This window comes from Allobacillus salarius (genome assembly GCF_007559425.1).
GTDB lineage: Bacteria > Bacillota > Bacilli > Bacillales > Alkalibacillaceae > Allobacillus > Allobacillus salarius.
Window position 1 is genome coordinate 230,685 of the sequence record NZ_VMHE01000001.1, and the last position, 57,671, is coordinate 288,355.

The window sequence follows — 57,671 nt, forward strand, 5'->3', positions numbered from 1 at the left end:
ATCACGGTTAATGGTGAAAATATTGATGACTTAAAAGGTGTACAATTAAGAAAAACAATCGGATACGTAATTCAAAATATTGGGTTGTTCCCCCATATGAACGTCTATAAAAATATTGCGACTGTTCCACGTTTGTTAAAGTGGAACGAAGATACAATTGCCAAACGAGTATCTGACATGCTTGCTTTAGTCGGCTTGGAGCCTACGATTTACCAAGTGAAAACACCTGCACAATTATCAGGCGGAGAGGCTCAACGTATTGGTGTGGCACGAGCGATGGCATCTGACCCGGAGATTCTTCTGATGGATGAACCATTTGGAGCAGTTGATCCAATTAATCGGTTAAGATTGCAAAAGGAATTTAGAAAGATTCAACGAAAACTGAAAAAAACCGTTGTCTTTGTTACACATGATACAGATGAGGCACTGCTGCTTGCAGATCGAATTTGTATCATGAATAAGGGCGAGATCGTACAAGTTGATACACCAGAAAACATCGTTCTTCATCCTAAAAATGACTTCGTAAAAGACTTCTTTAAAGAAGAAGGTATTTTAACCATTTTGTCACGGAAGCCTGCGGTGGATTATGCAGAACCGTTCGAGTTAGATGAAAACCCACTACATCAAGACGCGACAATGAGAGATGTACTATTAACAATGTTAACGACTGGTCAAGAGCGAGTATCTCTTATTAACGGCAGCATTTCATGGGATGCTTTATTACAAATCGCCGGAAGTGATGTCCATGACAGTGAATAAAAAAGGACTTTTTGTTGCAGCGTTTCTTACAATTCTCTTAACTGTTATCGTGATTTATTCAAAAGGATTTGAACAAATTCTCTACAAATTTTTCAGTTCAAAAAGCGAAAACGGATCTCGAACACTGCTCGTTGTTTATTTTTTTGAACATCTCTGGATGGTTATCTTATCAAGCTTGATTGCAATTGTACTCGGAACAGCTATCGGTATTTTCATCACGACAAGTTACGGCCGTGAATTTAAAGCCCTTTTATTAAAAACAGTCAATTTAGGCCAGGCCTTCCCTTCTCCTGCTTTACTCGCTCTTGCAGTTCCTATTTTAGGTTACGGCATTAAAGGAGCACTCATCGCCCTTGTCATTTATATATTAATGCCGATTGTGTACAACGTCGTCATCGGAATAGAAGAAGTACCTAAAGATATCGTTGATGCCGCAAAAGGTATGGGAATGTCGGAAGTAGAAGTCTATCGGAAAATAAAAATCCCGTTAGCATTAAATGTTATTCTAGGAGGAATTCGCACCGCCCTTGTAATAAACATTAGTGCGACAACATTAGCAGCAACTGTTGGGGCTGGTGGTCTTGGTGTATTAATCGTAAACGGCGTAAAAACGTTCGATATGGTTTTAATTTTAGAAGGCGTTATTCCGGTAACGTTACTTGCTATTATAGTAGAACTGTTATTAAAAGCACTGCAGCAAAGACTAATTTGGAATAGTTAAAAATAACGTTTAACCGGCAACTATAATTCTCTCAGTCCAATCCTTAACAAATAACGTGGAGCTCATCAATTACGATGGTCTCCACGTTTTTTGCCATTTATATGCTATTGGAACCTTCACTACACCTATAGAAGTAGTCCTTTATGAATCAACTGCTGGATCAACCGTTATGTCATAATATACATTTGACACTTTTGGAACTTCATTACCTATTCGTCGAGCTATTCGATCTAAAACATTATCAGGTATTTTTGCCCGCATCATTTGTGTTGAATTTATTTTCTCTATCATTTTAACCAATATAGGATATGTCCATTGTTCGCCACTAAAATCCCACTCAGGCTGCAACAAAACTGTATAAAACTGTTCCAATTGGTATTCTAAACCTGCTTGGAAAACTTCAAACCTTAAAATGGCTTCACTTTCACGTAAAACATGAATACGTTCTTCGGTAACCTTACCCTTCACTTTACCCGCTAACCCAACGAGTGTAATAGGCTGCTTACCCAAAATATAATCCGGTACCCGGAGGTGTCTGCCGAGCTCCTCAACTTCCTGCCTGTATAACCAACAGAGTGGCTTAAGTTCTTTTAACCCTAGCATACTTGATTGATGAAATAGATCTTTTGCATCATCTTTATCACCGTACAGAGCATTCGAAGCATACCATTTAATTGTCTTAAGCTGACTAACCTCTCTTTGAACAATATTCACCAATTGATTTTCTACGGCAAGTTCTTTTTCTTCGTCAATTTCGATTTCATTCAAATTTTCAAAGAAAGAAGCCTGTTCATCTAACGTTGTGATGTTCATATTAAACCTTTGTGATAATACATTTGTTGTTTCTTCAGGTTCACTTTTTCGCAATAGTCCGTTATTAATAAACAAACCAACCAATTGGTCTCCAATGGCCTTATGAAGAAGTACGGCTAAAACGATTGATTTGATATCTTCGTTAATGGAAAGGATTACTTTTTCTTCTCTGATCGTCTCACGAATTTCAGCTATACTTTCTTCCATAAAATTTTTCATCGTCCATTGACCGTTACATCGACATATATCATATAAAAAATTCCGTAAAAGATCATCACCGTTTTTAGTTGCTTCCATTTCGGGATGGAATTGAATACCAAAAATCTGTTTTTCCTCAGAGCTAATGGCAGCAATCGGACAGCCCGGTGAATGAGCAAGAAAAAGAAACCAGGTGGCGCTTCTTTCACTCGATCTCCATGCCTCATATGAGCTGTGTTGTAGACGGGTAAACCGTTAAATAATTTATTTCGAGAGTCCGCCTTAACTTCTACAATCCCAAACTCATTTTGTTTTGTATCATCTACAACACCGCCGTAAAACTGGGTAATCAGCTGCAACCCGTAACATACACCTAATATAGGTACATCCAGTTCAAAAATCTTCGGATCTGGTTTTGGAGATTTGTTTGTATAAACACTCTCAGGGCTTGCACCCAAAACAATACCTTTTGGTCTCATATTTTTTATTTCTTCTGCAGTGATTGACGGCGGAACAAGTTTAGAATAAACATTTAATTCTCTGATTTTCCTTGTCAATACCTTATTCATTGGACTTCCAAAATCAATAATAATAATCTTTTCGTTACTCGCCCTCACTCCATACACCTCATCTCTTCGTACATATAGATAGATGTACCCTTTTCGCACATCAAATTAACAAAACGGAATAGGATTTTCAGATTAGTCCCATGAATGGTGTTCATAATAATTCCTTTCACGGCTACGAGTAATTTGTTATCTTGTAGCCAATTATCGAAGATTCAATACTTATCAAGCAATATTTCAAGTTTGATTCAAATCTGTTCTCTTCTTGTTTTATTTTCAATGAATCAATAGCCTATGATAAAATGAATTAACTATCATTTATAGTTTAGAAAGGATTGATTATGTCTTGGATAATAAAGTTGCTGTCATTACAGGTGCTGGAAGCGGTTTAGGTGCAGCTCTAGCAAGAAAATATTCGAACGATGGATTTCATGTTTGTTTATTAGGTAGAACAGAAAATAAGTTGGAGAGCACTGCAAAAACATTACCAAACAAAAGCTATTCAATTTTTTCTGTAGATATTTCATCTAAAAAAGAGGTAGCGAATGTTTTCGCGAACATAAAAGAGAACCTTGGTTCAGTTAATGTTCTTGTTAATAATGCAGGTGTTGGTGTATTTGAATTGGCTGAAAAATTAACTGAAGATGCTGTGCATCAAATGATCGACACTAACTTAAAAGGAACCATTTTTTGTACACAAGAAATACTCGCTGATATGAAGGAACAGAATAGCGGCAGTATTATAAACATCGTATCTACAGCTGGTTTAGAGGGAAAAGAAACTGAATCAGTATACTGTGCAAGTAAGTTTGGTATGCGTGGCTTTCATGAAAGCCTACTCGTTGAACTAGAAGATACAGACATTCACGTATTCGGCGCATACATGGGCGGTATGTCTACTGAATTCTGGGATGGCATTTTAGATGAATCGGTTACTTCAGGTCTAATGGACCCTGAAGATATCGCAGACATCATCTACCATAACGCTTCTATTAGAAAACACTTAAATGTAGAGCAAGTTGTTATAAAGAATCATTAATTTGTTAAAAAAGGAGCTAAATCTCTCATGATTTTAGCTCCTTTTCTTATGTAACTTGTTTTTTATATAGTCAATAATTACTTTAGTAGAGTAGTATTTATTTGTAGTTTGTTCTAATCAAATAACATTGCATTATTCCGCTCAAAATCAATTTGACAAGTACAAACTTGTATGATTATATTAGAGCTAATTGAATAAATGAATCACTAGGGGAGCAAAAATTTGCTGAGAAAGACATGTCTTGACCCTTTGAACCTGAACTAGGTCATACTAGCGTAGGGAAGTGGTGGCGATACGTACAAAAGTATCTTTTATTCTACCATTCCCTCTATTAGTGGAATGGTTTTTTTGATTCATTTTTCAAAATAGAAAGAAGGAGATAAGATATTATGACGTTTACAGATCGCCTATTCAAAACTGTCGAACCTGTTTGGAATAGTTATTTAGACCATCCATTTGTGAAGGGTATTGGGGAAGGAACCCTCGATAAAGAGAAGTTTATTCATTATATGAAACAAGATTACGTATACTTAATTGAATACTCTCGTGTGTTCGCAATTGGTAGTACGAAAGCGAATGATTTAAAAACAATGACTATTTTCGCTAATCTACTTCACGGCACAATGAATTTTGAAATGGATTTGCATCGTAAGTATGCAGAGAAATTCAATATTTCGAATGAGGAATTAGAAGCGACAGAACCTTCAGCTGCTATGACTGCCTATACAAGTTATATGATTAGCCAAGCACAGCTTGGCGGTGTGGAAAACGCTATTGCAGCAGTACTTGCTTGTGCTTGGAGTTATAATTGGATTGGTAAGAAGTTAGCTGAATGGCCAGGTGCATTAGAGCACGACCTTTATGGAAACTGGGTTCAGATGTATTCTTCTGAAGGTTTCACTGAAATTGCTGAAAACTGTATCGACTTGATAAATGACATTGCAAAAGATAAATCTGAACATGAGTTGAAAAGAATTGAAGATATCTTTGTCAGAACGAGTTACTTTGAATACATGTTCTGGGAGATGGCAGAAGATGTCTCTATGTGGCCAGTAAAAGATTTAGCAAAAAATTAATTAACGAACAGTAAAGCAAACAAACTATTTCATTCATCATCTTTGTCTGTGAATAAGTAGAATTATGGCAAAAGCAAATGAAGACACCCCTATAAAAGCTGTCGCTGCAGTCGTAAGAGAACCATTGAATCACGTCGTTTACCGTTCTGATGGTCTGGTCCAATAGGCTCACCAAAAGCTCTAGAAGGTAAGCAGTTTGGCTCCCCCAGGAATACCGCCAAACGAAGCAGTGGTAAAAATGATTGTTAACCATGACGGCGAAGATTATGATAAGGTTGAGATGGTCAATGTTTAATTTGAATTAGACTCATCCTTGGTTTCTGAACAGGTGGATGTGTTGAGCGGAATGTATGTCAATCACGAAGTTCCTGTTTTACGACGCGAAGGGTACGAAGCCGATTATTTTAACCTAGTTGATAACGGAGTACCGAGTTATTATGAAATAGTTACAGTGGCAAGTGAAGATAGTGGGAAAATGAGCAAGCAGATATAGAAGCTTTTTGGAAAGAGGCTCGAAAAGGCTTCGACTTCATGGTTGAAAATCTAGAAGATGCACTACAAATTATTCTTGATAATCAAGACGAAGCTAATTTCTCTCTTGATAAAGAAGTAGAGATGGGAAGCATGAGCATTTTATTACCAAAAATGAAAAGTGAATCAGGATCTGGGACAGAAAACACAAGATCCTGGGAAGAGACAGCGGACTGGCTGAAGAAAAATGAATTAATAGATGATATTCCTGATATGAATAAATTAAATGTTAATATTGTATCTTAACCATTTCATTTTTCCAAGTTTTTTGAGCAAAATGGAAAAGTCGCAGTGATATATATGTTATATGTCACTGCGACTTTAATGTTTCTATCATTCATGACGTCGGTGAATAACCTTCACCTTGTCGTAGACTTATTTGTTTTAAAATGGGATTGTCGCATATAAAACCCTTTGTTACCAAGGGCTTTAGGGCTCCTATTACTACTCCCACTCAATCGTTGCAGGTGGTTTACTTGTGATATCGTACACGATGCGATTCACATGTGGAACTTCATTTACAATTCGATTCGAGACTTTTTCTAAAATATCAAATGGTATTCTTGCCCAATCTGAAGTCATACCATCAATTGAACTGACTGCGCGAATCCCAACTGTGTGGTCGTATGTCCGTTGGTCGCCCATAACGCCGACACTTTGTATACCTGGTAAAACCGTGAAATACTGCCACACTGTTTTATCTAATCCTGCTAACATAAATTCTTCTCGTAAAATAGCGTCGGATTCACGAACAATTTCTAATTTTTCTTCTGTCACTTCTCCGAGAACGCGAATAGCTAGACCTGGTCCAGGAAACGGCTGACGCCATACGATATGTTCTGGAATCCCTAATTCCTCACCTAGTTTTCGAACTTCATCCTTGAATAAAGTGTTCAACGGTTCAACTAAATTCAATTTCATTTTTTCCGGTAATCCACCAACATTATGGTGACTTTTAATCGTTTGCGCAGTCTTTGTACCACTTTCAATAATATCTGTATAAAGGGTACCTTGTGCCAAAAAGTCGACATCATCAATCTTGGAAGATTCCTCGTCAAAAACGTAGATAAATTCATTGCCAATTATTTTTCGTTTCTTCTCTGGATCACTGACACCCTGAAGCTTTGATAAGAATCGATCTTTTGCATCGATTTGAATGACATTCATATGGAAACCTTCTTTGAACATCTTCATAACATCTTCAGCTTCATTTTTACGAAGCAAGCCATGATCAACAAAAATACATGTCAGTTGATCTCCTATTGCTTGGTGTAACAATACAGCAACGACAGAGGAATCGACACCACCGCTTAACGCACAGATGACTTTTCGATCTTTCACGGATTCACGAATTTTTTCTATTTCAGTTGCAATGAAATTTCTCATCGTCCACTCGCCACTACACCCACAAATTTCATACACAAAATTTTTCAAAAGATCATTCCCATAAACTGAATGACCGACTTCTGGGTGAAATTGAACACCGTAAAACTTTTTCTCCTCATTACTGATTGCGGCGATCGGACAGGAAGGATTCTGTGCATCAATTTGAAATCCTTCAGGCATTTCTACAACATGGTCACCATGACTCATCCATACAATTTGCTCTTCCGGCAATGTATGAAATATTGATGATTGGTTTTCTGTCAATAAAATTTTGGCTTTGCCATATTCACGTTGAGCAGCTGGTTCGACACGTCCGCCTAGTTTATAGGTCATTAATTGCATGCCATAACAAATTCCTAAAATAGGAATACCTAGTTGAAAGATTCGTTCATCAATAGAAAATGCGTCACGTTCAAACACACTATTCGGACCGCCAGATAAAATAATTCCTTTTGGATTTAATTTTTTTAATTCTTCTGCAGAAAGGTCGTTCGGGTGAAGTTCACTATAAACGCCTAATTCTCTAATCCGACGAGTAATGAGTTGGTTATATTGACTTCCATAATCTAAAACAATTATTTTTTCTTCTTGCTTCATACCTACACCTCGACTATTTTGATTCGTTACATTGAGTAATTCGGTGCTTCTTTTGTAATTTGCACATCATGTGGATGGCTTTCTCTCAATCCGGCATTCGTGATTCGAACAAACTGTGAATCCTCACGAAGTGCTTCTAAATCTTTTGTTCCGCAATAACCCATTCCAGATCGCAATCCACCAACTAATTGATAAAGAGTGTCTGCGATTGAGCCTTTATAAGGGACACGACCTTCGATTCCTTCTGGGACAAACTTTTTCGATTCCCCTTGGAAATAACGGTCTTTACTTCCTCTCTCCATCGAAGTAACGGATCCCATACCGCGATATACTTTATATTGTCTTCCTTGAAATACTTCTATGTCCCCAGGACTCTCCGTCGTACCCGCAAACATGCTTCCGAGCATTACAGCATGTCCTCCAGCAGCAATGGCTTTAACAACTTCCCCTGAGTACTTAATTCCACCGTCCGCAATAATGCTTACTCCGTGCTTTCTAGCCTCTGTAGCACAATCATAGATGGCTGTAACTTGTGGAACACCTACACCTGCAACAACTCGGGTTGTACAAATCGATCCTGGACCAATTCCTACTTTTACGACGTCAGCTCCAGCATCTATTAATGCTTTCGTTCCCTCTTTTGTCGCAACATTACCTGCGATTAAGTTCACTTCTGGGTACATCTCTCTTAATTTTTTTATGGCATTTAATACACCTTGTGAATGACCATGTGCTGTGTCGATGACTAGCGCATCAACTCCTGCTTCTACGAGCTTCTCTGAACGAACAAGCACATCACCTGTTACGCCAATGGCTGCAGCTACCAATAATCTTCCTTGACGATCCACTGCAGAATTTGGATATTCAATCACTTTCTCGATATCTTTAATCGTAATAAGACCTTTTAACACACCGTTCTCATCGACTAAAGGAAGCTTCTCCACTTTATGTTTCTGGAGCACTTTTTCCGCTTGTTCCAATGTCGTATCAACAGGTGCAGTAATAAGTTGCTCTTTTGTCATAACCTCGTCAATAGGTAATGAGTAATCTTCAACAAAACGAAGATCTCTATTCGTTATAATACCGATCAGTTTTTGTTCTGATTCATTGTTGACGATTGGAACACCCGAAATTCTATATTTACCCATCAAGTGTTCAGCATCATAAACTTGGTTCTCAGGAAGAAGGAAAAATGGATTTGTAATAACGCCTCTTTCTGAACGTTTCACTTTGTCCACTTGCTCTGCCTGTTCTTCAATCGACATATTTTTATGGATAACACCAAGTCCACCTTGTCTAGCCATAGCGATTGCCATACCTGATTCAGTTACTGTATCCATTCCAGCACTCATAATGGGTATCTTTAAATTCAACGTATCTGTCAAAGACACCTCTACTTTAACATCACTCGGTAAAACGGAAGATTCTTGTGGCAGCAATAAAACATCATCAAACGTAAAGCCTTCTTTTTCGAACTTGTTTTCCCACATATGTGTCGACCCCTTTACGAAAATATTATTAAAAGACTATCAATGTAATTTTGCATTGTCAACACACCGAAAAAATGTTCAATTAATCAAAAAATACTGACATTAATCATTCGTTAGAAAAGTAAATGGCTCTGTTTTGTGTTCTGATATGCTGAACTGTACCGCTGGCATTTTCTTTTTTAATTTTTGTTGTAAGCCTACTTTCATCACTTGTTCAATATGATGTCCTGGGTCAATCATTGCAAGCCCCATCCCTAAAGCATCATGCGCAGTGTGGAAATATACATCACCAGTGATCAACACGTCTGCACCCATTTGCTTCGCTTTAGCGATATACTTATTGCCATCGCCGCCAATGACTGCAACGGTGCGGATCCGTTTATCTTCTTTACCGACAAAGCGCAAGTTCGGAACATCGTATGCTTTCTTTACAAGTTGTGCCAACTCTTGAAGTTGCATTGGTTCGGATAATTTGGCAATCCGTCCCAATCCGTAAGCTTCGCCTTGAACTTGTAGTGGATAAACATCGTACGCCATCTCTTCATAAGGATGTGCTTGTTTAGCTAGTTCAATCGTTTGGTTTAAAATCCCTTCTGGAACAATTGTATCCATTCGATACTCTTCTACTCGTTCTAATTCATCTCCACTTCCAATATATGGATTTGCTCCATCTTGCGGTTTAAACGTACCAATCCCTTCTAGATTAAATGTGCAATGACTATAGTTACCGATAAAACCAGCGCCAGCATCGGCAAACGCTTGACGTATTTCATTTTCATGCGTTTTCGGCACGTGAATGACGAGCTTATATAACTTTTCTTCCGTTGTTTTGACGAGCACATCGGTATCTGTTAACCCTAGTTTTTCCATCAATAAATCATTTACGCCACCACGCGCAATGTCTAAATTGGTATGTGCAACGAAAAGAGAGATGTTATGCGTCATTAATTTCTTCGTAATTCTACCTTTTTCACTATCCCAATTGATCGCTTGAAATGGTTTAAAAATAAACGGGTGATGAGCGATAATAAGGTCGATTTCATTTTCAATCGCTTCATCAACGACACTTTCAAGAACATCCAATGTAACCATTACTCGATTGGCATCACTATTTGGACTACCGATTTGAAGACCAATCCGATCACCTTCAAACGCTAAGCTTTTTGGCGCAATCTCCTCCATGGCATTCATTACGTCAATTACTTTTGTCATTGTAATTCCTCCTTGATCCATGATTTTTGTTGTTCGAAAAGATTGATTTTATTTTGGTCTGGGTTTTTCGCTTGCTTTATTTGTTCGATAATTTTTTGTTTCTTTTCAAATACATGCTGCCATTTCTCTATAAAGGCTGCATTTTTTTCTTTCATGAGAAATGGCCCTAAATATATTTCTTTATCTGATAATTGTTGAGCTTGGTCACTTTTCTCCAAGACAAGAACTTCATAAATATACCCCTCATCATTAATGATTCGTTCGGCTATTAGTTGATACCCATAGTTTAACGAAAACTCTCTAATGGAAGAAGCATCGATATTCGGTTGGAGAATCAGTCGAGTCACTCCTTCCAATTTCTCGGGGTGACTCTCGAGAATGGAACGAATGAGTGACCCACCCATTCCCGCTATTATAATCGTATCTACTTCATTTGGTTCGATCACCTCTAAACCATTGCCTAACCGGACTTCAATCTGTTCTTGTAAGTTCATTTTTTTTACTTGTGATTGAGCAGATTCGTACGGTCCACGATTGACCTCACCAGCAATTGCTTGAACATAAGGTCGAGTCAAACAAACAGCGCACGGTAAATAAGCGTGATCAGAACCTATATCAGCAAACTTCTTTACATCTTCAGGTAAAAATTCGATAACTTGTTTCAGTCGATTTGATAATTCCATAGCTCTCATACCTTCCTGTATTAAAAAATCCAGAAACAAAAGAATTTCCTTTTGTTTCCGGATTCAAAGATTTAAATCTTATTTACCTGCTCCATCCACTAACCATTCAGCAAGTTTTTCTGCATTGCTTTGATCAAGGTTAATCGCTGGCATTTGACCTTTACCGTTTTTAATGATTTCGACGATTTCACTTGCATCGTATTTATCACCAACGTCAGTCAAAGCAGGTCCCATTCCGCCTTCTAGCTCACCGCCGTGACAGGACATACAATTTTGGCTATAAATATCTTCAGGTGCTAGATCAGTTTGTTCTGAGCTTTCTTCTCCTTCACCTTCCGCATTGTTCATTTGTGCCATACCGACACCACCCATGATAATCATCGCAAGAATTCCAATAATACCAATTACATAATAAGGTGCTGCTGCGTTTCTTTTCATGACATATAGACCTCCTTCAGTTGTATCTATGTAGTATTCTTCGTTTACAAAGCTATATCTATTTTACTTGAAAAGTGTTCAAGAGAAAAGAGATAAATGTGAAGATTTATATAACAATCAAAGCAAAAAACAATAAAATGCCAATGAATCCAGATATAACTAAATAATATACTTTGTTAACCCAGCCAAAAGCAATCCAGATTAAACCTTGTATTACAATTAGTAAATTCAACCAAAATCCACTGCCCAACCATTCATGTACGATTAATGTAGATCCAACGAGCATGGTGATAAAAAACAACACGATAACAACGTGTGTAAAAATGGATTGAATTTTATTAAAAAAATACCAATGTATTCCGAGAATGAAAATAAAGGTTGAAAAAACAATAAACTGAGCAAGGATTTGATCTGATAAATGAGAAGCAATGACAATGTATGCAGGAAGAAGAAGGAAAAGGAAAACTAAATCAAGACCAATGAACAGTTGTCGCTTCATTGATGCGTTTGACTTTGAGTCCTCTTCTACCCCTTCCCCATAGGTATACAATGCCAACAGAAAATTACAATACTTTTCTGGTAGTAGCTGATTTTGTTTCCAGCTTGTAATTTCATCAATAATTATTTTGTTTTTATCCTTTTTCATCCCAAGCCTCCAAAAAGACTTATTCTAAGAAATCTTTCAATCGCTTACTTCGGCTTGGATGTCTTAATTTACGTAATGCTTTCGCTTCAATTTGACGAATTCTTTCTCTTGTTACGCCAAATACTTTTCCGACCTCTTCAAGTGTTCGTGTTCTGCCATCATCTAATCCAAAACGAAGTCGTAACACGTTCTCTTCTCGGTCTGTCAACGTATCGAGGACGTCTTCAAGCTGCTCCTTAAGAAGTTCATAAGCCGCATGGTCGGAAGGTGAAGTTGCTTCTTGATCTTCGATGAAATCACCTAAGTGAGAATCATCTTCTTCTCCAATCGGAGTTTCCAAAGAAACAGGTTCTTGTGCAATCTTCAAGATTTCACGCACTTTATCTGGAGTAAACTCCATTTCTTCAGCAATTTCTTCCGGAGTTGGCTCGCGACCTAAATCTTGGAGCAATTGTCTTTGTACACGAATCAACTTATTGATTGTTTCGACCATGTGTACAGGAATTCTAATTGTTCTCGCTTGGTCAGCAATTGCACGTGTAATCGCTTGGCGGATCCACCAAGTTGCATACGTACTGAATTTAAACCCTTTACGATAATCAAATTTTTCTACTGCTTTGATCAAGCCCATGTTTCCTTCTTGAATTAAATCCAAGAATAACATTCCACGACCAACATAACGTTTCGCAATACTTACAACTAAACGCAAGTTCGCTTCTGCCAAGCGTCTTTTTGCTTCCTCATCGCCTTGTTCAATCCGTTCTGCTAATTCAATCTCATCTTTAGCAGTCAATAGATCGACACGGCCGATTTCTTTCAAATACATACGGACAGGGTCATTAATTTTCACCCCTGGTGGCACGCTTAAATCATTTAAATCAAATTCTTCTTCTTTCGAAATCTTCTGCATGCTCGGATCGTCTTCACTTTCACCGATAAGGTCGATTCCTTGTTCAGCAAGTGTTTCGTAAAACTCATCCATCTGTTCGGAATCCAATTCAAAGTGACCTAATTTATCCGCAATCTCTTCGTATACGAGAACTCCACGTTTTTTTCCGATTTCCAGCAGTTGGTCCTTAGATTGTTCCAGTGTTAATTCTTGATCTATTGGCTTTTCAGCCATGAAAACCCCTCCTTCCAAACTGACTACGTTAGCTTGGATATATTACTTTTCTTCCTCAATTCGAGCATTTTCATACCTATTCGGGCTGCTGACTTTGGATCATTCTCTCTCTCTGCTTGCTTCAACATGATTTCCAATGCTCGAATTTCTTGATCTATATCACTTTCTTTTTCGATTGCAAGAAAGTAATCTTCTAGTTCGTTTTGTTCCAAATCATCATTGATTTCTTTTAATGAAATCTCAATCGCTAGTTGTTTATATTGTTCTTCGGGTAACCGTTCAACAAATTGACTAACGTTCGGTTCATTGCCTTCTTCATAATAAGCGTATAGATAGGTGACAAGAACTTGATGCTCTTGAATATTGAATGCTGAACCTAATCGCTGTTGAACCGTTTCTGCAAAATCTGCATCCCTTAACATATGGGCAATAAGATTTCTTTCTGCCGTATGATGTGCTGCGTATAACTTTTCATTTTTCCTAGGCATTCCTGTTTGAACGTTTGTTCCACCACGTTTATCTTTAACCTTCACGGATTTCTTTATTCTGGAAGTTCGTTTCTCGATTTCATCCATTAATGTTTCACGATTTAAATGGAATGTATCTTCAAGTTCTTTTAAGTGAAAATCTCGTTCAACAGGATACTCACTCGTTGCGATTATGTCCAAAGCTTTTTCAATATATGCAATACGGTCATGATCAAGATTTAAATTATAATCTTTTTTATAGTATTCCAATGCGAAAGCAATATAAGTTTGAGCTGGTTGAAGAACTTTCTGTTTAAAGTATTCTCCACCATATCGATCAATATATTCGTCAGGATCTTGCCGTTCTGGAATATGGGCGACTCGAACTTCTAAACCTGCTTGACGTAAAATGTTCGCAGACTTGAAGCTAGCGTTTCTACCCGCATCATCTCCATCGAAACAGATGACTGCCTGTTTGACATATCGTTTTAATGTTTTTGCGTGAGTTTCAGATAAACTCGTACCCAACGTAGCTACCGCATTATAGACACCAGCTTGATATGCTTTGATGACATCCATATAACCTTCGAAAAGAATAACTTCTTTCTCTTTTTGAAAATGTTTTCTCGCTAAATGAAAATTGTATAAAACTCGTCCTTTATGGAAAAGCTTGGATTCAGGACTATTTAAATATTTAGGTTCTTGGTGTTCTTTAAAAGCTCGTCCGCCAAAAGCGATAATCTTACCTTGGTGGTTTTTAATCGGAAAGATAACACGATCTTTAAAACGATCATAATAACTTCCTTGATTTGTTGATTGTACAAGTCCGTAATCCGCTAATTGTTCCAGTTCATAACCTTTTCCTTTTAGAAAAGCGGCTAAAAATTCATTGCGATCCGGAGAGTAGCCTAATTGAAACTCTTCGATAGTGTCAGGCTCAAATCCTCTTTTTTTCAAATAATTTAAGCCAGCCTTCCCATCAGCAGTATGCTTGAGTACATGATGAAACAATTTGGCTGACCAGTCATATGCTTGCAGAACACCTTCTTGCTCTTCAGAGTAATAGGATTCTTGTGGTTGGATTAACCACTCACCAGAAATCTCTTCTCCACTTTTGCGAGCTAAAAGTTGAATGGCTTCTGTAAAATGAATGGACTCAATTTCCATTAAAAAACGGAGTGCATTGCCTCCTTTTCCACAACCAAAACAGTGAAAAATCTGTTTCTCTTGTGAAACAGAAAATGATGGCGTGTTTTCTCCGTGAAACGGACAGAGACCAAAAAAGTTTCTTCCTTTCTTAGTCAATTGGATATATTCACTAATTACATCGACGATATCACTAGTAGATAAAAGTCGATCGATCACTTCTTCAGGCACCTTGTTCATTTTTATCACCATATTCATATATCATTCGATAAAAATACCATAAACCCTTCATCAATCGACATTTTTTGTGAAAACTTCGTGAACACCTTAATCAAATGAACTAATTATGTTTCATTTACCTTTTACCCTTCCACACGCAATTAAAAACGTCTCGTCACTTGTAACTAAAGGGGTTGTCTCAATAATTCTATGTACATGAGTTCATTACTATCAAAGTTTTAGTAGGTGGTATGATATTTCTCACAAATATTGATTATAAAACAAATTGAGCGATAATGCTAACTTTTTGCTGAGAAACGTTGAAAGTTAAATTTGGTGTTTGTTTTTACTCACTTTTTTGCCAAAAATTGAAGATAAAAAATGAGAGAGGTCGGGAATTTTCCCAACCTCGAAGACAATGTTCTTAATTATTAAACTCTGTTGTTATTTTTATGGTAAATTTCTAATATGATATTTGCTGTTTCTTCAACTGCTTTGTTCGAGACATCCACTGTCTCACAACCGATTTTGTCGACGACTTGATCAAAGAACGAATTCTCTTTTTCAATCCGTTCTAACTTTGCATAGTTGGCCGTATCATCAAGGCCAAGTGACTTGAGCCGTTCTTTACGAATATCGTTCAATTTTTTACTGTCGATTCTTAAGCCAATACATTTATTTGGATTAACGTTAAACAGTTCAGCTGGTGGGTCTACCTCAGGTACGATTGGTACATTGGCAACCTTTATTCGTTTATGAGCCAAAAATTGGGATAAAGGCGTTTTCGATGTTCTTGATAAACCAATCAAAACGAGATCAGCTTTTAATATACCCTTTGCATCTCGGCCATCATCATATTTTACAGCAAATTCGACTGCTTCAATTCGTTTATAATAATCTTCATCAAGTTTATGTACTAAACCTGGTTCAAGTTTTGGTTCTATTCCTAAATAATCTTCAAGACGATCTAATAAAGGTCCAAGTAAATCAACTGCAATTACATTATTTTTTTTAGCCATATCCATTAACTGATAACGAAGTTCAGGTTTCACGAGTGTGAATGCAATCATTCCATTATTTTCTTTAGCTAATGCCACTGCTTCGCCAAGTGTTCCTTCGTCATCAACGTATGGAATCCGCTGAATTTTATCTTCATGACCGTTAAACTGACTTAACGCAGCTTTTGCTAACAGTTCAGCTGTTTCACCAACTGAATCGGATAAAACATAAAATTTAAACGGGTTCATAGGCTCCCTCCTTTTTTAATCTTCTTTTACCAATTCGACGAATGCACGAGTAATATTCGTTTTTGTCACTCGACCGATTACTTCCAACCCTTCGTCCTTTTCCTGAACAACGGGTAAAGCATCTATTTGATTTTCAATTAATTTATTGGCCGTATCAATCAGCAAATCTTCTTTTTTGCATACTTTAATCATCGGCATTCTCGTCATGATAATATGTACAGGGACTTCCTGTAAACTTTGTTGCCCAAGACTAGCGCGAAGTAAATCTTTTCTTGATAAAACACCTTGTAAATGAGAGTGCTCATCGACGACAAATAGAGTTCCAACGTCTTCTAAAAACATCGTTGTAATTGCATCATACACGTTGACATGTTCATTGACCACAACTGGAACTGAAAAATGTTCACTGACCTTCATTTTTTTGATGTTATGTGTCAACAATTCGTTACTCGTTTTACCTGTATAAAAATACCCGACACGTGGTCTGGCATCTAAAAAACCTGCCATCGTCAATATTGCTAGATCAGGACGTAATGTAGCACGTGTTAATTTTAATCGATCGGCAATATGTTCACCAGTAATCGGACCGTTCTCTTTAACGATTGAAACAATCTCTTCTTGACGGGCGGAAAGTTCCATTCCATTCACCACCTAACATTCGAATACGTTATACTTTTTAGTATTCATTATATCCGATTGGAGCATAAATTAAAATAAAGGATGACTCATTGTACGAAATTTGTCACCCTTTTACTCTTCTAATAAATGGATTTGATCTAAAAATCGTTTACTCTTGATGAACATTCCGCCATAACGATCATAATAATCATCGAGTAATTTTCGTAACCATTGAATGGTTTCTTTTCTCAGCTGAATATTGCGTATTCGCTTGACACTCGTTTCACTCATCGCTAGTAGCAGTTTATGCATGGATGTCGGTAGAGGCACAGCATCCGATGCTCTATATTGACATTGTTTACAGAGAGCACCACCTTCCGTCACTGAAAAAGCAACGATTGGTTCTTCAATATGACCATTGACACATTCTTTTAAAATCGGAGCAAAGCCGCCGATCTGGTATAGTTTCATTTCAAGCATCATCGCAATGATTGCTGGTGGATTTTCATCTTCTGCCATTTTTTCTAAACTGGCTAAAAGTTCTTGAAATAATAACTCATACTTCTCTCGTTCATTCATCATTTTAGATACCAGTTCAGCTATGTATGTTGCGTAACCGGTTTTAATAATATCTTCTCGGATTTTTCTCATACTATCCAATACCTCTGCTTGTTGGATTGTACCCAACCCACTAGAAAGGCGCATGACAAAAATACCATAGATAAATGGCTGCGTTACCGCAGCCATTCGACTTTTTGACTTTTTAGCACCTCTAGCGACTCCACTGATGAGCCCATATTCGCGTGTAAACAAGGTGACTATTTTATTTGTTTCACCATAATCTTTCGTTCTAAGGACAATGCCTTCTACTTTTTCAAACATTTCAATCCCTAACTTTCAATGAATCCTTTATTTCGTTTCAATCTGTGTGCTAGGTGTTATTTGTTCCAATTCGTCATCTGGTTCTTCATTCACTTCTTCAACTTGTTTCATTAACAAATAAGCTTCAAGGTTCCCTGTCTTTTCAAATAATTTCCATGGCAATTCACTCATCTTTTTCCTCCACCTTTCAGTTAATTTGAACTGAAAAATTGATTCATTGTTATTTTCTCCGGTTTTGGTTAGTTCATAAGTTTAAATAATTACCATTTCAGCAATTGCTTAGTATTCGTCTTGACGATAACCATACTCTCGTAGTTGTGAAGAACGGTTACGCCAATCTTTTTGAACTTTTACCCAAAGTTCCATGAATACTTTTGAGCCAAGCAAAGTTTCAATATCTTTTCTTGCCTCTGTGCCGATTTGTTTTAACATATTCCCTTGTTTTCCAATAATAATCCCTTTTTGTGATTTTCTTTCTACAATCACGGTTGCTTGTACATCGATGATCTCTTTGTTCTCCTGTTTCTTAATGGATTCAATAATCACTGCAACTGAATGTGGTATTTCTTCTCTTGTGTGATGAAGTACCTTCTCTCTAATCAATTCACTTATGATAAATCGCTCTGGGTGGTCTGTAACATGATCTTCTGGATAATATTGTGGACCTTCTGGTAACTGATCAACCAATACTTCCAGTAATCTCTCAACGTTATTTCCATGTAGAGCAGAAATGGGTACAACTTCAGCAAATTGAAGCTTTTCTCGGTATTGGTCAATTAAAGGTAGTAGCTCATCTGGATGAACTTCATCAATTTTGTTGATAACAAGTAAAACAGGCTGCGAGATGTTTTTTAACTTCTCAATGATAAACTCATCGCCTTTTCCATAGCCTTCTTTTGCATTGACCATGAACATGATTGCATCTACTTCATTTAGTGTGTCTATCGATGACTTAACCATGAAGTCACCAAGTCGGTGTTTCGGTTTATGAATGCCGGGTGTATCAATGAATATCATTTGATACGAATCTGTTGTTAAGACACCTTGAATTTTGTTCCGTGTTGTTTGTGGCTTATCACTCATAATTGCAACCTTCTGACCGATCACATGATTCATGAATGTAGATTTTCCAACGTTAGGTCGACCGATGATTGCGATAAATCCTGAATGATAATTTTCTGTTGATTGCATATTTATTACACCTACTTGTATTCTGTTAATGGTATTTTACTACATCTGCATTAAAATTTCACAACATCGACAAAGATAGTTGAAAATAGACAAAGCCAATGTGGTTTTATTGAATTTTACCCAAAATGTGAGCAATTAAATCTTTTTAGTACATGATTTTAATTTAGCGTATACATCTTTACGATTTATTTAGATATCAATATAGTAACCCCCAGTTAAGAACTTCTAATCTGTTCGCTAACTGGGGGAATTGTATTACTAATTTAAAATATAAATTACTTTTGGCAGAAATATAATTACTCCTACTATAGCAGCAAAAATTGCGGCAACCAGGACAGCTGCTGCACTGATGTCTTTAATATTTTTAGCTGTTTCATGCTCTTCTTTAAACAACTCATCCGTAAGCAGCTCAATGACAGTGTTCACTAATTCAAGTGCCAAAACGAAGCCAATGGCTAACATGACAAACAGCCATTCCAAAACGGATATATGGAAGAGAATGCCTGATAAGATTACGACAATCATTATAATCAAATGAATACGCATGTTAAATTCTGTTTTTAACGCAGTCATTACACCTGTTAGGGCAAACCCCAATCCGATTGGATCTTTACTTCTCTTATTTTTCATGACGCGTTAACCCGAAGTCATCTAGCAGATGATCTTGCCGTTCCATCATTTCCTTTTCTTCTTCTGTCGTCATATGATCATAGCCCAATAAATGCAAGAAGCCATGTACTGCGAGAAAACCTAATTCCCGATCGAATGAATGTCCATATTCTTTTGCTTGCTCTTCGGCTTTTTCTATGGAAATGATAATATCACCGAGATGGCGAGGCAAATCATCTCCTCGGATCTCAATCTCTTCTTCACCGTGCTCTTCTAGCGCAAAAGAAATGACATCAGTCGGCTGGTCTTTGTCACGGTATTGCTTATTAATTTCTTGAATAGTTTCATTGTCGACAATCGTTACCGATAATTCAGCATCGTTGCCGATTTCTTCTTTTTCTCGTGCGTAATCAAGTAACTTTTCCAATAATTCGAGTTGACTCTGATTAAGCTGATTTGTTTCATCATTAATGTCAATAATCATGAATGTACCTCCTTAACTTGTTTTTCTTGGGTGGATTCGGATGGATAATCAATCCGTTCGTGAAAAACACCGCTTAACACATTACATATCGAGTTTTCAATAATTTTCAAGTCACTTAAGGCTAGTTGACTGTCATTTAACTGCTCGTCCATTAATCGTTGATTGATAATTGACCTGACTAGCTTTCTGATTTCTTGCTTTGTTGGACTTTTTTTCGAACGGACTGCCGCTTCAACTGAATCACAAATATTGATAATGGCAGCTTCCTTTGTTTGCGGTATTGGACCTTTATAGCGAAATGCAGTTTCTTCCACCTCAGATGTTTCCTTCTTTTTCTTATGATAAAAATAGCCAAGCAATGTTGTGCCATGGTGTTGTTCTGTAATCTCAATGATTTCTTCCGGCAATTTATATTGCCTCAATATTTTTGCCCCTTCATAAGGATGAGCCAAAATAATTTCTGCACTCTCTTCTGGTGAAAGATCATCATGTGGATTATCCATATTTTGTTGATTTTCTATAAAATAATGTGGCCGCAGAGCTTTTCCGACATCATGATAATATGCAGCGACTCTTGCCAATAAACCATTTGCACCTATCGCTTCACATGCAGACTCGCTCAAGTTAGCGACCATTACACTATGGTGATAGGTTCCTGGCGCTTCAATTAAAATTTTTTTCAATAATGGATGGTTAGGGTTAGATAAATTCAACAGCTTTGACTCAGTCAATAGGTTGAGAGCTGCTTCGAATAACGGTAGTAACCCTAATGCTAGGACGATTGATATTAACACAGAAAACGCGGCAAATAATAACGATAGAAATAAGTTCAGTGTAAAAATCTCTGTTTCAACCGGAATGACGAATGCAATGACCAACAACCAATGGGTAAACAATAATACCGCTGAGTTTTTAATCAATGAGATACGTTCAGTTAATGAACCTAGAAAATAAATGGCAACCATTTGAGAAAGTTGATAATAAAGAAAAGTAATCACAAAAGAATCTGTAAAATTGTCATGAAAAATGCTTGCTGTAATTAATGCCATCCAAACAGTTGAGATAATGGCAATTCGTTCGCCAACTAATCGTTTCATTAAAATCGCATAAGCAGCTACTGGTGCTATATAAAACAGCATTTCATGTTCAGGACCAAACACATTGCTCGCCAATATTAAAAAATACATACCTAAATTCAACACAACGAAAGAGACCGCCATATTTTTAGAACGATTGTTAAAGTTTCGAAGTTCTGTATACGTTAGAATGAATATAAAAATGGAAATGACACTCATAACAGCAGTTAACTGAACTGATTTATCACCTTGCAAGTATTGAATCAATAAAACAATAACAAAAACGGCAGGCAAACTGATGCTACAGATGACTGCCGAAAAATCCGATAATTGTTGCTTGTTTGATTGATTAAAATGAGTTACCTTCTCGTTTAGGCCCATTTAAATCCCCACTTTATTTCTATTTATTTAATCTTCATAAGCTTCGATGATTCGCTGTACGAGTGGGTGTCGAACGACATCGGAGCCTTTCAGATAATTAAATGAGATTCCTTTAATGTTTTTTAACTTTTGTTCAGTTACTTTTAATCCTGAAATAACACCTTTTGGAAGGTCAATTTGCGACACATCACCCGTAATCACCATTTTTGAGCCAAACCCTAACCGGGTTAAGAACATCTTCATCTGTTCAGGTGTCGTATTTTGAGCCTCGTCTAATATGACAAATGCATCATCTAGCGTACGACCCCGCATATAAGCAAGTGGGGCAATTTCAATAGTCCCTCGTTCCATCAATCTGTCCGTATGCTCTACGCCAAATATGTCATGCAAGGCGTCGTATAACGGTCGTAAATAAGGATCTACTTTCTCTTTTAAATCTCCTGGCAAGAAACCAAGACTTTCTCCAGCCTCAACAGCTGGACGCGTCAATACCATTCGTTTGACATCGCCTTTTCGTAAAGCTTTTGCTGCTAATACAACAGCCAGATATGTCTTTCCAGTTCCGGCAGGGCCTATTCCAAATACGAGATCATTTTCTTTCATTGACTGAACGTAATCTCGTTGGCCTAATGTCTTGACACGAATCGGCTTACCTTGTTGGTTTTTTGTAATTTCATCTTCAAATAATGTCTCAAATTGCTCGATTTTATCTTGTTTGGCCAATTCAATTCCGTATATAATATCACGCTCTGTAACGTTAATTCCTTTCTTGATGATCTTCATAACAGCCAATAAAAGGCTTTTGACCACTTTGACATCATTTGAGGAACCAGAGATCTGAATTTGACCACCTCTCGTCAAAATTGTAACTGGTAAATATTCTTCGATTTGTTTTATATTTCGATCATTGGTTCCGAATAAACTTAATGTATTTTGATGTTCTTCTATGTGTAGATCAATCGTTTCCTTGCTCTCTTGCATACATCAGTCTCCTTGATCAATGTTTTGTTGAGTGGAAATATCTTCGATTACTTTGACAAACATTTCTAATTTAACTTTATCACTGTCTCGATGTTCGTGCAAAACTTTTTGATACTGAAGTTTCACTTGTTGGCCAAGCTCTCTTTTTAATCGTTCTTCGATTAAGCTTGGCAATTGTTCTTCAATATCATATTCGAGTTCACTTGATTGTTCATCGTAATAGTATTGTTTTGTTAAACTGATTGGCAAAGGCCACTTAAAAAAATAAAAAGGCGTTTTTTCTTCATGAACTAACCGTAACTCATTTTCTTCTTTCCCAATTTGCCGGTCCCCTATTCGTAATTGATAAGTGGTGACCGGATCTGGTATTAGATTTAGCTGTTCTTGTTTCAGGTTAATTGTCAATTGAAGATGATACCATACCTCCGCCAACACCTCACCTTTAGAGGTAGTTGTGACGTCGCCTTCTTCATCCAGTAAACCTGATACTAGAACATCTCCTTTCTTGACGACATCATTTATTTTCACTAAAGGTCTTCCATCAGTTACATACATGGAATGAATCGTACCTGATTTTTCAGCAACCAAATGACTCGGTCTTTCTGTTTGTTCACGTATTTCTTTTTCACTCTCTTCGATCACTATGTAATAGCTCGTACCATGCCTTTGAATGCCGACATACGATATTTCTTCGATTTTATTCATGATTTCCCTTTCTATTGTTGAGATGTTCGCTGTTTGCTGAATCCATTTACCCTCCACAAGACCTAATTCCTTCGTTAAAGCTTGTACCTCAAAACGAGATTCTGCCGTTCCACCCTTAATGGTCACATTCCAAATTAAATTTGATAAACAAAAAATAATCGCAAATCCAATGACGATGCCAATCATTCCAGGAATCCATTTTTTTCGTTGTTCATAAATACGTGGAAAACCACTTTTTTCTTTAAACCGGATTTTACATTGATACTCTTTTCTAAAACGTTTTACAAAACTTACATCCTTATATGAAATTTGAAAAGAGGCCTCCTCGGCAGACGTTCTCCTCAAAGCAGAGATTTGTACGTTCTCTTCAAGCATTCGGTTAATCAGTGATTCGATTTGTTTACCTTCAACATCTACTATTACTGTTCCCTTAATTTTACGACTGTATTTATTAATTGTTCAACTCTCCTTTCATGTAGCTTTTTGGGTCACTGATAAGATCGTTCCTTCAATAACGATTTCATTTTTCATCAAACTTTTAATGACTAAGTTTTTACCAACAATCATTATTTGACCACCGTTTTGTTCAACAATAATTTGATGGTCTTGAAACTGTCTCAATCCTTTATGGTTTTCTATATATAAATGGACGTGACCGATTAACGTCAATCGTGGATAATCATAGATGACATCATTGGGAAGGTGAGCTTTTTGTGTTAACCATCGATTTATTCGTCTTAGTTTTTTCATCCCAATTTCCCCCTATCATCTCCAATGTATGAATGAAAAGAACGAACTATCACTTACACATAAAAAAACCCATCTATTCCTTATTGAATAGATGGGTCGAAACAATTATGCTTGTCGTTTTCGACGAGTCGATTTAGGTTGATCAAGTACTTCACTCATAATCAAGCTTTCAACCAGTCTTTTTTTATTTAAGTTTTCTTTTACTGAAATACGCGTCGTGGAACGATGATCGCTTGGGACAATAGATCCTGCTTTAATTTTATCACTTGTCACCATACGCTCAGCTGTATCTTCGAGCGATTCCTCTCTTCTTTTCTGCGAATCCTCTAACGCTTGATACCATTCATTTGACGAATCCGATTGGACGTCAGAAATAGTCGTTTCCACTTCCTGCTTAAATGTTTCAAAACGTTCTCTAATCGTTGGTTTTTCAGTTGTTTCTTGTTTAGAATTTGGATTTCCTCGTGTTGGCCGTTCATCGCGGTCTTCTTTTTCGTTTTCATTTTTAAAGAATCCAAATACCCCAGCCAACAGAGCCATAATGATAAAAATATTACTGAATATGGCATCTAAAATTCCTTCCAAAAGGATTCACACTCCTTTGGCGAGCAGATTATTATTTCGAGTCATTATCATGATTTTGATCATCTTTACTGATCTTACTAATCATATCTCGCATATCTGTATCGGCCATTACGTTTTTATAGTTAACGTAATCCATGACACCCATGTTTCCACTGCGAAGCGCTTCAGAAAGTGCTTGTGGAACAAGTGCTTCTGCTTCAACCACTTGTGCTTGCATTTCTTGAACTTTGGCAATGTTCTCTTGTTCTTGAGCAACTGCCATCGCACGTCTTTCTTCTGCTTTCGCTTGCGCGATGTTTTTATCCGCTTCCGCTTGATCTGTTTGTAACATCGCACCAATGTTTTTACCGATATCAACATCTGCAATATCAATGGATAAGATTTCAAATGCTGTTCCAGCATCTAACCCTTTACCTAAAACATTTTTAGAAATTCTGTCTGGATTTTCTAATACTTTACCATGACTTTCTGAAGAACCGATTGTACTAACGACACCTTCACCGACACGTGCGATAACCGTATCTTCACCGGCACCACCGACAAGGCGGTCGATGTTAGCACGTACTGTAATTCGAGCTTTTGCTTTTACTTCAATACCATCCATTGCAACACCTGCGATAAACGGTGTTTCAATAACTTTCGGGTTAACACTCATTTGTACAGCTTCTAAAACGTCACGACCAGCCAAGTCGATGGCTGCACAACGCTCAAAACTTAATTCAATGTTAGCACGTTGAGCCGCAATCAAAGCATTGACGACACGGTCAACGTTACCCCCGGCTAAATAGTGACTCTCTAGCTGGTTAGTATTTACATCAAGTCCTGCTTTGTGAGATTTAATCAATGGATTAATGACCATCTTAGGAACAACTCGACGTAAGCGCATACCGATTAATGTAAAGATACTGATTCTAACACCTGCAGCTAATGCACTAATCCAGAGTGTTACTGGAACAAACGTGAACAAAATCGCCACAGCGATAATGATTAGTGCTACGAGCAATAAAGGCCATAATTCTTGAAATTCCATATTAAAATTCCTCCTATAAAATTAATCTTCTTTTTTTACTTCTCTAACAACTAAACGCGAACCTTCAACTTTGACAATTTTAATGATTGAACCTTGTGCAATAAAAGAACCTTCTGAAACGACATCTAGTCGTTCTTCATCAAACACAGCTGTCCCTGATGGACGTAAATAAGTTAGGGCTGTTCCTTCCTTCCCTATTAACTCCATACGGTTTACATTTGAAATGTAACCCTTTTCCGTGGACGTTTGGTCTTTTAACACAATATGACGAAAGATTCCTTTATCGGTATCAATCTTTTTAAATAGAATGATTGCCAAAATCATTGCAACCAATAAAGCAATTCCGATACTGAAAGCCATGTGACCCATGTCGGCTCCTGAAGTCAGCATGGCACCGAGGATCGCTCCCCCGCCGACAATTCCAAGAATACCACTCGGTAAAAATATCTCCAATACAATTAAAACAATACCTGCAAGCATGAGCACTAACGATTCATAACCAGCCAATCCGGCTACGAGGTGCCCATAAAAGAAAAGAAATAGAGCAGCAATGCCCATTCCGCCAGCAACACCAAAACCCGGTGAATACAGCTCGACAATCAAGCCGATACTTGCAATTGATAATAAGATTGGAACGACAACTGGATTCGTAATGAATCTTGCTAAGTTCTCAGAAAATGTTGGATTGGTCTCTGTGACAGTTGGTTTAGAGATATCCATTAGTTCAAATAACTCTTGGCGGTCAGATGCAATGCCTTCTGCATATTCCACTTCAAGAGCCTCCTGTGCACGCAATGTCAGAAATTCTCCTTCAGCTGCTCGAAATTCAGGTAAATCGATACTTGGATCTGCCATGGCTTGTGCATACAATGGGTCTCTTCCATTTTTCTCAGCGGCTGAAGTCATCGCTGCAATCCACGCTGATTGTGCTTTCTTTTCGGCTGCATTTCCATCTCCTGTAATGACGCCAGAGGCTCCCATTGTTGCGCCAGGTTTAAAATAGATTTCATCTGCTTGCAAAGCTATGTATGAACCTGCTGACAAGGCTTCATTAACAATGTAAGCTGCTGTTGGTATGTCTGTACTTGATATTAGTGTTGCAATATCTCCTGCTGAATCTACTCTTCCACCGGGTGAGTTAATCTCAAAAATAATTTGATCGGCAAACGCTTCCTCGGCTTCTTTGATGCTACGATCGAGAAAAGCAACCAATCCCCGTTCAACTTCATTTTCAACAGGAATTACATACACGGATGTAGAGGCTTCTTGCTCATCATTTGCAAAAATTGATGCTTGGTTGATCCATAGGAATGACAAAATGAATATGAAAACCGCCAAAGTTTTTTTGCGCATTCATTTCACTCCCTTCTTCCATACTTTTCAGACGGTTAATTACTATTCTACTATATATACGTCTAAGAACAATCAGAAGTTTCATGTTTTAAAAATTTGTTATGTTTCTTAATCATCAATAGTTTCACCTGGCATGAAAACTAGACAGATCCTTATGAACTACCAAAACTCTATTGTACTTTCAAAGCATAATGAAAAACCCAATTTGATGGAAATCCCACCAAATTGGGTTTTATCTTTTTATTGTAAGTGTTTCATTACGAATTGATTGACTTTTGAACCATCAGCTTTGCCTTTAACTTTCGGCATCACTGCACTCATTACTTTCCCCATATCTTTTTTGGAAGTAGCTTGTTGTTCATCAATCGTTTCTTGGATGATTTTTTCTAATTCTTCATCAGATAACTGCTCTGGCATATAAGCTTGAATTATGGCCAACTCGCTTTCAATCTGTTCGGCCAAATCTTCACGGTTAGCTTTTCGGAATTCATGGAGGGAATCATTTCTTTGTTTAACTTCACGACTTAAAACTTGTAACTCTTCTTCTTCAGTCAAGTCAGCCTGTTTTTTGATCGCTTCATTTTGCAAAGATGATTTAACCATTCGAATAACAGTTAGTTTTTCTTTTTCTCTGTTTTTCATCGCTGTTTTCATATCAGCGTTTAATTGTTCAAGCAATGACATGAACGCTTACACCCTCTTTTATTTTTTACGCTTCCGTGCAGCCTCTGATTTTTTCTTACGTCTTACACTAGGCTTTTCATAATATTCACGCTTACGATACTCAGACAATGTACCGTTTTTTGAAACGGATCGTCTAAAGCGTCGAAGAGCATCCTCAATAGTCTCATTCTTTCTAACGCGAGTTGTATTATTAGACATGCTCAACCCTCCCTCCAGCTAAACCAAAAAAGTGAAACAATGCACACAGCTCGTGTACATCTTTGGTTATTATATTAAAAATTCTTCTCCAGGTCAATGAACTCTTTCTAAAACAGTCATGTATTCATCGAACAAGCATAAAATGTAACGGGGAGGAACGCTATGTATCTCATGATTTTGATGATTGCTACGTATATTGGAATATTTTTATTTGGCATTTTGCTCATGCGTGTTGGTTTCGAGAATATTAGTATGAGGAAGATAAAATCCGTTCGACCAAATCCTTCGATTTACGCTGGCTTGCTAATGGGCTTTTTGCTCACACTACTACTACAAAGTAGCTCTGTTTCAATTGCTTTATTAATTTCTTTTTACGCAGCATACCGACTGAGTATTCCATTTGCTATTTGTTTCATTATCGGAGCAAACATTGGGACAACCTTAACTGCTCAACTATTTATTTGGAATAATGAACATTTAATGATTGCTTGTTTATTGATTGGTTTTGTATGTTTAGTTAGTCGGAGACGGAACATGTTTTTTATCGGTACTATTTTATTTGGTATGGGTGTTGTATTCAGTGCATTAGGGGGACTTGAGCAATTATCAAACCAAATTCCTAAAAATTCGTATATGGCTATCCAAAACGGACAAATCGACCACCCGTTTATTTTACTTTTATTCGGAGCAGCAGTCACATCCATCATTCAATCATCTACCGCTTTTACGGGTATTCTCATGAGTTTTTCAAGTGGAGGCTCCATTCCACTACTAGACATCTATTATTTGTTGCTCGGCGCCAACATAGGAACTTGCGTAACCGTCATACTCGTTGGTCTTAGCCACAAGCTGAAGCTTAGAATTATAGCGTATATTCACATTTGGATTAACGTAATTGGAAGTGTTGTATTTGTCTATCCGGGAATTGGACAAGTATTTGTAAACATCGTTTCAGCTATTTCGGATCACCCAAGCCAACAAATTATATTATTAGCGTTCTTGTATAATTTATCTGTTGGGTTATTGATTTTCATTTTACACAAACCTTTCGCTCGTCTATTGAAAGAGCTTTATTTACGCGAAGAAAATTGGTCAAGCTCTGTTATACAAAAAGAATATAAAAAAACAGAGCGCCAGCTAGATTAAGATTGATTTGCTTAATCAGTACGTAGATATTCATAGCGAACTTAATGTGGACCCGGCAACTGACTGTTGAAAAAGCACGGCTGACTGCTGATAAAGGATTGCTCACAACTCAACTAAGCAAGAATTATTTCACAAAACAACAAAACAAACAAAAGCCCGAACGATTTTAGATTCAAACCGTTTGGGCTTTTTGAGTTTCTTTATGCAATTCACTTAGTAACTAGATTGACCTTCTTGGCCATTTATTATATCTACACCTGCAGATGCGCCTATTCGAGTCGCTCCTGCATCTAACATTGCATTGGCATCCTCTAGGTTACGAACACCACCAGATGCTTTGACACCCATTTCAGGGCCGACTGTCAGACGCATGAGACGGACATCATCAACAGTTGCTCCTCCACCTGCAAATCCAGTGGACGTTTTAACGAAATCAGCTCCAGCTCGTTTAGCTAGCTCACATGCTTTCACTTTTTCGTCTTGATCTAATAAGACTGTTTCAATAATCACTTTAACAATTGCTCGGCCTTTTACGGCTTCAACAATTTCTTTGATTTCTGTTTCAACTTCTTCAAAGCGTTGATCTTTCAGAGAACCGATATTAATGACCATATCCACTTCGGTTGCGCCATTTTCAACAGCTTGTTTTGCTTCAAATACTTTTGTTTCTAACGTTGTCGCACCTAATGGGAAACCGACAACTGTACAAACTTTGACATCTGAATCTTTCAATAGCTCATAACAATGTGCAACCCATGTAGGGTTTACACAGACGGAAGCAAACTTATATTCTTTTGCCTCTTCACATAGTTGGTTGATTTGTTCCGCCTGAACTTCAGGTTTTAATAATGTGTGGTCAATCATTCCAGCGATATTTCGGTCCATTTACATCTACTCCTTTTATGAACTGACTACTTGGTTATACACTTCATCGTCTTCCATGACACGAACGAATTGTCCTTTATTATAAGGATAACCTGCTTCTGTAATTTTTACTTTTACTACTTTTCCAATCATATCTGGTGAACACTCAAGCACAACTTTTAAATAGTTGTCTGAATATCCCTCATATAAACCGCTGTCTGGATCTTTTTTATATGGAACTTCTGGAATGACTTCCAGCACTTCGTCTTCAAAAAGAGAAGCATATTCTTTCGCTTGTTGGTCGGATAGTTCGATGAGTCGATGCACACGGTCATTTTTTGTTTCGTCATCGATTTGATCTTTCATTCGTGCTGCTGGTGTACCGGTTCTTTGGGAATATGGAAAGACGTGTAACTCCGAAAAGCCAATTTCTTGAATCGAACGATATGTTTCCATAAATTCCTCTTCTGTTTCACCTGGGAAACCAACAATTACGTCAGAAGTAATAGCTAGACCAGGCAAAGCTTTTTTTACCTTTTGTACTCGGGTTAAGTAGAAATCCATTGTATATTTTCTTCGCATACGTTTTAAGACTGTATCAGACCCTGATTGTAGTGGAATATGCAAATGACGTACAATTTTCTTCGATTGATCAAGTACTTCGATCACTTCATCAGAAATTTGACTCGCTTCGATGGAGGAAATTCGAATCCGCTTTAAACCGACGACTTTACTTTCTAAATCACGAAGCAAAGCAGCTAAGTTATAGTCTTCTAAATCTTCTCCATAACCGCCAGTATGAATACCTGTAAGTACAATCTCTTGATAGCCAGCATCAACAAGCTGTTGTGCTTGTTTGATGACATCCTCTGGTGGACGAGAGCGCATTAAGCCTCTTGCCCAAGGAATGATACAAAACGTACAGAAATTATTACATCCTTCTTGAATTTTCAAAGAAGCACGTGTACGGTCGGTAAATTCAGGTACGTCCATCGCTTCAAAGACGCGATTTTTCATAATATTTTTAACGGCATTAATCGGCTGTCTTTCCTCTTTATAAACTTCGATATACTCGAGCATTTTTTTACGATCCTGTGTACCGACAACGATATCTACTCCAGGGATTTCCATAATTTCATCTGGAGAGGTTTGCGCATAACAACCTGTTACACAAATGACGGCTTCTGGGTTTTTACGTACCGCTCTACGAATAACTTGTCGGCTTTTTTTATCGCCTGTATTCGTTACTGTGCATGTATTGATGACGTAAACATCTGAATGCTGATCGAAATCTACGCGTTCATAATCATGCTCTTTAAAAAATTGCCAAATGGCTTCTGTTTCATAATGATTGACCTTACAACCTAAGGTGTGAAAAGCAACGGTCGTCACACGATCAACTCCATTCTTCAAAATAAAAAGACAAAGCAGCAAGTACATATAATGGTGCTGTCTCCGTCCGTAAAATACGTTTACCAAGTCGAATCGAATACACATGATCATGATTCAAAAAAGCTAATTCTTTTTCAGAAAATCCACCTTCTGGACCAATAATCACTAGTATTTGATCATTTTTATTTATTTTACCAAGAACTTCTCGAAAAGTCGAAGAATGATCTGCTTGCTTTGCTTCTGTTTCATTCGCGATCAAACAGTAATCATATTGCTGAAGATCCAGCTCGCGTAAAGATATCAATGGTAGTATGTTCGGGATGATGGTTCGATGCGATTGCTCACTAGCTTCTTTCACAATCTTTTCTAAACGAGCTCGCTTCTTCGCTTCTTTTTTTCCATCCCATTTAACAATCGAACGATCCATTTGAACAGGTAGTAGCGCGTGCATGCCGAGCTCTGTGCCTTTTTGTGCAATTAACTCAAGCTTATCGCCTTTAGGCATGCCTTGCGCTACAGTGACCGTTATTGGCAATTCTTTCTGTTCATCTAATTCTTCCAGTAGCGTAATTGTAATTTCCTCTACATGAATATGCTCGATTGCACCTATGTGGGTACTTTCATCTGGTTGGCAAATAATTACTTTGTCCCCGGGTTGGAAACGCATAACATTCGCCATATGATGTCGATCATCACCTTGTATGGTAACAATATTTCCTTTTACATCCTCTGAGGATACAAAATATCTCTGCATATTATTCCCGACCCTTTTTCATTGCACTCGGTTTCTGGGCCACAATCGAAACCCAATCTTCCAATTCATTCGTTTCAATAATTTGAAAACCTTTTTCCGTTAAGTCATCAATAACTTCTTGTTTCTTTTTTTGAATGATTCCAGATGTAATAAACAATCCATCTGGCTTTAACAAATGAAAAGCATCTTCGGTCAATTGTATGATAATCTCCGCCAAAATATTGGATACGATGACATCTGGTTCGTGTTGCACGTTTTTCAATAAATCGTTCTTTTGTACGGTAATTAACTCATCTGTCTGATTTAATGTCGAGTTGTTTTGTGTACTAGCAACTGCTACCTCGTCTAGATCGAACGCATAAACGTGCGAAGCGTCTAACTTTGCCGCAGCTATACTTAGAATGCCTGAACCCGATCCGACATCTAGCACTAAATCTTTTGGATTCAAAAATCTTTCCAATGCTTGTAAGCTTAAAACCGTTGTTGGATGGGTTCCTGTACCAAATGCCATTCCAGGATCCAACTCAATAATCAATTCGTCCGGGGAAGGTTGATAGTCTTCCCATGTCGGTTTGATTGTGATGCGTTCAGACACTTTAACAGGTTTGTAGTATTTCTTCCATGCTGTTGACCAATCTTCCTCATGAACTTCCGAGATGGTCACTTCATTCCGCCCAATTGGTATATTAAAGTTTGGCAATTCACTGATCGACTGCTTGATGATAGACACTTTTTCAGCCAGTGAATCATCTGTTGGTAAATAAGATTTTACATATACTCCATCTTCGGGGTAATTAGAAGCATCTAGCTCATAGATCGTACCGTATAAGGTAACATGATCTTTATATAAGTCTTGCGGATCGACTATCACGACACCACTTGCTCCAGCTTCTTGAAATATCTGAGAAACAGCTTCAATTGCTTCATTTGTTGTGTGTATCTTAATCTCTGACCATGTCATCAGTGAATCGACCAACTTTCTTTACCTTCTTTATGAATCACCTTTAAAAGCTCTCTTCATTCGTTGAAACAAATTGTCATGATGTTCATCTAATGTTTCGTCGCTTTCCATTTCATGTAGTTCTCTAAGCAGTTCTTTTTGTCGATCGTTTAATTGTTTTGGAACCATTACTTTCACTAGAATGTGTTGATCGCCTTGACCATAACCGTGAACGTTCGGTACACCTTTTCCTTTTAGACGGAAATGTGTGCCTGTTTGTGTTCCACTTGGTATTTTGAACTTAACTTTGCCATGAACTGTTGGAACTTCTACCTCATCACCGAGTGCAGCTTGCGCATAAGTGATTGGCATTTCACAAAGGATATCATCGCCATCACGTTCAAAGAACTCATGACTTCTCACACGAATGACGACAAACAAGTCTCCCGGTGGTCCTCCGTTTTCGCCAGGATTTCCTTCCCCGCTAACTCGAATTTGCTGACCATCGTCAATTCCTGCTGGAATATTAATCTCGATTTTCTTTCTTTTGCGTACAGAACCTTTCCCACCACAAGTTGAACATTTTTGTTCTACTTGTTTACCTGTTCCGCTACAATAATGACAAGCACGACGGTTGACGACCCTGCCAAAAGGTGTATCCTGTGTCTCGTTCAGCTGACCTGTTCCTTGACAGTGTGAACATGTGTTTACGTTCGTTCCAGGCTTAGCACCGGAACCTTCACACGTATCACATGTTTCCTCTTTCGGTATATGAATTGCTGTTTCTTTTCCAAAGACAGCTTCTTCAAAATCTAGTTCCATCGTATATTGAAGGTCTTGACCTTTTTGAGGGGCGTTTGGATCTCTTGTTCGACCGCCTCCTCCAAAGAACATATCAAAAATGTCCTCGAAGCCACCAAAGCCTCCTGCTCCGCCACCAGCACCAAAGCCACCTTGGCCTCCTTGCGTACCTGCATGGCCAAACTGGTCATATTGTGCTCTCTTTTGTTCATTGCCAAGAACTTCATATGCTTCTTTTGCTTCTTTAAATTTATCAGCCGCATCCTCTTCTTTATTCACATCAGGATGGTACTTTCGCGCTAATTTTCGATAAGCCTTTTTAATTTCGTCCTTAGAGGCATCTTTAGAGACCCCCAAGATTTCATAATAATCTCTTTTACTCATGAGACCACTCTCCTGCATCGTATAACATAAAATTTATCATAACATTAGATGATTTCCTTCTGCAACGTAAAGTCGGTTTCGATGACCGATTTTAGCTTGGCTTGTTATTTAAAACTTGGTTCATGCTAGTTTATCTGAAATACAGATGACAAACGTGTTGCTAGATATAGAGAAAATCACCTTAAAAAAAGCCAAAGCCACTAAGTTGACTTTGACTTTTTTTAAACCTTTTACACATGAAGCTTATTTTTTCTCTTCATCGTCTTGAACTTCTTCATATTCAGCGTCTACAACGTTGTCATCTTGAGACTGTTCGCCGCCTTCTTGTTGAGCTTGTTGTGCTGCCTGCTCATACAATTTAACGCTGAGGTTCTGTACCTCTTGCTCTAGTGCTTCTTTTTTCTCTTTGATTGTATCTAGGTCTTCGCCTTCAAGAGCAGACTTCAATTCTTCTTTAAGCTCTTCAGCTTTCTTCTTCTCATCTTCTGAAACTTGTTCGCCAAGATCTTTGATTGTTTTATCCGTTGTGAATACAAGCTGGTCAGCTTCATTGCGCAGCTCTACTTCTTCACGACGTTTTTTATCTTCTTCAGCATTTTCTTCTGCTTCTTTTACCATACGTTCAACTTCATCATCGGATAGACCTGAAGAAGATTTGATTGTAATGGATTGTTCTTTGTTTGTGCCTAAATCTTTTGCACTTACGTTTACAATTCCGTTGGCATCGATATCAAAAGATACTTCAATTTGCGGAATACCACGTGGTGCCGGTGGAATATCCGTTAACTGGAAACGGCCAAGTGTTTTGTTGTATTGTGCCATTTCACGTTCACCTTGAAGGACGTGAATATCAACTGCTGTTTGATTATCAGCCGCAGTAGAGAATACTTGTTTTTCACTTGTTGGAATCGTTGTGTTACGTTCAATCAGCTTAGTGAATACTCCACCCATTGTTTCAATTCCAAGTGAAAGTGGTGTAACGTCCAAGAGTACAACGTCTTTAACGTCTCCTTGAAGCACGCCACCTTGGATTGCTGCGCCTAGTGCAACAACTTCGTCTGGGTTAACGCCTTTTGATGGCTCTTTTCCAATTTCTTTCTTAATCGCTTCTTGTACTGCTGGAATACGAGTGGAACCACCGACCAATAGTACTTTATCAATGTCTGAAGCTTTCATATCCGCATCATTTAATGCTTGGCGAGTTGGTTTCATTGTACGCTCAACCAACCCAGCAGATAGCTCTTCAAACTTCGCACGGCTTAGTGTCATTTCTAGGTGAAGTGGTCCTGCTTCTCCTGCTGTAATAAATGGTAGAGAAATTTGTGTTTGTGCTACACCAGAAAGGTCTTTTTTCGCTTTCTCAGCAGCATCTTTCAAACGCTGAACAGCCATTTTATCTTGAGACAGGTCGATGCCATTCTCTTTTTTGAATTCTTGTACCATATAATCGATAATTACTTGGTCAAAGTCATCTCCACCTAGACGGTTGTCACCTGCAGTAGAAACAACTTCAAATGTTCCGTCACCGATATCTAGAATAGAAACGTCAAATGTACCTCCACCAAGGTCATAAACCAAAACAGTTTGATCGTCATCTTGGTTAATTCCGTATGCTAATGCAGCAGCAGTCGGCTCGTTAATGATACGCTCTACTTCCAAACCAGCAATCTTACCAGCATCTTTTGTTGCTTGTCTTTCAGCATCATTGAAATATGCAGGTACTGTTACAACTGCTTTTTCAACCGTTTCTCCTAAATACTCTTCTGCATATGATTTTAAGTGTTGTAGTAAAATTGCAGATACTTCTTGCGGTGTATATTCTTTACCTTCTGCTTCTTCTTTGTGGTCTGTTCCCATATAACGTTTAATGGACTGAATGGTGTTAGGGTTCGTGATCGCTTGACGTTTTGCGACTTCACCTACTTGACGCTCACCATTTTTAAAGGAAACTACAGATGGTGTTGTACGGTTTCCTTCTGGGTTTGCAATGATTGTAGCATCTCCGCCTTCCATAACGGCTACGGCAGAGTTTGTCGTTCCTAAGTCAATTCCGATAATTTTACTCATAAAAAATTCCTCCTTGCATACTGTTTGTTTTGGTTTATTTTTATTGGTTTACTTTAACCATCGCCGGTCGGATCACACGATCTTTTAACTGATAACCTTTTTGAAGCACTTCAATTACTTGGTTTGAATCACATCCATCTTCTTCAACTTGCATCACAGCTTGATGGATAGTAGGGTCAAATTCTTTTCCCTCTGCTTCAATTTCAGTAACACCGACTTTTTCCAAAGCTTGATGGAGTTGTTGATAAACCATTTCAACTCCATCAACAAATGAAGCAACATTCTCGTTGTCAGCACCTGTTTGAAGTGCTCGTTCAAAGTTATCCAATACAGGAATGATTTCTGTAGCAAGCTCTTGTGATTTATATTTAAAATCCATCTCTTTCTCTTTTTTCATTCTTCTCTTGTAGTTATCAAAGTCCGCTTGCAAACGAAGGAGACGGTCATTTAAATCAGCATTCTCATCCTTTAATTGGTTGAGTTCAGATTGTTTTTCTTCCGAACCAACTTCTTGTGACTCTTCGGTTTCGTTTTCTACTTGATTCGTATCATCATTTTTTTCATTTTCTTCTTCAATCACTTCGTCAAAATGATCTTCTGGGTCTGTTACGATGTTATCTTTTTCAATGTTATTTTCATCGACCAATCCAGTCACCTCCTCATATAACGCTTCCTAGATTTCCAATTGTTAAATATATCATCTATCAACTAAAAATCAACCAGTAAGGATTCATTTATACTCATTAATTTTCGTCATACCACGACTTCAAAGAATGACTCATTTGCTTACTCCATAACTGAAGCATGGCAACAGCTTTTGCATAATCCATTCGAGTTGGCCCAAGTAAAGCAATCGTACCCACTTGGTCTTCCCCAATTGTATAGGTAGACGTAATTAATGATAGATCATTCAATGCCTCAATTTTATTTTCACGCCCGATAAAAATATGGGTTCCCTCTTCTTTCGATTTTAAGAGAGGCGCAATTCGTTCTTCACTTTCCATCATACTAAACAATATTTTAATCTTTTCAATATCATTGAATTCCGGTTGATTCAGCATATTCCCTTTTCCGCTTACATATAAATTAGTCGGCAAGTCGATCAATAAGGCTTCTTCTAACATTTGATAGGCTTGTGAATAATCGGACGTATATTGTTTGATTAACCCTCTAATTTCTTTTTTAATCATCCGATCTAAATAGACTAACGGTACACCGACAAGCTTTTCATTTAAAATGTTGACCGTTTTTTCAAGGTCAGATTGGTCTAATCCTTTAGGAATAACAAAGGAACGGTGTTCAACATGACCCGTATCCGTCACAAGAATCGCAATCGCTGAATGTTGATTTAGCGGAACGATTTGTACTTGCTTTAACTTTGTTTCGAAAATTTCAGGGCCAAGAACCAACGTCATGTACTGCGTTAATTCGGATAGAATATTAGCGGAGCTTTCCATCACTCGTTCCAATTCAATCATCTTATGACTAAAGTACTTATTGATCCGTTTGATCTCATCTTTTGTTAATTTCAACGGATCCATCAGATGATCTACATAGAAACGGTAGCCTTTTTCTGAAGGCATCCGTCCTGAAGAAGAATGGGTTTTTTGTAAGAAACCCAACTCCTCTAAATCAGCCATTTCATTGCGGATGGTAGCAGGGCTAAATCCCACTTGATCCTTTTTGGCAATGTTTCGTGAACCAATGGGTTGTGCAGTATCAACAAACTCATCCACGATGACTTTCAATATTAACAATTGGCGATCTGTAAGCATTTAACTCACCTCTGTTAGCACTCTTTTCATTCGAGTGCTAATGCTATTATTAAATTATCAAAATCCATTTTAACTGTCAATAAGAGTGTTTTGATTTTCATCCAATAAAAACGAGGAGAATACTTCATTGCCAAACATTAATCCTTGTCGGGTCATACGAATGGTATCTTTATCGAAAGAAATCCACTCTTTCTGATTTAATCGTTCAATCTCCTTACGATAAACATCGAACAAAGAAATGCCATATTTCTGTTGGAACAACGCATCAGATACGCCGCTTCTTCTTCGCAAGCCTAGAAACATTTCTTCTTCAATCTTTTCTCTTTTCATAATTTCATCGATATGCAAAATCGGCTTTTTATCATCATTAATTGCTTTAATATAATGATTTACTGGCCGGTAATTGACATATCGTTCATCGTTTAAATAGCCATGTGCTCCGGACCCAAATGCATAGTAGGTCGCATTACTCCAATAAGTCAAATTATGTTGGCTTTCAAAACCCTTCTTCGCATAATTGCTAATCTCATAATGATTTAACCCGTTGTTTTCCATCATTTCCATTAATGAAATCAACATGTCCGCTTCTGTTTCTTCTGGCGGTTTATTCAGTTTTCCTTGTTGGTGCCGCATATGAAATACAGTTCGTGGTTCAATTTGTAATGCGTAAGAGGAATAATGTGGCAAGTCATAGGATATTGCTTGATTTAATGTTTCTTTAAAATGATCCAACGTTTGATCTGGAAGTGCATAAATAAAGTCCATGCTAATATTCGTTAAATCATGATGCTGTAATAAATGAACAGCTTTATTAACATCTTCAACAGTATGAAGCCTGTTCATTTGTTTCAGATAATCATTGTCCAATACTTGCACCCCAAGTGATACGCGGTTGACACCGAATTCTTTCATCACTTTTACATGTTCTTCTGTAAACTCGCCCGGATTCGCCTCAATTGTAAACTCCTCAACTTCATCAACGTTAAAATAGGTTGATATGGACTTCATTAGTGTTGTCAATTGTTGCGGATTTAAACTCGTCGGTGTACCTCCGCCAATATAAATTGTGCGCACCGTTTTTTGTTCTTTCCCTAGATATAATTCCATTTCCTTATCTAAAGCTTTCAAGTAGTCGTCTGCCAATGATTGATTATAATACATTTTTGCAAAATCACAGTAATGGCAAATCTCATGGCAAAAAGGAATATGAATATATGCTGCGTTTGTCATCGGTAACCTTCTTTCTTCGAGACAGTGTGTTAAAAACAAAGAAAAGGGCGACCGAATTGGCCTGCCCTAGTCGTCGTCACCCATCTCAAGTACGGACATAAATGCCTCTTGTGGGATTTCGACTTTTCCAACCATTTTCATTCGTTTCTTACCTTCTTTTTGCTTCTCCAATAATTTTCTCTTTCTCGATATATCTCCACCGTAACATTTCGATAAAACGTTTTTACGCATGGCTTTAATTGTTGTCCGAGCAATAATTTTATTTCCGATTGCTGCTTGAACCGGCACCTCAAATTGTTGCCTTGGAATGATCTTTTTCAGCTTTTCAGCAATATGTTTCCCTCGATGGAAAGCAAAATCCCTATGAACAATGAAGGATAGAGCATCGACGGATTCACCGTTTAGTAAAATATCCATTTTAACCAAATTAGAAACTTGGTACCCTTTAAAGTCATAATCGAACGAAGCGTATCCCTTCGTTTGTGACTTTAATTGGTCAAAGAAATCATAGACGATTTCTGATAAAGGAATTTCATATGTAATATTTACACGGTTTTCATCTAAATATTGCATATCCTTGAATTGTCCACGTTTTTTCTGACAAATTTCCATTACTGCACCGACAAAATCATTTGGCACCATAATGGTCGCTTCAACATAAGGTTCTTTAATTTCAGATACTTCCTGAGGATCTGGTAGCATAGATGGGTTATCAACATGGATGATCTCGCCATCATTTAATTGAACTTCATAAATAACACTTGGTGCTGTCGTAATCAAATCAATGTTAAATTCTCTTTCAATTCTTTCTTGAATAATTTCCATGTGTAACAATCCAAGAAATCCGCAACGGAATCCGAAACCGAGCGCTTGCGAAGTTTCCGCTTCATATTGTAAAGACGAGTCATTCAGCTCTAGGCGTTCTAGCGCCTCGCGTAAGTCATTGTATTTATCCGCATCTACTGGATACAAACCACAGAAAACCATTGGATTCATTTTTTTGTAACCAGGTAATGGTTCGGACGCTGGGTTGTTCGCTAATGTAATCGTATCCCCAACCCGTGAATCTCCTACGTTTTTAATTGATGCCGTTAAGAAACCAACATCCCCGACAGTAAGCTCTTCTTTTTCAACAGGACTTGGTGTAAACACTCCTAGCCCATTTACTTCGAATGTTTTACCAGTCTGCATCATTTGAATTTTATCGCCTTTTTTCAGGCTACCTTCTTTTACACAAATGTAAGCAATGACACCGCGGTAAGAGTCATATAAAGAATCAAAAATCAAAGCTTTTGTCGGCTCTTCTTCATCTCCAGCTGGGGCAGGTATATCTGTAACAATTCGTTCTAAAATTTCATCTATACCCTTTCCTGCTTTTGCAGAAGCCAAGATGGCATCATCCGCAGGTATACCGATGACATCTTCTATTTCTTGTTTCACTCGTTCTGGGTCTGCACTTGGTAAATCAACTTTATTAATAACTGGAATGATTTCCAAATCGTTATCCAAAGCTAAATAAACGTTTGCAAGTGTTTGAGCTTCGATTCCTTGTGCTGCATCAACGACAAGAATGGCTCCTTCACAAGCTGCCAGACTACGTGATACTTCATATGTAAAGTCGACGTGTCCAGGCGTATCGATCAAATGAAATAAATAATCCTCACCATCTTGATCCGTATATCCTAATTGCACGGCATTCAATTTGATAGTAATTCCACGTTCTCTCTCCAAATCCATGGCATCAAGAAACTGTTCTTTCATTTCTCGCTGGGTCAACGCATTCGTTCTTTCCAATATGCGATCGGCCAGAGTAGATTTACCGTGATCGATATGGGCAATGATTGAAAAATTTCGTACGTTTCTTTTCTTTCTCTCTGTCAAACTGCATCACTCCTGTAATTCGCGAAAATACGCTAGCTTGATTATAGCAATACAAACGTCAACATTCAATTTATTTTCGTTACCAGAATAACAAAGAAAATCGATGAAGGAATTCAAACAGGAATGAGAACAAGCTTTTTAGTCCTGTTTCCAAAAAGCTAGCAATCATGAATAGCTCGCTTCCTTTAGGATTCTCATTTAATTGTTTCGTATGTTTTACTTCGAACGATTCAATATCCTGATCTTTCTCATCCAGTTCCGATTCATTCGCTATAACTTCTGTTGTAGTCGGATCGGCGTGCTTTCCGAAAGACACACCGACCTGAAAGATAAAGAACAATACAATGAGAATCCCTAAAAGTCTTAGCATGATTACACCTCTTCCGTCGTTTTGCTGAAATAATAGTCTGCAAAAATTTCACTGAAGTATTTAATGGTTAAATAAAGCTCTTCGAACGTATTTTCATAACCGCCAACCTCAAGAGCAATCGAATGTTCAGCTAAATCTTGGTTATAAACTCCGTTAACTCCTGACCCACTCTTCACTTCCACTCCTCGGCTCAATGTTGGATACTTTTCTTCAATCCGTTCGTGAAGGTCTGCAGCAAATGCTAGGTTTTTCTCATAATTCTCATGTTCGCCACCAATGACAAACATGATCTTTGCGGCGGGTTGTCCGTTAATTTCTGTTGTCGTAATCTCTCTTGGCTGTGAATCACGATGGATGTCGATCATAAAACTCAAATCTTCGTTATCAGCTTGAGCTTGTTTCACTACTCTTCTGGAATAATCATATGATTGGTGATAAACCATTCCTTCTTTTTTCAGTTCATTCCAAATATCCGTTTCGTCCACAAATGATTCAATTTGCTGACTCTTTAAGTGCTCACTCATTTTCTTGGAAAGCTTCATGACGTTATCAGTCTGATGGAATGCTTCATCGGGCACTCGCCCTTCTGATAGTTCAGGTAAAAAAGATTCTCTATTATGGGAGGTATAAATGAAAACGGACTCACCGGTATACGTTTGATCTGGTTTACTATCCTCAACAATTTCGTCATCTTCAAATAATTCATCTGGTGGAGCTGACTCAATCGACGTTGTAAAGTGGTTCGTTCCACTTCCGCGAATTGCAATCGTACTATTGTTAATAGAAAAGTTTGGTAGCTCATGCCCAAATAACAACCGAATGTCTTGATACGGTAAGCTCGTTACCATTGGCAATAAAACAGATGATAGGGATAATTGCTCATCGGCTGAAACGATGCCATCCATAATCGGTTGGTCGATCGTCAATAAATGACTGAGTGAAACAGCATCAATATCAGCTAACCATTCGTCCATGAATGAATCTTGCCCGTTTGGAATCGGCCTTATCGTAAATGCTGGAATTAATAACCATAAGACAATAAACAAGACGATAAATAAGACAAATGGATTTTTCATTTTCTTTTTTATGGTTTTGGAGTTGAAGGAAATTGGATTCATGTTTTATTTCAACCTCTCTAGTAAAGTTCTATTAAAACTCTATTCGAGAGATTCAAATGATAGAACATTGAATCAATGAAAAATAAAAGAACCCCAATTAGGACTTATATTTAATCGTCCGTTACAGGGGTTCGTTAGTTGGATAGCTCTATTTTATAAATAATCTTTTGCATTCTGTTCATCGATAGATGCATGAAGTCCTTGATTCAGTCCATTTGCGATCACCTTACTTAATTCCTCAATTACTTCGTCAACTTCTTTTGGTGTCACCATCAGATTATGTCCGATTGGATGAAGTACTTCTTGAATCAGTTGGCGTTTTTCCTCTTCCCCTAAAGAACCGATCACTCCCATGAATTTTTTCCTTGTTTCCTCATCTGGTAAGTCTTCTGGTTTTAAAAGCTTTCGCTTGCCGAATGACATACCTGCAGGTGTCAACGCTTTGCTCGCTCGACCTTGTTCAGAGATTTCCCGACCAAAATGCTTGAGCATATAATCAATCGTATCGCTCGTAATTGTGACAGCATCGACCACTGTTGGTACTCCTATTGAAAATACAGGAACATTTAATGTAGCTTCACTGACTTCCTTTCGATTATTACCTACACCTGAACCCGGATGAATTCCCGTATCAGACATTTGAATGGTAGCATTGACACGGTTAATGCTTCTTGCAGCAAGCGCGTCAATTACAATAATGAAATCAGGTTGGGATTGTTTTGTAACACCGAAAATCATGTCACTCGTTTCAATTCCGGTCATTCCCATCACACCTGGGGTAAAGGCTGCTATCGGACGGACACCTTCTTCGACCGAATCGGGATGAAGCTTGAAAAGATGAGCATTCACATATGTTTTATTAACTGTTCTTGGCCCTAAAGCGTCTGGTGTTATATATTCATTTCCAAGGCCGACAATTAAACAGCGCGCATCATTTGGAATGTTATGCTTTTGAATCAATCGACTTAGTTCTTTAGCCATCATTGTACTTATTTGATTCATAAAATCTGATTTTAATTCCCGCAACTTCTGAGATTCCAATGTGATATATTCTCCTGGACTTTTCCCTACACGTTTACTTCCTTCTTCATCAATTTCCACACGGGTTAATTTGACATCATTCTCTTGAAATTCACGAATAATGATTCCATCAAGCTCGTGTTCCTTTTCTGGATTTTTCTCAACAAACATCTCTTTTGCTTCAACCGCTAAATCTGTACGTAGTCTGTATTCATTATCCATATAATACCCTCCGTTCTCTGTTCCTTAGTCTGTTCTAAACTTCCTATTTTAATTACAAGTGTTTACGCTCGGCAGTAATTTATTGAAATTTCCGCAAATCTTTGTTACAATATTTTTTGTCCAAGATATTGCTTGGACAATTCATCAGGAGGTGAATGAACATGGCGAACTCTAAAAGTGCAACTAAAAGAATCCGAGTAAATAATGAAAAGCGTACAGGAAATCAAACGATTAAATCTGACATGCGTAGCTCTATGCGTGAAGTAGAAAATCATGTGCGTAACAACAGCGCAGACGAAGCAAAAGAATCTTTAGTAAAAGCGGTCAAAAAAATCGACAAAGCGCAACAAAGAGGTATTATTCATAAAAACAACGCGAGTCGTAAAAAACGCACACTTATGAAAAAAGTGAATGAACTGAGTTCATAAGCGAATTAACGGTGGAAATCTCATTCCATAGTGACATTTTTCCATCAAAAAAAGAGCTGGTCTTCAAGCTTTACTCGAGTGCTTGGACATCAGCTCTTTTTATGTGCGATTTTTTACTTTATTCGATTGGTTCACCTCTAAGCTGGCTCACCAATCTTTCTTCCGGCTCTTTCCAAAAACATCTCTAATGCTAACCACTTATCCTTTTGACCCGTTTTCATCTGCTCATCACACTTTGCTGCTTCAATGATCATTTGTTTCAATTGCTCTTCTGTAAATCTTCTTTCTCTTTTGAGTGCCATTTTGACAGAATACGGGTGTACTTTTAGCTGTTTTGCCATTTGTTGTTGCTGATAGTTCGATTTTTTTAATAACTTACATTGTAAAATTAAACGAATTTGAGATGCGACTAGCGCCAACAGTGCAATCGGCTCTTCATTTCGTTTACGAAATTCTTTTAATGCCGATAGCGAATGACCTAAGTTGTTATCAGTCAATGCATCAATTAACGTAAACGTACTTGTCTCGGCATGAGTAGAAACAAGCGACTTTGCTTGTTCGAAACTAATTTCTCCGTTCGTCACATACAAAGCAATTTTCTCTAATTCATGGTCTAACGCTTCAATATGCTCACCGATTCTTTCAATCAGCAGGTCAATTACTTCATTGGATAACTGTAGACCACGAGAAGCTGCCATTGGTTCAATGGTCCCTTTCATGTCATATAAATTCGGCGGTGTACAATCAATCACCATACTATTTTCTTTGACAATTTTAGTGATTTTTTTTCGTTGGTCAAGTTTTGGATAAGGTGCAATGATGATTACTGTCGTAAAATCGACGGGATGCTGGATAAACTCAGACAAGACGTCAACCTGGTGATCTACATCACCTTTATGTACTTGGCCAGTCAAAAAATGTGCTCGGTTAATGACGACGATTTTATGATCACTGAAAAAAGGAAATGTCTCTGCATCATGAATCGCTTCTTGAATCGGAGTTGTTTCCATATCATAAAGCTGAACATCAGCGTTTTCGTCAGTATTCCCCAGCGATTGAACAATCTTCTCCCGTACCTTTTGAATATAAAAAGTTTCTTCTCCATATAATAAAAAAACATTGTGCTTAAAATTAGTTTTCTTTGCGTTCAAAAATTCCTTTGCATGCATTGTAAGATTCATCTCCTCCATTTTAATCGTATAACGGATTGTCCCTGTTGACAATGCAAAAATATGGAGGGTGCCATATAACTGACACCCTCGATCTATATAAACGCCAAAAAGACAAAATCCCGGGCCGTTTTTGTCTTTGGCGGCGTTTGGTGTTATACTTATTGTGTGTATTGTTGGCAAGAATATAGCTGACAACTCTTAGCAATCATTTGTTAAAATTTTATGGAATTTATTAAAAAGACTAGACGATAACTTTGGTCTACCAGTATACTGTATATGAAATGGGAGGGATGAACGTGAACGAATTCGAACAAGAAGTACAATCAAAAAACAATGATGTCGTTGATTCAATTAAAGGCTTTGGTTTTTCTTTCTTATTCTTTTTCATTATTTTCTTCATTGGAACAGTCTTTCAAGTGATTGGTTCTTAATCAAAATAGTTAGTCAAAGAGGCTGGTTCATTCAGCCTCTTTTTTCTATTCTATGGTGTAAGCAGGTAAAATGTGCTTTGTCCATTTTTGTAATTCATTTCGACAGAACCGTGGATGTCTGTTCGCCATATACGGATATCTCGCTCCTCCAATCGTTGAATTACCTCTTCAGATGGATGGTTAAAGGAATTATCTTCTCCTACAGATATAAAAGCATCTTTCAATTCCATCTCTACTTCTGTTATGAGATCTTCACCCGTAGAAGTTTTGCTTCCATGATGAGCAATCTTTAATAAATCAATTGGTGGTAAGTCTGCTTGAAGAATTTGTTTCTCCCCTTGTTGTTCTACATCACCGGTAAACAACGTTCGATGCCCATCTACTTCTAAAATAAAAACTAATGAATGATCATTTTCACTACCAGCTAATCGTTCTGTTTCAGGCGCAATTACTTCAATGCTCCCACCTTCAAACCGTAAATGATGGCCTTTCCTTAAAAGAAAGGGTTCATAACGATCGCCAAAATAACGTTGAACGGTCTCTAAATCTTCTCTTGCTGCAATAAATAATTTTTTTGTATTAAATGTGTCCATGATCTCTTTTCCGCCTGCAACGTGATCGTAATCAAAATGGCTAATCAACAAAGCATCGAGCTCAGAAATTCCTTTTGACCATAAAAAAGGTTGAACAATATTCTTCGTATTCCTATTTGGCCGATCCAAATGAGAATAGGCTACCTCTTCTCCTGCATCTACCATTAAAACAGCTGACCTGTATGGCAATTCAATGACAAATGAATCGCCTTGCCCGACATCAAGCATTGTAATCCGATACGTACTATCCATATATGGGATTGCTTGCTGCACCCACCAACACGCAATTAACATAACTGAAAATACTGCCGCTAATTTCTTCTTACTATCATTCCATAGAGCCATTACACTAAGAAAAATGACATAATAAATAACAATCAACACGATTGAAGGTTTTCCAACAATCCATTGAGCAAAAGAAAACTGTTCAAGTCCAATTAATGCATTCATCATCGGCTGGTTAATCCATACAAAAACTTTTTCCATGAAAAGTGCAAGCATTGGAGACAAATATTGTAACAACAAAAGAATAATCAATAGTGGTAACATAAACAAAGTAAAATATGGGACGAACAATAGGTTGAGGAGAAAGGATAAAACATTTGTGTAGTAAAAGTGATAAAACTGAAGTGGCAATAGTGCGAGTTGGCTAATGAGACTGATTTTTATCGAGATCCAAAACCAGCCATCAGTTGTAATAATCCGCTTCGATAAAATTAAACTGCAAGTCACGAGAAAGGAAAACTGAAAAGAGAGCTGATAAAACAGATAGGGATCGATTAACAACGAAGCGATATAAACGATCGATAAAACATCCAGCAAGTTTAATGTTAATTTAAGCTTCGTAATCAAAATGACCAGTACAGCCATCATGCCTGCACGAATGACTGAAGGCTGACCTCCAGCAAGTAAGATATAAACGGGAATCGTAACGAGCAATACATTCATAGCAGCTTCTTTTGAGAGACGGAATCCAAAGTACAACACCGCATACAATAAACTTAATAGTAAACCGACATGCAACCCACTGATTGCAAGCAAATGTGATAAATTCCAAAATTGAAAACTTTCAATGAGCTGATCATTTAAGCTAGTCCGTTCGCCAAATAGTAGAGCTTTCATCCACGCGGAAGTATTCGGAGAAAAAATGTCATCGATTCTAATGAGTAATCGATCTCGATAATCATAAAGGGGTGAAACTAATGACGAACCGACACACTCATCAATTGTTGCATCATACACAGTTCCGCTAATGCCTTGATTACGTAAAAATAAAGCATAATCAAACTGACCGAAATTTGTTGCTTTTTTGACTTGTTCGATGGATAACTCTGCTTTGCATATAGCACCTACTTTAATATCAGTCCGCTTATGAGTAGATTGTCGTACAAGAACGTTCTGTCGATCAGCTAGCTCAACTTCAAACTCTGTATAAAACTCTTTTGAAATTGGGTGACTTTTAATAACAATCGAACCTGTGTATCGATCCGGAATGACACGTTCAGATAATGGGGTTGTAGGCGAGAGATATAAAGAGAGGATAAAAAGAAGAAGGGATACTCCGAAGAACCATTTATGGTTGAACCAAAAACGGAGAAGTATCAATAACAGTACTCCTAGCAAGCAAAGGCTCACTTCGATTGGCAAGTATCCCAATGTAAAAACAATTGCGGCTAAATAAAGATTACCTTTCACATCGACCTCAATTTATTCGACGTGCATAAATAGGTCATTGATTTGTTCTCGGTAATGACGTAATTTTTCCTCTTCTACTCCCTGCGCTTCCAACTCTTGAATGAGCTTCGTCATTAAGGTAATTTTTTCTTTTATACCAGTGTCAATATGTAAATAATCCAATTCGACTTTCTCATATTCAACACCTGCTGCTTCAAGTAATTCAATCGCATATGGATGGTTCCGATAATCTTCTGCATAATAAATTTTTCTAATTCCACTTTGAATGATTGTCTTGCAGCAATTCAAACATGGGAAGTGAGTGACGTAAATTTCAGCTCCTTCTGTAGGAACACCGAATTTGGCGCATTGCAATATCGCATTAATTTCGGCATGAATTGTGCGGACACAATGACCTTCAACGACTTTACATCCAACCTCAATACAGTGATCTCCTCCAGACACGCTTCCATTGTATCCTCCTGCGATGACTCGTTTTTCACGTACGATTGTCGCACCTACCGATAATCGCTCACACGTACTACGTAAAGCTAATAAATGACTTTGCGACATGAAGTATTGATCCCAAGAAATTCGCTCCATTGGTTACGTTCCTCCTAAACACTTAAAAGTATTTTATTTCCCTTTAGTATATCACGTCAGCATTATGGGACAATGACCATATCTCTAAATCGTTCAAGTGTTTTTTCTCCAATTCCTGATATTTGTAATAAATCTTCAACGGTCTTGAATTTGCCATTTGTTTCACGATATTCAATAATACTCTTCGCTTTTTGTTCACCGATACCCGGTAATGTCATGATTTCATTTAACTCAGCAGTATTAATCCTCACTTTCCCTTCTTCTGACGCTACGTGGTGAGAAGAATAAGTGCTTTCTACTTCTTCTCCTTTCATAGGTACGAAAATAACCATTTCATCGTGAACTAATGCAGCCATATTGACCATAAGCTCATCGGCATCCTCTACAAAACCACCTGCTAGGTGAATCGCATCCTTGACACGGTCGCCTTCCTTTAATTGATATACACCTGGCTTTTGGACCATTCCTTTAATATCCACCCAAAGTATTGCGGATTCAACTGTTTCTTCCGTTGGCTCAACAATCTCATCGACGGCTTCTACAGGCTCTTCTACTATAACTGAAGTAGCTTCCTGGTTTTGTTGGAAAAAGAATAGCGCAATGATTAATAGTAAAAAGATCAATACATAAATCAACCATTTTTTTTGAATAATCATGTTCAAAACCTTCTTTCATATATTAATTTAGGGATACCTTTAAGGAGGTTATGAAATGAATTGGGGAATTATCGGAACAGGCAATATGGGGAAAGTTCTCTTGCATTCATTGACTACTAGTCATGCTGTGGAGGAAGAGAACCTTTACCTATATAATCGTACATTGATGAAGGCATATGAGTTGTTAAATCAATATCCAAATGTCCATGTCGAACGAAGCTTAACGAACATGGCCAATAAATGTGATGTGCTACTGCTGTGTGCTAAACCGAAAGAAATCTTAGAGATTTCAAAAAAACTTCAGCCTCACATTAAAAAAGAACAATTGGTTATATCCATTACGAGTTCGATCTCAACTGACCACTTAGACCAAATTCTTCCGTGCAAAACAGCACGTATGATTCCAAGTATCACAAACCAATCGTTAACGGGAGCCACACTACTTACGTTCGGCAAACGAACGAATACAATGGATCAACAAATGATTAAGCAAACGTGTAAACTATTCTCAAATCCTGTTGAAGTCAATGATGACAATGTCCGCGCCGCTTCTGATATCGTCTCCTGTGGTCCGGCTTTTTTAAGTTATGTGTTAGAAGATATGATTCAGTCCGTCGAACAGGAAACATCACTCAAAAGAGAAGAAGCTGTAAATTTTGTAGAAACGATGGTGATTGGATTTGGTCGTTTATTAGAGGAAAGACATTTTTCTCTTGAAACATTGCGTGAAAAAGTAATGGTTAAAGGTGGAATTACCGGAGTAGGCATGGAAGCGTTAGAAAAGGAGATACACAACAGTTTCAATCAAGTATTTAAAAACACACATCAAAAATTTTCTGCAGAAAAAGAAATGGTGGAGGCATTGACTCTCGAGGCGAAAATGAACTTTAGTGGATAATTCTATTGTAATCAAGACAAAGAAAAAAGCAACAAATTTATGTTGCTTTTTTTCACTATGCTTCACAAACAAAAAACAAGCGGTCGCCTTCTTCACTTTCTTCAAAAAAGTTGAAATCGGCATAAACACGAACTTTCGAAAAGCCCGCTTGTTCAAGCCATTGTTTATATTGATGAACTAAAAAAGTCCGTTGAGTATGCTCCTCATCAAATCGTTTATACCGTCCGTCATTTTCTGCTACGAAAAACGTGAGGTCGTAATGGACCTCCCCTTTTTCTTGACCTGGTAGGCAAAACCATACGTAACTTAGTTCATCAGTGATATACGAATAGATTTCATCTGTGATCAATTGGTTCATATGCTCAATGCTATGAACATCAAAAAGAAAAGTCCCACCTGGCTTCAAGTGTCTTCTGATTCGTTGAAAAGATTCCTTCACTTTTTCTTGTTCAGTTATATAATTTAGGACATCTAAAAAGCTGACAATGACATCAAACTGTTCATCGAGTGATAATTGAACTAAATTTGCTTGCTCAAATATAACGGAACTAGTCTGTTGCTTTTTATTTTTTGCTTGCTCGATCATTTCTGCGGATAAATCGATACCGACGACTTTTCGAGCGGTTGCCTCCAAGCGAAATGACATCTCACCAGTTCCACAGCCAAGGTCTAATACCGATGGATTAGAATGCTTTTTCGTGAAAGTTTCATAAAAATCAACCCATTGGTGATACGGTACCTCAGCCATGAAGTAATCATAAATTTTTGCCATTTGATCGTACATGAAGATTGCGCCCTTTCTTAAATAGGCAAGTCAACTTTTGATGCATCGCCCCACAATTTTTCCAAGTTATAATATGCTCTTTCTTCTTTATGGAAAATATGGACAACGACATCTTCTAAATCAACAAGCACCCATCTTGCTTGGTCTTTTCCTTCAATTCTTTTCACTTCTTTACCTTGTTCTTCTACCGCATCTTTAATGGACTTGCTAATGGCATCCACTTGACGCTCAGTGTTTCCAGAACAAATTAAAAAGTAATCAGCGATTAAAGATACTTCTTTCATATCGAGTGCGACAATCTCTTGTCCGCTTTTATCGTCACATGCCTTTGCAGCAATTTCAAGTAGTTGTTTACTGTCCAAATAAAACCCTCCTAATTTTTTGTTAATTCATTATATGCATGAAATGTATCAGGGTAAATCAATTGATGTTTACTCATTAGAAAACGAATCGTTTCCTGAAGCGTATATCGACAAGCTTCATTCAAGTTTTGAGTAGCTAATTCCCGTGATTTGTAGACGGCTGGAAAGTCTCTTCCTGGTTCAATATAATCTGCTAGGAAAACAATTTTTTCTTCAAGGGACATCCCCGCGCGCCCTGTCGTATGGTAACGAATTGCGTTAAGAATATTATTATCTTTTATATTAAATTTACGTTGAATGAGTTCAGCGCCGGCTGGACCGTGTAAAAGTTCATCATTAAACATCAATAAATCTTTAGGTAGATGAACTGATGACTCAATGATTTTACTGAGACGAGTTTTTTCAAATTCTTTTGCGTAATCATGCAGTGCAGCCGCAATCCCGACGTGTTCTTCGTTGGCGTTATACAGTTTAGCTAAGTGCAATGCCTCTTCAGTTACTCGCTCAACATGTGCTTGCCGTTTGTTGCTTAATACCTTTTTTGATTCCGCTAAGGCCAATTCAACGTTCATAAAGATGATTCTCCCTTATATACCGTTCTACATTTTCTTGCAAACCTTCAACCGGTTCATTTCTTTGTAGTCCTTCTCGAATGCTTGTCGAAGAGTAAGGTAAATCAGGTATCTCAACCATCCGTATTTGCGCTGGAATGTTGTACGAATAACCCTCTCTTCTTACCCCAACAAATTGAACTAAATCTTTTAATTCTTCGATTTTGTACCAATTAGGTAAGTATGCAATTTGATCTCCACCGATAATAAAATAAAACTGTACTTCAGGGTGAAGTTTTCGTAGTGCTTTGACTGTATCAATCGTGTAAGAACGGCCTTCTCGTTCAAATTCAATCGTTGAAATGTGAAGGCCTTCCTCACCATCAATCATTCGTTCTAACATTCGTAATCGGTCATTCGGTGATGCTGTTGCATTGTCCTTGTGAGGCGGTTCATAGGTCGGGATAAACCAAACTTCATCCAAGTCAAGTTTTTCTCTTACTGTTTTTCCGATTTCAAAATGTCCCAAATGTGGCGGATCAAACGTGCCACCAAACAATCCTACTTTCATGAAATCACCTTTTTACACCGACATAAATATTAGTTGAGCCTTCGCATTATGGTAATTGAATCTGTTTATTTTCTTCAGAAGGCTTGTATAAAATAACGATATTCCCAATCAGTTGTACTAATTCAGACTCTGTTCCTTGGACAATTTGTTGGGCAATCTCTTTTTTGTCCTCAAAAACATTTTGCAAAATATTAACTTTAATCAATTCTCTTTTTTCAAGTACATCATTTAATTGTGCAATCATATTTTCATTGACGCCTTGCTTGCCAACTTGAAAAATTGGCGATAAATGATGTGCTTCTTTACGCAAAAAACGTTTTTGTTTTCCTGTTAACATTCGATCACTCCTTCAGCGATTCCAGCAGTTTTTCGGTCGGTCGATGTCCTGTCCAAATTTCAAAAGATTTAGCCGCTTGATAAATCAACATATCTATCCCAAACAGTACGTGGACACCATGCTCACTTGCTTGCTTAAGGAACTTCGTCCATTTCGGCTGATAGATAATATCACTGACAATAGCTGTTGGTTTAACACGATCCAACCGGATGACTTGTCCATCAATATTCGGTTGCATTCCAGCAGTTGTCGTTTGAATAATCAAATCATACGCTTCCAGATGCCGTTCAGCTTCTGCCAGACTATATACGTGACCATTTTTTAGTTTCCTGGCCAGTTCAAATGCTCGATCTTCGGTTCGATTCGCTATATTAATGGTTGTATTTTCTATTTCATTCAGAGCAAGAGCGATCCCTTTAGCTGCTCCTCCTGCCCCGATGATCAAAATCTCTTTATTTGTATGGTCAAAAAAATCGGGTTTAAATTGCCTTAACGCTTCCATATAGCCTATTCCATCTGTATTGTAACCAACAAGCTCGCCATTCATCAATTTCACAGTATTCACGGCGTTCATTTCTTTTGCAAAAAAATCTAATCGATCTAAATGTGGAATAATGGCTTCTTTATAAGGTACGGTTACATTAAACCCTAATATTCCATCTTGCTTAGCTCGTTCTGTAAAAGCACCTAATTCATCGTGCGTTAACTCATACAATTTGTATACGCCTTTCACACCAAGCTCTTTCAAAAACTGTTCATGAAGTTCGGGTGATTTTGAATGTTTTATTGGATTTCCAATCAACCCTAGACGATACATAAGATCATTCCTTTTAGATGATTGCTTCACGTATTATAACATTTACGCCTTCAGGTGCATATGCGTCTATTGTGATCTTACCGGGTGGTATGGTAATCCATCCAAGTCCCGAAATGACAACATCCATTTTCTTTTCGTGAACATGGAAGGTTTTTCGTTTCAAAGCTGGCCAATTCTCTAATGTTTCTTCACTCGGTGGAGATAACATTTCACCTAGGTGATTTTCATATAATTCTTCTGCTTTTTCGGTCTTCGTTCGATGAATGAACAATCGGTTTGAGAAATAACAAATATAGCCATATTTATCATCTGCTTCAGAAATGTCCACTCGAACCATGCCACCGACAAATAATGTTTGTCCATCATTCAATTGAAAAACTCTCGGTTTTACTTCTTTTTTTGGTGTGATCAACTTCAAGTCTTTCGCAGACATGAGATGGGCTATTTGGTGTTCATTAATAATTCCTGGTGTATCAATCAAACTTGATTGTTCATCTAATGGGATTTCGATGAATCCAAGCGTTGTACCAGGGAAATAAGAAGTCGTTATAACATCTTTTTCACCGACCGACTGATGAATTAAATGGTTGATGAAAGTCGATTTACCGACGTTTGTACATCCGACAACGTAGACATCTTTTCCTTGTCTAAGTTGGTCAAGTTGTACAGACGCCTCATCAATTCCTGTTCCTTTAACAGAACTGACCAAAAATACATCTTCGACTATTAATCCATACTCTTTAGCAACATTGCGCAACCAAAGTTTAACCTTGTTCAAATTTGTCGACTTCGGCAACAGATCAACTTTATTACCGACTAAAACGATGGGATTGTTCCCAACAAAGCGCTTTAAACCCGGAATGAAGCTTCCGTGAACATCGAATAAATCAACAATGTTAACGACCACTGCATCTTGGTCACTAATATCATGAAGCATTTGGAGAAAGTCATCTGCATGCATATTCACATCTTGAACTTCATTATAATTTTTTAACCGAAAGCAACGCTGGCAAATCAATTGCTCTTGATTCAACGCAGATTCTGGTACATAACCAGGTTCTTGCTTATTTTCTGTCTGAATGGGTGCTCCACAACCTTGACAGTACAGTTGCTCATTCATATTAATCCTCCCAATTCAACTTACCTTTTCGTTTAAAATAATTCATGATTCTTCTTTCAATCATTCGATTAAATTTTGTAAAGAATCCATCAGATTCAACAACGGGTATAACAAGTATTGTATAAAGGCCCGCACGATTCCCTCCGAGAACATCTGTCAATAATTGATCGCCGATGACTACAATCTCTTCTTTTGGAAGATTCATCGTTTTTCTTGCCTGTCTAAAAGCTTTTTGTGTAGGCTTTTTAGCATTATGAATAAAGGGAATATCTAAAGGGGTTGAAAACATTCCTACTCGATCTTCATTGTTATTAGAAATGATCGTTACTTGGAGACCGGCCTCTTTTAATGACTCGAACCACTCGATAATTTCCGGAGTGGCTTCAGGCTGATCCCAAGCAACCAACGTATTGTCTAAATCAGTAATAACCCCTTTTATTCCTCGCTCTTTTAAATAAGCAGGTGTTATCTCGAATACGTCTTTAACTTGATCACTTGGCAAAAATTCTGAAAGCATACTTACACCTCACCTAGATTCGCTAGTATTCATCATAAAGGAACCTATCACAATTGAAAAGCGTTTTTAATGGATAGCTTTGTTAAAGCCCGTTGTTGATATTGTGATCCGCTATCGGTAGACGCTTTTACCCACAGGGCATAAGGCGACATCTGCGATAAACCGCAGTGTCTTCTATACCGCGGGCACGGCTCGAGCTTTTCCGACGCCATGGACGGCTAGTGTCAACGTTGGCCACAGGACGTGGCCGGTCTTAGTTGACCCGCAGGAGTCGCCACCTTCGCTTCTCACAATTCAACAACTCAGTACTTCATCATTAGAAAATCAACACTGAGCTTTAACAAAGCCTAATGTATAGTTATTAGCCTGTCACTTTTTATGTATTTCATGTTTACATCATAGTTGTAACGGAAATAATAAGTAATACCATTTTTTAAAATAATAAATAATTTGAAAAAATGTTAAGAATCGTTCGACAAATTCATACATTTTTCTCTCTGTGGATAAATAAATCCACAAAATAAACCCCTCATCTTTCAATATTTTCGACTCTTTTTCAGTTGATTGCACACAACTTATGCACAAGTTAAACACAAATTATTCGAATTGTGTATTCTTCTTTTTAGTGATAGGATAAATCACGTGGAAAAGCGATTCATTTAGAGATTTATGGGAGGTGCAAGCCTTTTAGGCATTCACAATGGAACAATTATCAGATCATTTATTGATTGAATCATACCTACGAGCTGTCAAACTAGAATTGAATGATGACTTTATCAATTTAATTGAGCAAGAGCTTATCATTAGAGGGCTGGATGAAAAAATCAAAGAAATGTCATAAACAGCTTTTCTACCTATATATAACTAACACGAATAACCGTGTTAGTTTTTTTATTGGCTGATGGTTTACTCTTTTCAATTGTAATCATTAGCCATTATAATGGTTACTATATTTGTATTTATACCGTTGAAAGGATGTCACCATTCATGATTTACGCAGTTTTTGCACCACTTCTATTTGCAATCGTCATTCCATTCCTCAGCAGGATGAAACATAAAATACATACTGGATGGCTCATCCTGCCTATACCATTATTCGTTTTTATTTATTTCGTTTCATTCGTAGGGAGTGATTTTGAAAGTCAAGTAAGCAGTTATAATTGGATACCTTCACTTGATATATCGCTTAGTTTCCACTTGGATGGGCTGAGTCTTTTATTTGCTTTATTGATCAGTGGAATCGGTTCGTTAGTCGTTTTATACTCCATCTATTATTTGGACAAAAAAGAACGACTGGGCCACTTTTATACTTATTTGTATATTTTCATGACAGCAATGTTAGGCGTTGTTCTATCTGATAACGTGTTTGCTCTTTATGCGTTTTGGGAGTTTACATCGCTTTCTTCCTTTCTTTTAATTGGCTATTGGCATTTCAAAGAAAGATCTCGTTACGGGGCGATTAAGTCGTTATTGATTACAGTTAGTGGTGGTTTTAGCTTATTAGCTGGTTTAATTTCTCTCACAATCATCACCGGAACGACAAGCATCCGTGAAATGGTGAACCAAGCGGATGTCATATTGGAAAGCTCTTTCTTACCATTGGTACTAGCTTTTCTATTGCTCGGAGCATTTACGAAATCAGCACAATTTCCTTTCCATATTTGGTTACCTGATGCCATGGAAGCTCCGACACCTGTCAGTGCATATTTGCACTCTGCAACAATGGTAAAAGCAGGTATATATTTAATGGCTCGTTTCTCAGCAATCTTCGGAGGCGAACCTAGCTTCTTCATGCTGTTGAGCCTATTTGGAATCGTTACTTTGGTATGTGGTTCTTATATGGCCGTCAGGCAGACGGATCTAAAGGCGATTCTTGCTTATTCAACGATCAGTCAATTAGGTATGATTATGGCGATGTTAGGATTCGGCACAGATATCGCGATTTTTGCAGCTGTATTCCACATCTTAAACCACGCAACCTTTAAAGGTAGCTTGTTTATGATTGCTGGGATTGTCGACCATGAAACCGGTACAAGAGATATAAGAAAACTGGGTGGACTGATGACATTTATGCCAATGTCTGCCACACTAGCTCTATTTGGAACATTTTCGATGGCTGGCGTTCCATTGCCATTCTTAAATGGTTTCTATAGTAAAGAAATGTTTTTCGATGCATCGCTTCAGTTATCCGGGTATGCAGGTACATTTGTAGAAATAGTTGCAATCGTGCTTCCATATTTAGCGGTGATTGGCAGTATATTCACATTTGTTTATTCGATGTACTTATTCTTTGGAACATTTAGAGGAAA

Annotated in this window: 62 protein-coding genes, 1 pseudogene and 1 riboswitch (2 of these 64 cut by a window edge); of the genes and pseudogenes, 12 read left to right on the forward strand and 51 right to left on the reverse strand. The window is 37.7% G+C overall.

The features are described 5' to 3' along the window. Positions 1 to 759, forward strand: the 3' portion of a protein-coding gene (locus tag FPQ13_RS01245) for an ABC transporter ATP-binding protein (protein ID WP_144087478.1). 171 nt of this gene lie to the left of the window's left edge; the window shows 759 of its 930 coding nt (coding positions 172-930); its start codon lies beyond the left edge, outside the window; its stop codon occupies positions 757 to 759. Next, the gene (locus tag FPQ13_RS01250) at positions 746 to 1,480 is read left to right on the forward strand and encodes an ABC transporter permease (RefSeq protein ID WP_186279502.1); all 735 of its coding nucleotides are present in this window, start codon (positions 746 to 748) and stop codon (positions 1,478 to 1,480) included. The genes FPQ13_RS01245 and FPQ13_RS01250 overlap by 14 nt, the downstream gene beginning before the upstream one ends. 141 nt (positions 1,481 to 1,621) lie before the next feature. On the opposite strand, the gene FPQ13_RS01255 is transcribed toward FPQ13_RS01250, so the two are convergent. Both FPQ13_RS01255 and FPQ13_RS01260 read right to left on the reverse strand, forming a co-directional pair. Further along, positions 1,622 to 2,500 (reverse strand): GMP synthase (glutamine-hydrolyzing), encoded by an 879-nt coding sequence (locus tag FPQ13_RS01255; protein ID WP_186279503.1) that lies wholly within the window; start codon positions 2,498 to 2,500, stop codon positions 1,622 to 1,624. Between the two features lie 99 nt (positions 2,501 to 2,599). Further along, a pseudogene (locus FPQ13_RS01260) lies at positions 2,600 to 3,060 on the reverse strand (glutamine amidotransferase-related protein); the annotation flags it as partial. A gap of 343 nt (positions 3,061 to 3,403) precedes the next feature. Between FPQ13_RS01260 and FPQ13_RS01265 the strand changes: the two are divergent. From FPQ13_RS01265 to FPQ13_RS01280, 4 genes are all read left to right on the forward strand, one after another. Further along, positions 3,404 to 4,096: an SDR family oxidoreductase gene (locus FPQ13_RS01265; RefSeq protein WP_144087482.1), complete on the forward strand. Its 693-nt coding sequence runs from the start codon at positions 3,404 to 3,406 to the stop codon at positions 4,094 to 4,096. Positions 4,097 to 4,294: 198 nt separating this feature from the next. Further along, positions 4,295 to 4,395: riboswitch (TPP riboswitch) on the forward strand. 90 nt (positions 4,396 to 4,485) lie between these two features. After that, positions 4,486 to 5,172, forward strand: a complete 687-nt coding sequence (tenA, locus tag FPQ13_RS01270; protein WP_144087483.1) for a thiaminase II — start codon at positions 4,486 to 4,488, stop codon at positions 5,170 to 5,172. A gap of 346 nt (positions 5,173 to 5,518) precedes the next feature. Further along, the gene (locus FPQ13_RS01275; protein WP_236782603.1) at positions 5,519 to 5,665 is read left to right on the forward strand and encodes an ABC transporter substrate-binding protein; all 147 of its coding nucleotides are present in this window, start codon (positions 5,519 to 5,521) and stop codon (positions 5,663 to 5,665) included. Between the two features lie 38 nt (positions 5,666 to 5,703). Then, a complete protein-coding gene (locus FPQ13_RS01280) occupies positions 5,704 to 5,949 on the forward strand; it encodes a hypothetical protein (protein WP_144087485.1) in 246 nt (81 codons plus the stop codon). A gap of 198 nt (positions 5,950 to 6,147) precedes the next feature. Here the strand turns inward: FPQ13_RS01280 and guaA are convergent, their stop codons facing one another. The 24 genes from guaA to rpsU form a co-directional block, all read right to left on the reverse strand. Continuing rightward, positions 6,148 to 7,686 (reverse strand): glutamine-hydrolyzing GMP synthase, encoded by a 1,539-nt coding sequence (guaA, locus tag FPQ13_RS01285; RefSeq protein ID WP_144087486.1) that lies wholly within the window; start codon positions 7,684 to 7,686, stop codon positions 6,148 to 6,150. Between the two features lie 26 nt (positions 7,687 to 7,712). After that, on the reverse strand, positions 7,713 to 9,176 hold the full coding sequence (guaB, locus tag FPQ13_RS01290; protein ID WP_144087487.1) for an IMP dehydrogenase: 1,464 nt from the start codon (positions 9,174 to 9,176) through the stop codon (positions 7,713 to 7,715). Between the two features lie 102 nt (positions 9,177 to 9,278). Then, on the reverse strand, positions 9,279 to 10,388 hold the full coding sequence (locus FPQ13_RS01295; protein ID WP_144087488.1) for a Nif3-like dinuclear metal center hexameric protein: 1,110 nt from the start codon (positions 10,386 to 10,388) through the stop codon (positions 9,279 to 9,281). Continuing rightward, a complete protein-coding gene (locus FPQ13_RS01300) occupies positions 10,385 to 11,080 on the reverse strand; it encodes a tRNA (adenine(22)-N(1))-methyltransferase (protein WP_144087489.1) in 696 nt (231 codons plus the stop codon). Before FPQ13_RS01300 ends, FPQ13_RS01295 begins: the two co-directional genes overlap by 4 nt. Before the next feature lie 69 nt (positions 11,081 to 11,149). Beyond that, on the reverse strand, positions 11,150 to 11,509 hold the full coding sequence (gene cccA / locus FPQ13_RS01305; RefSeq protein ID WP_144087490.1) for a cytochrome c550: 360 nt from the start codon (positions 11,507 to 11,509) through the stop codon (positions 11,150 to 11,152). A 106-nt stretch (positions 11,510 to 11,615) separates the two neighbouring features. Continuing rightward, the gene (locus tag FPQ13_RS01310; protein ID WP_144087491.1) at positions 11,616 to 12,155 is read right to left on the reverse strand and encodes a hypothetical protein; all 540 of its coding nucleotides are present in this window, start codon (positions 12,153 to 12,155) and stop codon (positions 11,616 to 11,618) included. 19 nt (positions 12,156 to 12,174) lie between these two features. After that, a complete protein-coding gene (rpoD, locus tag FPQ13_RS01315; RefSeq protein WP_144087492.1) occupies positions 12,175 to 13,278 on the reverse strand; it encodes an RNA polymerase sigma factor RpoD in 1,104 nt (367 codons plus the stop codon). Positions 13,279 to 13,301: 23 nt separating this feature from the next. Next, complete coding sequence (gene dnaG, locus FPQ13_RS01320) at positions 13,302 to 15,131, reverse strand: DNA primase (RefSeq protein ID WP_144087493.1); 1,830 nt, start codon at positions 15,129 to 15,131, stop codon at positions 13,302 to 13,304. Between the two features lie 410 nt (positions 15,132 to 15,541). Beyond that, positions 15,542 to 16,357, reverse strand: coding sequence for a pyruvate, water dikinase regulatory protein (locus FPQ13_RS01325; RefSeq protein ID WP_144087494.1), 816 nt, complete (start codon positions 16,355 to 16,357; stop codon positions 15,542 to 15,544). A gap of 15 nt (positions 16,358 to 16,372) precedes the next feature. Beyond that, on the reverse strand, positions 16,373 to 16,996 hold the full coding sequence (gene ccpN, locus FPQ13_RS01330; RefSeq protein WP_144087495.1) for a transcriptional regulator CcpN: 624 nt from the start codon (positions 16,994 to 16,996) through the stop codon (positions 16,373 to 16,375). Between the two features lie 111 nt (positions 16,997 to 17,107). Then, a complete protein-coding gene (gene recO, locus FPQ13_RS01335) occupies positions 17,108 to 17,857 on the reverse strand; it encodes a DNA repair protein RecO (RefSeq protein WP_144087496.1) in 750 nt (249 codons plus the stop codon). Positions 17,858 to 17,884: 27 nt separating this feature from the next. Next, the gene (locus tag FPQ13_RS01340) at positions 17,885 to 18,028 is read right to left on the reverse strand and encodes a YqzL family protein (protein ID WP_144087497.1); all 144 of its coding nucleotides are present in this window, start codon (positions 18,026 to 18,028) and stop codon (positions 17,885 to 17,887) included. A gap of 108 nt (positions 18,029 to 18,136) precedes the next feature. Next, complete coding sequence (gene era / locus FPQ13_RS01345) at positions 18,137 to 19,048, reverse strand: GTPase Era (protein WP_144087498.1); 912 nt, start codon at positions 19,046 to 19,048, stop codon at positions 18,137 to 18,139. A gap of 258 nt (positions 19,049 to 19,306) precedes the next feature. Then, the gene (locus FPQ13_RS01350; RefSeq protein ID WP_144087499.1) at positions 19,307 to 19,678 is read right to left on the reverse strand and encodes a diacylglycerol kinase family protein; all 372 of its coding nucleotides are present in this window, start codon (positions 19,676 to 19,678) and stop codon (positions 19,307 to 19,309) included. Then, entirely contained in the window at positions 19,668 to 20,141 is a 474-nt protein-coding gene (ybeY, locus tag FPQ13_RS01355; RefSeq protein ID WP_144087500.1) for an rRNA maturation RNase YbeY, read from the reverse strand. Before ybeY ends, FPQ13_RS01350 begins: the two co-directional genes overlap by 11 nt. Further along, positions 20,138 to 21,598, reverse strand: coding sequence for an HD family phosphohydrolase (locus tag FPQ13_RS01360; RefSeq protein ID WP_144087501.1), 1,461 nt, complete (start codon positions 21,596 to 21,598; stop codon positions 20,138 to 20,140). The genes ybeY and FPQ13_RS01360 overlap by 4 nt, the downstream gene beginning before the upstream one ends. Before the next feature lie 27 nt (positions 21,599 to 21,625). Next, positions 21,626 to 22,579, reverse strand: a complete 954-nt coding sequence (locus FPQ13_RS01365; protein WP_144087502.1) for a PhoH family protein — start codon at positions 22,577 to 22,579, stop codon at positions 21,626 to 21,628. Positions 22,580 to 22,582: 3 nt separating this feature from the next. Further along, positions 22,583 to 23,740 (reverse strand): sporulation protein YqfD, encoded by a 1,158-nt coding sequence (gene yqfD / locus FPQ13_RS01370; RefSeq protein ID WP_144087503.1) that lies wholly within the window; start codon positions 23,738 to 23,740, stop codon positions 22,583 to 22,585. Positions 23,741 to 23,755: 15 nt separating this feature from the next. Beyond that, positions 23,756 to 24,034 carry a sporulation protein YqfC gene (yqfC, locus tag FPQ13_RS01375; protein WP_144087504.1) on the reverse strand — a complete coding sequence of 93 codons (279 nt, stop codon included), beginning with the start codon at positions 24,032 to 24,034 and terminating at the stop codon, positions 23,756 to 23,758. A 105-nt stretch (positions 24,035 to 24,139) separates the two neighbouring features. After that, positions 24,140 to 24,619, reverse strand: coding sequence for a hypothetical protein (locus FPQ13_RS01380; protein WP_144087505.1), 480 nt, complete (start codon positions 24,617 to 24,619; stop codon positions 24,140 to 24,142). Positions 24,620 to 24,650: 31 nt separating this feature from the next. Continuing rightward, a complete protein-coding gene (gene floA, locus FPQ13_RS01385; RefSeq protein WP_144087506.1) occupies positions 24,651 to 25,649 on the reverse strand; it encodes a flotillin-like protein FloA in 999 nt (332 codons plus the stop codon). A 21-nt stretch (positions 25,650 to 25,670) separates the two neighbouring features. After that, a complete protein-coding gene (locus tag FPQ13_RS01390; RefSeq protein WP_144087507.1) occupies positions 25,671 to 27,002 on the reverse strand; it encodes an NfeD family protein in 1,332 nt (443 codons plus the stop codon). Positions 27,003 to 27,242: 240 nt separating this feature from the next. Beyond that, positions 27,243 to 27,686: a GatB/YqeY domain-containing protein gene (locus tag FPQ13_RS01395; RefSeq protein WP_144087508.1), complete on the reverse strand. Its 444-nt coding sequence runs from the start codon at positions 27,684 to 27,686 to the stop codon at positions 27,243 to 27,245. A gap of 18 nt (positions 27,687 to 27,704) precedes the next feature. Further along, positions 27,705 to 27,884, reverse strand: a complete 180-nt coding sequence (rpsU, locus tag FPQ13_RS01400) for a 30S ribosomal protein S21 (RefSeq protein WP_144087509.1) — start codon at positions 27,882 to 27,884, stop codon at positions 27,705 to 27,707. Between the two features lie 162 nt (positions 27,885 to 28,046). On the opposite strand from rpsU, the gene FPQ13_RS01405 reads away from it, so the two are divergent. Further along, positions 28,047 to 29,030 (forward strand): Na/Pi symporter, encoded by a 984-nt coding sequence (locus FPQ13_RS01405; RefSeq protein WP_144087510.1) that lies wholly within the window; start codon positions 28,047 to 28,049, stop codon positions 29,028 to 29,030. 213 nt (positions 29,031 to 29,243) lie between these two features. Here FPQ13_RS01405 and deoC read toward each other — a convergent pair whose 3' ends face one another. The 13 genes from deoC to gpr all read right to left on the reverse strand — a co-directional run bounded on the left by deoC (position 29,244) and on the right by gpr (position 43,848). Beyond that, positions 29,244 to 29,915, reverse strand: coding sequence for a deoxyribose-phosphate aldolase (deoC, locus tag FPQ13_RS01410; protein WP_144087511.1), 672 nt, complete (start codon positions 29,913 to 29,915; stop codon positions 29,244 to 29,246). A 15-nt stretch (positions 29,916 to 29,930) separates the two neighbouring features. Next, positions 29,931 to 31,286: a tRNA (N(6)-L-threonylcarbamoyladenosine(37)-C(2))-methylthiotransferase MtaB gene (gene mtaB / locus FPQ13_RS01415; protein ID WP_144087512.1), complete on the reverse strand. Its 1,356-nt coding sequence runs from the start codon at positions 31,284 to 31,286 to the stop codon at positions 29,931 to 29,933. A gap of 4 nt (positions 31,287 to 31,290) precedes the next feature. After that, positions 31,291 to 32,040 carry a 16S rRNA (uracil(1498)-N(3))-methyltransferase gene (locus tag FPQ13_RS01420; protein ID WP_144087513.1) on the reverse strand — a complete coding sequence of 250 codons (750 nt, stop codon included), beginning with the start codon at positions 32,038 to 32,040 and terminating at the stop codon, positions 31,291 to 31,293. Between the two features lies 1 nt (position 32,041). Beyond that, positions 32,042 to 33,001, reverse strand: coding sequence for a 50S ribosomal protein L11 methyltransferase (gene prmA / locus FPQ13_RS01425; RefSeq protein ID WP_144087624.1), 960 nt, complete (start codon positions 32,999 to 33,001; stop codon positions 32,042 to 32,044). Positions 33,002 to 33,031: 30 nt separating this feature from the next. After that, positions 33,032 to 34,165 (reverse strand): molecular chaperone DnaJ, encoded by a 1,134-nt coding sequence (dnaJ, locus tag FPQ13_RS01430; RefSeq protein WP_144087514.1) that lies wholly within the window; start codon positions 34,163 to 34,165, stop codon positions 33,032 to 33,034. 243 nt (positions 34,166 to 34,408) lie between these two features. Beyond that, positions 34,409 to 36,232, reverse strand: coding sequence for a molecular chaperone DnaK (gene dnaK, locus FPQ13_RS01435; RefSeq protein ID WP_144087515.1), 1,824 nt, complete (start codon positions 36,230 to 36,232; stop codon positions 34,409 to 34,411). 40 nt (positions 36,233 to 36,272) lie between these two features. Then, positions 36,273 to 36,887, reverse strand: coding sequence for a nucleotide exchange factor GrpE (gene grpE / locus FPQ13_RS01440; RefSeq protein ID WP_377863227.1), 615 nt, complete (start codon positions 36,885 to 36,887; stop codon positions 36,273 to 36,275). Positions 36,888 to 36,975: 88 nt separating this feature from the next. Continuing rightward, positions 36,976 to 38,007, reverse strand: a complete 1,032-nt coding sequence (gene hrcA / locus FPQ13_RS01445) for a heat-inducible transcriptional repressor HrcA (RefSeq protein ID WP_144087516.1) — start codon at positions 38,005 to 38,007, stop codon at positions 36,976 to 36,978. 69 nt (positions 38,008 to 38,076) lie between these two features. Beyond that, the gene (gene hemW, locus FPQ13_RS01450; protein ID WP_144087517.1) at positions 38,077 to 39,237 is read right to left on the reverse strand and encodes a radical SAM family heme chaperone HemW; all 1,161 of its coding nucleotides are present in this window, start codon (positions 39,235 to 39,237) and stop codon (positions 38,077 to 38,079) included. Between the two features lie 66 nt (positions 39,238 to 39,303). Further along, a complete protein-coding gene (gene lepA, locus FPQ13_RS01455; protein WP_144087518.1) occupies positions 39,304 to 41,118 on the reverse strand; it encodes a translation elongation factor 4 in 1,815 nt (604 codons plus the stop codon). 79 nt (positions 41,119 to 41,197) lie between these two features. Continuing rightward, a complete protein-coding gene (locus tag FPQ13_RS01460; RefSeq protein WP_144087519.1) occupies positions 41,198 to 41,488 on the reverse strand; it encodes a hypothetical protein in 291 nt (96 codons plus the stop codon). A 2-nt stretch (positions 41,489 to 41,490) separates the two neighbouring features. Continuing rightward, positions 41,491 to 42,606: a stage II sporulation protein P gene (gene spoIIP / locus FPQ13_RS01465; RefSeq protein ID WP_144087520.1), complete on the reverse strand. Its 1,116-nt coding sequence runs from the start codon at positions 42,604 to 42,606 to the stop codon at positions 41,491 to 41,493. A gap of 153 nt (positions 42,607 to 42,759) precedes the next feature. Next, positions 42,760 to 43,848, reverse strand: a complete 1,089-nt coding sequence (gene gpr / locus FPQ13_RS01470; protein ID WP_144087521.1) for a GPR endopeptidase — start codon at positions 43,846 to 43,848, stop codon at positions 42,760 to 42,762. Between the two features lie 161 nt (positions 43,849 to 44,009). On the opposite strand from gpr, the gene rpsT reads away from it, so the two are divergent. Beyond that, entirely contained in the window at positions 44,010 to 44,276 is a 267-nt protein-coding gene (gene rpsT / locus FPQ13_RS01475) for a 30S ribosomal protein S20 (RefSeq protein ID WP_144087522.1), read from the forward strand. Positions 44,277 to 44,413: 137 nt separating this feature from the next. On the opposite strand, the gene holA is transcribed toward rpsT, so the two are convergent. Then, positions 44,414 to 45,457 carry a DNA polymerase III subunit delta gene (gene holA, locus FPQ13_RS01480; RefSeq protein WP_186279505.1) on the reverse strand — a complete coding sequence of 348 codons (1,044 nt, stop codon included), beginning with the start codon at positions 45,455 to 45,457 and terminating at the stop codon, positions 44,414 to 44,416. Between the two features lie 287 nt (positions 45,458 to 45,744). On the opposite strand from holA, the gene FPQ13_RS01485 reads away from it, so the two are divergent. Then, positions 45,745 to 45,879, forward strand: coding sequence for a YqzM family protein (locus tag FPQ13_RS01485; protein WP_144087524.1), 135 nt, complete (start codon positions 45,745 to 45,747; stop codon positions 45,877 to 45,879). Between the two features lie 50 nt (positions 45,880 to 45,929). Here FPQ13_RS01485 and FPQ13_RS01490 read toward each other — a convergent pair whose 3' ends face one another. From FPQ13_RS01490 to FPQ13_RS01500, 3 genes are all read right to left on the reverse strand, one after another. Further along, on the reverse strand, positions 45,930 to 48,167 hold the full coding sequence (locus FPQ13_RS01490; protein WP_186279506.1) for a DNA internalization-related competence protein ComEC/Rec2: 2,238 nt from the start codon (positions 48,165 to 48,167) through the stop codon (positions 45,930 to 45,932). Between the two features lie 12 nt (positions 48,168 to 48,179). After that, entirely contained in the window at positions 48,180 to 48,749 is a 570-nt protein-coding gene (locus tag FPQ13_RS01495; RefSeq protein ID WP_144087526.1) for a ComE operon protein 2, read from the reverse strand. A gap of 62 nt (positions 48,750 to 48,811) precedes the next feature. Beyond that, positions 48,812 to 49,405 carry a helix-hairpin-helix domain-containing protein gene (locus tag FPQ13_RS01500; protein ID WP_144087527.1) on the reverse strand — a complete coding sequence of 198 codons (594 nt, stop codon included), beginning with the start codon at positions 49,403 to 49,405 and terminating at the stop codon, positions 48,812 to 48,814. Between the two features lie 55 nt (positions 49,406 to 49,460). Here FPQ13_RS01500 and comER point away from each other — a divergent pair, with 55 nt between their 5' ends. Further along, positions 49,461 to 50,303, forward strand: a complete 843-nt coding sequence (gene comER / locus FPQ13_RS01505; RefSeq protein ID WP_144087528.1) for a late competence protein ComER — start codon at positions 49,461 to 49,463, stop codon at positions 50,301 to 50,303. 55 nt (positions 50,304 to 50,358) lie between these two features. On the opposite strand, the gene FPQ13_RS01510 is transcribed toward comER, so the two are convergent. From FPQ13_RS01510 to FPQ13_RS01545, 8 genes are read right to left on the reverse strand one after another with little or no spacing between them, the layout of a single operon-like run. Further along, positions 50,359 to 51,087 (reverse strand): class I SAM-dependent DNA methyltransferase, encoded by a 729-nt coding sequence (locus FPQ13_RS01510; protein WP_144087529.1) that lies wholly within the window; start codon positions 51,085 to 51,087, stop codon positions 50,359 to 50,361. Between the two features lie 17 nt (positions 51,088 to 51,104). Continuing rightward, complete coding sequence (rsfS, locus tag FPQ13_RS01515; RefSeq protein ID WP_144087530.1) at positions 51,105 to 51,449, reverse strand: ribosome silencing factor; 345 nt, start codon at positions 51,447 to 51,449, stop codon at positions 51,105 to 51,107. Positions 51,450 to 51,460: 11 nt separating this feature from the next. Next, a complete protein-coding gene (gene yqeK / locus FPQ13_RS01520; RefSeq protein WP_144087531.1) occupies positions 51,461 to 52,021 on the reverse strand; it encodes a bis(5'-nucleosyl)-tetraphosphatase (symmetrical) YqeK in 561 nt (186 codons plus the stop codon). Next, positions 52,011 to 52,571 (reverse strand): nicotinate-nucleotide adenylyltransferase, encoded by a 561-nt coding sequence (locus tag FPQ13_RS01525; protein ID WP_144087532.1) that lies wholly within the window; start codon positions 52,569 to 52,571, stop codon positions 52,011 to 52,013. Before FPQ13_RS01525 ends, yqeK begins: the two co-directional genes overlap by 11 nt. Positions 52,572 to 52,617: 46 nt before the next feature. Beyond that, complete coding sequence (yhbY, locus tag FPQ13_RS01530) at positions 52,618 to 52,908, reverse strand: ribosome assembly RNA-binding protein YhbY (protein ID WP_144087533.1); 291 nt, start codon at positions 52,906 to 52,908, stop codon at positions 52,618 to 52,620. Between the two features lie 4 nt (positions 52,909 to 52,912). After that, entirely contained in the window at positions 52,913 to 53,725 is an 813-nt protein-coding gene (aroE, locus tag FPQ13_RS01535; protein ID WP_144087534.1) for a shikimate dehydrogenase, read from the reverse strand. 13 nt (positions 53,726 to 53,738) lie between these two features. Continuing rightward, positions 53,739 to 54,845, reverse strand: coding sequence for a ribosome biogenesis GTPase YqeH (yqeH, locus tag FPQ13_RS01540; RefSeq protein ID WP_144087535.1), 1,107 nt, complete (start codon positions 54,843 to 54,845; stop codon positions 53,739 to 53,741). Between the two features lies 1 nt (position 54,846). Beyond that, entirely contained in the window at positions 54,847 to 55,362 is a 516-nt protein-coding gene (locus tag FPQ13_RS01545; protein WP_144087536.1) for a YqeG family HAD IIIA-type phosphatase, read from the reverse strand. A gap of 700 nt (positions 55,363 to 56,062) precedes the next feature. On the opposite strand from FPQ13_RS01545, the gene sda reads away from it, so the two are divergent. Both sda and FPQ13_RS01555 read left to right on the forward strand, forming a co-directional pair. After that, positions 56,063 to 56,203 carry a sporulation histidine kinase inhibitor Sda gene (gene sda, locus FPQ13_RS01550; RefSeq protein WP_144087537.1) on the forward strand — a complete coding sequence of 47 codons (141 nt, stop codon included), beginning with the start codon at positions 56,063 to 56,065 and terminating at the stop codon, positions 56,201 to 56,203. A gap of 146 nt (positions 56,204 to 56,349) precedes the next feature. Further along, positions 56,350 to 57,671 carry the 5' portion of a Na+/H+ antiporter subunit A gene (locus tag FPQ13_RS01555; RefSeq protein WP_144087538.1) on the forward strand. It continues 1,012 nt past the right edge of the window, so the window shows 1,322 of its 2,334 coding nt (coding positions 1-1,322); the start codon lies at positions 56,350 to 56,352; its stop codon lies beyond the right edge, outside the window.

Excerpts from the sequence above, each read along its gene's own strand:
- gpr (WP_144087521.1), bottom strand. The coding sequence starts at position 43,848 with ATGGATAATGAATACAGACTACGTACAGATTTAGCGGTTGAAGCAAAA.
- comER (WP_144087528.1), top strand. The coding sequence starts at position 49,461 with ATGAATTGGGGAATTATCGGAACAGGCAATATGGGGAAAGTTCTCTTG.
- deoC (WP_144087511.1), bottom strand. The coding sequence starts at position 29,915 with ATGGACCGAAATATCGCTGGAATGATTGACCACACATTATTAAAACCT.
- yqeK (WP_144087531.1), bottom strand. The coding sequence starts at position 52,021 with ATGAACGTTGAATTGGCCTTAGCGGAATCAAAAAAGGTATTAAGCAAC.
- FPQ13_RS01360 (WP_144087501.1), bottom strand. The coding sequence starts at position 21,598 with ATGGGCCTAAACGAGAAGGTAACTCATTTTAATCAATCAAACAAGCAA.
- dnaG (WP_144087493.1), bottom strand. The coding sequence starts at position 15,131 with ATGAACAAGGTGCCTGAAGAAGTGATCGATCGACTTTTATCTACTAGT.
- dnaK (WP_144087515.1), bottom strand. The coding sequence starts at position 36,232 with ATGAGTAAAATTATCGGAATTGACTTAGGAACGACAAACTCTGCCGTA.
- yqfC (WP_144087504.1), bottom strand. The coding sequence starts at position 24,034 with ATGAAAAAACTAAGACGAATAAATCGATGGTTAACACAAAAAGCTCAC.
- FPQ13_RS01300 (WP_144087489.1), bottom strand. The coding sequence starts at position 11,080 with ATGAGAGCTATGGAATTATCAAATCGACTGAAACAAGTTATCGAATTT.
- FPQ13_RS01295 (WP_144087488.1), bottom strand. The coding sequence starts at position 10,388 with ATGACAAAAGTAATTGACGTAATGAATGCCATGGAGGAGATTGCGCCA.
- spoIIP (WP_144087520.1), bottom strand. The coding sequence starts at position 42,606 with ATGAATCCAATTTCCTTCAACTCCAAAACCATAAAAAAGAAAATGAAA.
- FPQ13_RS01495 (WP_144087526.1), bottom strand. The coding sequence starts at position 48,749 with ATGGAGCGAATTTCTTGGGATCAATACTTCATGTCGCAAAGTCATTTA.
- recO (WP_144087496.1), bottom strand. The coding sequence starts at position 17,857 with ATGTTTGAAAAAGTAGAAGGCATTGTCCTTAGAACGAAAGATTATGGT.
- sda (WP_144087537.1), top strand. The coding sequence starts at position 56,063 with ATGGAACAATTATCAGATCATTTATTGATTGAATCATACCTACGAGCT.
- ccpN (WP_144087495.1), bottom strand. The coding sequence starts at position 16,996 with ATGGAACTTTCCGCCCGTCAAGAAGAGATTGTTTCAATCGTTAAAGAG.
- floA (WP_144087506.1), bottom strand. The coding sequence starts at position 25,649 with ATGGAATTTCAAGAATTATGGCCTTTATTGCTCGTAGCACTAATCATT.
- tenA (WP_144087483.1), top strand. The coding sequence starts at position 4,486 with ATGACGTTTACAGATCGCCTATTCAAAACTGTCGAACCTGTTTGGAAT.
- FPQ13_RS01340 (WP_144087497.1), bottom strand. The coding sequence starts at position 18,028 with ATGAGTGAATTGCCATGGAAATTATTTGAAAAGACAGGGAACCTTGAA.
- cccA (WP_144087490.1), bottom strand. The coding sequence starts at position 11,509 with ATGAAAAGAAACGCAGCAGCACCTTATTATGTAATTGGTATTATTGGA.
- FPQ13_RS01255 (WP_186279503.1), bottom strand. The coding sequence starts at position 2,500 with ATGGAAGAAAGTATAGCTGAAATTCGTGAGACGATCAGAGAAGAAAAA.
- FPQ13_RS01250 (WP_186279502.1), top strand. The coding sequence starts at position 746 with ATGACAGTGAATAAAAAAGGACTTTTTGTTGCAGCGTTTCTTACAATT.
- FPQ13_RS01405 (WP_144087510.1), top strand. The coding sequence starts at position 28,047 with ATGTATCTCATGATTTTGATGATTGCTACGTATATTGGAATATTTTTA.
- prmA (WP_144087624.1), bottom strand. The coding sequence starts at position 33,001 with ATGACATGGTCAGAGATTAAGATACACACAACAAATGAAGCAATTGAA.
- FPQ13_RS01325 (WP_144087494.1), bottom strand. The coding sequence starts at position 16,357 with ATGAACCCGTTTAAATTTTATGTTTTATCCGATTCAGTTGGTGAAACA.
- FPQ13_RS01500 (WP_144087527.1), bottom strand. The coding sequence starts at position 49,405 with ATGATTATTCAAAAAAAATGGTTGATTTATGTATTGATCTTTTTACTA.
- FPQ13_RS01510 (WP_144087529.1), bottom strand. The coding sequence starts at position 51,087 with ATGTACGATCAAATGGCAAAAATTTATGATTACTTCATGGCTGAGGTA.
- FPQ13_RS01395 (WP_144087508.1), bottom strand. The coding sequence starts at position 27,686 with ATGTCATTGCTTGAACAATTAAACGCTGATATGAAAACAGCGATGAAA.
- hrcA (WP_144087516.1), bottom strand. The coding sequence starts at position 38,007 with ATGCTTACAGATCGCCAATTGTTAATATTGAAAGTCATCGTGGATGAG.
- guaB (WP_144087487.1), bottom strand. The coding sequence starts at position 9,176 with ATGTGGGAAAACAAGTTCGAAAAAGAAGGCTTTACGTTTGATGATGTT.
- hemW (WP_144087517.1), bottom strand. The coding sequence starts at position 39,237 with ATGACAAACGCAGCATATATTCATATTCCTTTTTGCCATGAGATTTGC.
- rpsU (WP_144087509.1), bottom strand. The coding sequence starts at position 27,884 with ATGTCTAATAATACAACTCGCGTTAGAAAGAATGAGACTATTGAGGAT.
- yhbY (WP_144087533.1), bottom strand. The coding sequence starts at position 52,908 with ATGTTAACAGGAAAACAAAAACGTTTTTTGCGTAAAGAAGCACATCAT.
- FPQ13_RS01525 (WP_144087532.1), bottom strand. The coding sequence starts at position 52,571 with ATGAAAGTAGGATTGTTTGGTGGCACGTTTGATCCGCCACATTTGGGA.
- FPQ13_RS01280 (WP_144087485.1), top strand. The coding sequence starts at position 5,704 with ATGGTTGAAAATCTAGAAGATGCACTACAAATTATTCTTGATAATCAA.
- rpsT (WP_144087522.1), top strand. The coding sequence starts at position 44,010 with ATGGCGAACTCTAAAAGTGCAACTAAAAGAATCCGAGTAAATAATGAA.
- FPQ13_RS01390 (WP_144087507.1), bottom strand. The coding sequence starts at position 27,002 with ATGCGCAAAAAAACTTTGGCGGTTTTCATATTCATTTTGTCATTCCTA.
- FPQ13_RS01310 (WP_144087491.1), bottom strand. The coding sequence starts at position 12,155 with ATGAAAAAGGATAAAAACAAAATAATTATTGATGAAATTACAAGCTGG.
- FPQ13_RS01365 (WP_144087502.1), bottom strand. The coding sequence starts at position 22,579 with ATGCAAGAGAGCAAGGAAACGATTGATCTACACATAGAAGAACATCAA.
- FPQ13_RS01350 (WP_144087499.1), bottom strand. The coding sequence starts at position 19,678 with ATGAAAAATAAGAGAAGTAAAGATCCAATCGGATTGGGGTTTGCCCTA.
- FPQ13_RS01420 (WP_144087513.1), bottom strand. The coding sequence starts at position 32,040 with ATGCAGAGATATTTTGTATCCTCAGAGGATGTAAAAGGAAATATTGTT.
- aroE (WP_144087534.1), bottom strand. The coding sequence starts at position 53,725 with ATGTATCGTCTAGGGTTGATTGGAAATCCAATAAAACATTCAAAATCA.
- FPQ13_RS01275 (WP_236782603.1), top strand. The coding sequence starts at position 5,519 with ATGTATGTCAATCACGAAGTTCCTGTTTTACGACGCGAAGGGTACGAA.
- yqeH (WP_144087535.1), bottom strand. The coding sequence starts at position 54,845 with ATGAATGAGCAACTGTACTGTCAAGGTTGTGGAGCACCCATTCAGACA.
- era (WP_144087498.1), bottom strand. The coding sequence starts at position 19,048 with ATGCAATCAACAGAAAATTATCATTCAGGATTTATCGCAATCATCGGT.
- holA (WP_186279505.1), bottom strand. The coding sequence starts at position 45,457 with ATGAATCTTACAATGCATGCAAAGGAATTTTTGAACGCAAAGAAAACT.
- FPQ13_RS01545 (WP_144087536.1), bottom strand. The coding sequence starts at position 55,362 with ATGCTTTCAGAATTTTTGCCAAGTGATCAAGTTAAAGACGTATTCGAG.
- FPQ13_RS01460 (WP_144087519.1), bottom strand. The coding sequence starts at position 41,488 with ATGCTAAGACTTTTAGGGATTCTCATTGTATTGTTCTTTATCTTTCAG.
- guaA (WP_144087486.1), bottom strand. The coding sequence starts at position 7,686 with ATGAAGCAAGAAGAAAAAATAATTGTTTTAGATTATGGAAGTCAATAT.
- rpoD (WP_144087492.1), bottom strand. The coding sequence starts at position 13,278 with ATGGCTGAAAAGCCAATAGATCAAGAATTAACACTGGAACAATCTAAG.
- dnaJ (WP_144087514.1), bottom strand. The coding sequence starts at position 34,165 with ATGAGTAAAAGAGATTATTATGAAATCTTGGGGGTCTCTAAAGATGCC.
- ybeY (WP_144087500.1), bottom strand. The coding sequence starts at position 20,141 with ATGATTATTGACATTAATGATGAAACAAATCAGCTTAATCAGAGTCAA.